The following is a 57,671-nucleotide window of genomic DNA, read 5'->3' on the forward strand; positions in this document are numbered from 1 at the left end:
CTTACTGTACTAGAAATAATAGCTGATTCATTAGCAATTTCAACATTATCTTTAGTAGTTTGATCAATTTGTGCTACGCTATCATTGATTTGAGTAATACCTGCAGTTTGTTCTTTAATACTTTCTGCCATATCATTGATAGATTGAACAAGTAAGTTAGTATTAGCTTCTATTTCAGATAAAGACTTTTGAGTTCTCTCAGCTAGTTTTCTAACTTCATCAGCCACAACAGCAAAGCCTCTACCATGTTCTCCAGCACGAGCTGCTTCAATAGCTGCATTTAAAGCTAGAAGATTGATTTGATCTGCGATATCTCCTATAATACCTGTAACATTTTTAATCTCTTCAGATTGAGTGATAACATCACTAGTTTTAACTGAAACATTTTGCATAGAAGAAGTGATCTCTTCTAAAGCTGCTGCAGTTTCTTCTAAAGATTGAGCTTGAGAATTTGAAGAAGTGGTTAAGCTTTGAACAGCAGTTTGTAATTTTCCACTTTCATTAGCTAAAGCATTAGCAAAGTCTGAACTTTGTTTTAGCATTTTAACTATTTCATCGCCTAAAGCATTAGTAGTTAATTCAACACTTCCTGAAGCATTAGAGATTTTATTTCTAAAATCTAAGCTTTTGTATTCTTCAAATATTTTATGAATAACATTCATATCAGAACCTACTCTAGCTTGTAAAACATCAAGAAGTTTATTTAGAACATTTTTAAGTTCAATAAGTTGTGGGTTTCTTGGATTAGCAGTAATTCTTGCTGTTAAATTACCACCTTCTACAACTGATACGGTTTGAACTGATTCTTTAACAGCTTGATTGTCTTGTTCTAAACCTTTTTTAGTAGCAAGGATGTTTTCGTTGATAGCACTTGAGATTTGTCCAAATTCATCATTGCTTTTTATTTCTATAATAGAAACATTTTTTGTTTTATGATTGATGAAGTCAAAGAATGAAGTTAAACCTGTTTGGATAGCTGCAAGTGGGGAGAGGTATTTTGATATGATGAAATAAAGGAGGATGACGCTAAATACTACTACAATAATGACAACAATAGCTTGAATAAATGCAGCTTTATGAATAGGTCCGTTTATAATATCAGCACTTTCAGTAATACAAGCTGTATAAGCAAGAACTTTAGTACAAGTTCCAAGTCTTTCTTTTCCATCAAGTTTATAAGTAAAAAAATTATTATCTCCATTAGCCTTATATGCATTTAAAACAGGAGAATGATCAATAGATGGATTTAATAATTCTTTATTGGTTGCAGCAAATATTTTATTTTTTTGATCAAATAAAAAAGTATTTCCAGGAGTTTTTGCAACTAAATTTTGTAAATTCTCTGATGGTATATCAACACCTAGCACTCCTATGATTTTACCATCTTTATAAATAGCTTTAGAATATGTTATTACATATTGTTTTAAATTTGTATCTAAATATGCTGGCGTAACAAAAATATCATTTGTTTTTAAAGCTTCTTTATACCAATCTTTTGTCTTTATATCTAAATCATCACGCAACTCAGGCATTTTTATGTCATTGGATCTTTGACTGAGTAGAACTTTTCCATTTGTTAAACCTAAATAAATATTTAATGCGTTTATGCTATGACGATAGTGTTTTAATATAGGACCGACATTGTTAATAATATTTTCTTCAGTATTTAAAGATTGATAAGGTAAACTTGTGATATCTTTTTCTAAGTTTTTAGTAAAAAATTGGTTTGTAGAACGGAAATTTTCAACTACAGATTGCGTGGCTTGAAGCAAGTCCATTTGATTTTTAAGAGTGGTTTCATGTAATGAGGTTTTTGTGAAATAAAAACTTACAATACCTAGAACAATTAAGGCAAAAATTGCAATTAAATTTGCAATGAGAGAAAGTTTAATTTTTATACTATTCATTTTTTTCCTTTTTTTGTATTTATTTTTAAATTTAAAATTAAATCTAGTATTATTTTATCAAAAAATATAAAATATTTTTTGACTTTTATCTTGAAAATTTAAAAATTTAATTATATTAATTGAAAATTATATGTATTTTTCTAAAAAGTAGCATTAATATAAAATAATAAAATATTTAGTTAAAAATTGAATTGTATGAAATTTATATTTATAAAGGATTAGAATGGCTTATACGATCATAGAGGTAGAAAGAAAAACAGGAGTTTCTAGTAGAACACTTAGGTTTTGGCTAGATAAAGGTTTATTTCCCTTTGTGGAAAAAGATAAAAATGGAGTGCGTTATTTTAGTGAAAAAGATTTAGAATGGGTGATTTGGGTGGATTGTTATAGACAAATTGGCATGAGTATCGAGGATCTTAAAAGATATATTTTTTTATGTGCTAAAGGAAAGAGTACTGCAAAAGAGAGATTAGAGATTATTTTAAAATTAAAAGAAAAAACACTAAAAGATATGAAAAAATTGGAGAGTATTATAAAAAAACTTGATTTTAAAATAGATTATTATGAAAACATGGTTATGGAAAATAAAGATGAGCTAAATCCTTTAAGTAAAGATTATATTAAACGGAAAAAACGAGTAAAAATTTAAAAATATTTAATTTTATTCTTGACTTACACTAGATGTTAGGTTTTATACTTTTAATTAACATGATAGAAAAATGTTTTTAATAATTAAGAACTATCAGTTTTTAATAAAAAATAAAAAAGGATAAAAATGCAAAAAAGAAAATTAAGAAATTTGGAAGTAAGTGTCTTAGGACTTGGTTGTATGGGAATGAGCTTTAGTTATGGAGAAGCTAAAGATGAAAAAGAGATGATAACACTCATTCATAGGGCAAAGGATCTTGGTATTGATTTTTTTGATACAGCCGAAGTTTATGGTCCTTTTATTAATGAAGAATTAGTAGGTAAAGCAATAAAACCTTTTAGAAATGAAGTGGTATTAGCAACAAAATTTGGTGTCAGGATTGAGGGTGCTAAGCAAATTGTCGATAGTACACTTAGTAAAATCAGACAAAGTCTAGAAGGTAGTTTGAAGCGTTTGCAAACAGATTGTATAGATCTTTATTATCAACATAGAGTCGATACAAATGTTCCAGTTGAAGAAGTTGCTAACTTAATGAGCGAGTTTTATAAGGAAGGAAAAATTAAAGCTTGGGGTATGAGTGAAGCAGGAGTGCAAAGCATTAAAAAAGCTCATGCAGTATTTCCGCTTAGTGTGGTTCAAAGTGAGTATTCTTTATGGTGGAGAGAACCAGAAAAAGAACTTTTAAAAGTTTTGGAAGAATTAAATATAGGTTTTGTTCCTTTTTCTCCTTTAGGAAAAGGATTTTTAGCAGGTAAATTTGATGCAAATTCTACTTTTGAAAATAATGACTTTAGATCACAAGTTCCACGTTTTAAAAGCGAGAATTTAAAAGCTAATTTGGATTTAGTTTATGCATTAGAAGATATAGCAAAAGCTAAAAATGCTACTTTAGCACAAATTGCTCTTGCTTGGGTTTTGGTGCAAAAAACATTTATTGTGCCTATTTTTGGAACAACAAATTTACGAAGGTTAGAAGAAAATATTAATGCTGTTAATATTGATTTTACTCAAGAAGAATTAAATCATTTAAAGAGTATTTTAGAAAAAATAATAATCAAAGGGGATCGGTATGCCGGTGAAGCAGCTCTTAGAGTTGGGAAATAAAAAGTTTGGTTTATTTCTTATTGTAATGGTTTTATGTAGTTTTGTTAAAGGAGTGTAAATGCAAGAACTTGAAAGTAAAGGAATTCATGGAAGTTTTAAAGGCGATAGTAAATTTTTTAGCAAAAATGTAAAAGTTTCTATGATGTTTAAATCAAATGAGTGGAGAAATTTTAGTGGGGCTTTGGTTGAATTTGAAGCCAGTGCTAGAAGTGCGTGGCATACTCATCCTCAAGGACAAACCTTAATCGTAACAGAGGGTGAAATCATCACAAAAGTTCCAGGCCAAAAAGCCTTTATAGCTAAAAAAGGCGATGTGATAAGCTGTCCTATAGGAGTAAAGCATTTTCATGGTGCAACTAATACAAGTAGTGGAGCACACATAGCACTTACAGGCGAAAAAGAGGGTAAAAATGTAGAATGGCTTGAGCTTGTAAGCGATGAAGAATATGAAAATGCCTTAAAAGAAGCAAGAGAGTAAAAGAAATTTGTAAATAAAACAAAAACTTTTATGTTTTTGGAGTATTTTAAATGCTCTTTTTTTATAAACTTTAAAAACTACAAAGGATAAAACCATGCAATTAAGACAAAAAGCAAGAGAAATTTTTGAAAAACTCTTAGGAGTAAAAAAGGATCAACTTTTTGCAAGTGATAAAGAGTATTTTATCAATCACATAAATTTTACTTTTGGAGAGAGTTTTGTAAAAGCAAATTTGGATACACAAAAATATTTTTTAATCACCCTTGCTTCTACTTTAGCAGTGGGTGGAAAAATGGAATTTAAAGCTTTACTTCAAGGTGCAATCAAGAACGATATAAGTCCTATTGCCATCAAAGAAGTGATTTATCAAGCTACGCCTTATGCGGGTTTTGCTAGGGTATGTGATTTTTTAAGTCTTTGTAATAAAGTATTTAAAAAACTAAATATCGCCTTAGTTTTAACTCCACAAGGCACTACTACGCAAGAAAATCGCAAAATAAAAGGCAGGGAAATACAAAATGCTATTTTTGGTGAAGCCAATATCACTAAAATGATAGAATCTACCCCAGAAGATAAAGTTTTTATAAATGATTTTTTGAGTGCGAATTGTTTTGGAGACTACTATACACGCACAGGACTTGATCTAAAAACTAGGGAGCTTTTAACCCTTGTATATCTTATCTCACTTGGTGGGCTAGACAATCAAGTAAAAGCTCACATACAAGGCAATCTTAACATGGGGCAAAGTAGAAAAGATTTGCTAAATATCATTGCAGCTCTTATTCCATATATCGGTTATCCAAAGGCTTTAAATGTCCTAAATTTGCTTGATGATATTAAAAAGTAGAATGCAAGCAATAAATATTTATTGTAAATTGAGCTTAGAAGTTATTTGTAAATTAGTTTTTATCAAAAAACTTGCAATCATTTTAGTATGCTTTTAAGCTCATTTAGATATTCTTGTTGTATTTTTAGATTTTCTTCTAAAGAATTTAAAATCTCTTCACTAGTTCTTAGGATTTTTTCTTCTTTTACATTTGGATTTTTAGCACTTAAATCATAATTTCTTTCTTCAAGCTCTTTTTTGCTAACAAGCCAAGAATTAGCAGTGATTTTTCTTTCTTTGTAGCACTTTAGAAATTCTTTAAAATGTGCGTATTCTAAAGGCTTATTTTTAGTAAGTTTGTAAGGTGGTATAAGCTCGTAGTAATAAACTCCATCGCCTTCACAAATACATTTTTTACCTTTAGAGAAAAAAAGCACATTAGTCTTAACAGCACTATAAGGCAAAAATACCCCACTTGGCAAACTCAAAACGCATTCTAAATTAAAATCATCTAGTAGATCTTTTTTTACACTCACAAAGGCATTTGAATTTTGAAAAAGCACACCTTCAAGCACGATGATCGCACATCTTCCGTTGTTTTTTAAAGATTTTAAAATGTGCTGTAAAAATAAAAGTTCAGTAGCATTTGATTTTATAGGAAAATTTTCTTGAATTTGTTCTTTTTCTTTGCCACCAAAAGGTGGATTTGCAAGTATTACTTCGTATTTATCTTTTTCTGTTATATCTGTTATTTTTTTACTTAAAGTATTTGTTTTTATGATATTTGGACTTGAAATTTCATGTAATATCATATTCATAACGCCCATTGCATAGCTAAGCGGAGTTTTTTCTTTACCAAAAAGAGCATCATTTTTTAAAAATTCAAGCTCTTCTACGCTTAAATTTGCTTTTTTGCCTTTGGTTCTGTCTTTATATAAAATATGCAAAAAACTCTCAACTAAAAATCCACAACTACCACAAGAAGGATCATAAATTCTTTCTTTTGGTTTAGGATTTATTACTTCCACCATAGCCTTTATCAAAGGACGCGGAGTATAAAATTCTCCACTATTTCCACCATCGCTACCCATATCTTTTAAAAGTTTTTCATAAACTTCACCTAAGGCAAATACTTCATCTTCTTTATTAAAACTAATCTCATCAATGATATTTATCACTTCTCTTAAAGTATGTCCATTTGCTATGCGATTGTCTATAAATTCAAAAATTCCACCGATTTTATACTCTATACTTTTAAAATCATCATTATTTTTAAAATTTTTAAGATAAGGAAAAAGCTCTTTATTTACAAATTCAAGCAAATCCGATCCACTTAAAGCATTTTTTACATCAAGTTTGCCATCTTTTTTAGGTGCTGCCCAAACACTCCAGCTAAATTTTTCTTGCAAAATGCTTTTATAATCTTTGCCATCTAAAAACGCTAAATCTTTTAAATTTGTCTCATAATCATCTAAAAATTTTAAAAAAAGTATCCAGCCAATCTGCTCTGTATAATGCATAGCACCACTTATGCCATCATCTCTTCTTAGAATATCTGTGATTTTATCGATTTTATTTTGCATTTAAAAAATTCCTTTTCTAAAAAGTCTTAAAAGTTCTATATTTATATAATAATTACTTCTACCCATTTTAATACACTCTAATATTCCTAAATTTTCACAAATTTTAAGATATTTTGAAGCACTTTGTCTTGAAATGTCTAATTTTTTTATTAAAAAATCTATCTTTGTATAAGGATGAGAAAACAAAAGCTCCACAAAATCTTTACTATAAAAATTCGTTTTATTTTGTAAAATTTCACCTACATTAGACATCATTTTTTCTATCTTAATGATAGTTTCAATAGTTTTTGCAGCGGTTTGCTCTATGCCTTTAAGTATGTATTCTATCCACTTTACAATATCCCCTTCATCACGCACTTTTTGCAAAAGCTTATAATACTCATCTTTATTTTTTACTATATAAGCACTAAGATATAAAATAGGAAAATCCAAAAGTCCTTTATATACTAAATAAAGTATATTTATAATCCTACCCGTTCTGCCATTGCCATCATAAAAAGGATGAATGCTTTCAAATTGATAATGTATAATTGCCATCTTTACCAAAAAATCAAATTCATCTAAACTATCATCGTTAATGTATAGTTCTAAATTTCCCATAAGTTCTTGTATATCATTAGGATTTTGGGGTGGTATGTGTTTTATTTCTCCTGTAATAGGATTTTTAAGCATAGTTCCACTTTGTTTTCTAAAACCTGCATTATTTCTTTCTAATCTTTTTTGAATTTCTAAAATATGTGCATTTCTTAATAACTGTTCTTTTTTTAATAACTCATATCCTTTTTTCAAAGCACTTTCATAATCTTTCACTTCTTTTGCTGCTCTTGTGAGTTTGTTTTCATCAACTCGTGATAAAAAAAGTTCATCATGTGTTGTGATGATATTTTCTATCTCACTCGAATCTTTTGCTTCTTGTAAAATCAAAGCATTGATTAAAATACTTGGATTCGGTATGCTTTTACTAAGTCCATTTAACTCTGCTAATTTTCTAGAAGCTTTAATGATAAGACTATAAATATTTGCATTTAATTCTATATTTAAGGGTAGTTTTGATGGTATGAATTCTTTCATGATTTTTCCATATGTTAAAATTTCTAAAAATTTTAACATTATAAAAAAATATGTTAAAAAAATCAAAAATTTTTAACATATCAAGCCAATGTGTTAAAATTTGGCAAATTTTTTAACATTTATAATCTTCCTTTAAAAGCTCTATCTAGCAATGATTTTTTAAGCTCTTGTAAATTTTTTATCTGTGCTTGATAATTTTGCTTTAAATCTTTTATATTTAAAGAAAGCTCATCTAAATGTGAAACAATTTGCTTTTGTTCTTTCAATGGAGGCAGGGGGATTTGTAATTTAGAAAATTCTGTTTTATTTATAATAGGTAAAGTTGCCTGAGATGTGTTATTTTTAAGAATCTCTTGAAAATAATTACTCAAGTATAAAAAAAATAAAAATTTTGGTAGAAATTTAGAATTTGGATAATAGCATTAATTTGTTGATTACAACTTCCATTAACTCCACTTAATCCTACTTTCCCTATAAGTGCCTATACAAACCACTAAAATCGTATCTTTTGGTATATTTCTTGCATTGTTAAAACCCAATTTTGATAAATTATCGCTAGCATATTTTATTATCATATCTCCATTTAAATCACTAGGTTTAAACAATGGATACATTTCTATAAAAATTCGGATTATTTTTGTTAGGCGTTGTTCCTGTAATTATTTCCCCTATATCACCCAGACTTTTCCATTCCTAACCCTGCGGGAGTTGATAATTTTTCTTAGTATTATCTTTTAAAGGATTAAAAGCTTTTTGTAAAGCACTTTGTATTAACTCATCTAAAATTCCCACTATCCTTTCTTGCTTTTTAAGTGATGGTAATGGGATTTCAATATTATCAAAATCACCTTTAGTTATATGTCTCATAACAGAACCATGGGTTTTTTCACTCATCTCTTCTAAAACATCTAAGATGCAAAAATAAAAATATTTTTTATTAATTTCTATTTTGTAAAATACAACTTTAGAGATATGTTGATTTAAAATAGCTTTATCATTATTCCATATAAATATACCCAAACTTGCAGATCAAGAAATAAGCAAATCTCCATTATTAATTTCAAATTTAGGATTGTATTCTTTAGAATAATAGTTAAAATTTTTATTTGTTCCTGTAAGATTTTGAATTCTAACAATAGGTAAGCCTTTTACATCCCAATCAATAGGCTTAAAAGCCATACCATTTATAAAAGTTGCACAATTTTTTAATTTTACTTTTGCAAATTTTGACATATATCATTTTCCATCATAATTTCTTTATAACTTTCTATAGCTTGTTGTGAATAATACTTACTCATTATGAAAGTAACAAATATAATAAGAACACAAATAGCTAAAATAGAATAAAACAAAGTTCCTTTTTTAAATAATTTTGCTAAAGAATTTTTTAAGCCATTCTCTGTAATAAATTCTTTAGTGGTAGAAATAAAATTTTCCTTAATGTCTTTTATTTTTACCCAAGGTATAATTCCATTTTCCCAATATTCTTTTTTATTTCTTGATGGTGTTTCACCACTTGAAATTTCAGCAATATCACCAAGCTTTTTAACTTCCCAATAATTCATCATTAACTAAAGCGAGTATTTAAAATATTCTTTTTTGACTCTTCATCAATATCTTTTCCGAAAAAAGCATATAAATTTTGACTTTTTTCCATATCTTCACATATTTTAATCAAATTAGAATTTTTTAATTTTTTCTTAAATATTCCAATCATTTTTAAAAATTGTTCTCTTGCTATTTGACTAAATTCTAACTTTCTATTTATCTCATCTTCTAAAATTGACTGTATAGCTAATTTAATTTGATTTTCTGTAAAATTTTCTATAAGAAACAAATAAATTTCATTAGCCTCCCATGAAATTCCACATCCATTACCTAAAAATACATTAATAATTGTAAAAACATATTCAGTTTCTATATCTTTTGGAATAAAAAATTTATCACCAACTAATTGTTTTATTTTATTAACATATGTTGGTTCTGTATAGAAATTATTAAAAGAATTATGAGTTACAATAAGCTCTTCAAGTCCTCTCTTAAATTCAACTATCTTGTTTTCTTCACATAAATAAGACATTCCATTATTAACATGCTCTAACAACTCCTTTCCTTTTGAACTTCTATAACTATCTGCATGTGCTGTATATTCTCCGATTTTAATACCTATTTTATATTTTGCGCTATCCTTTAAATTGTTCCACACATAAGGATATAATATATTTATATTATCAACAACAAATTTAGGAGTATTTTTATCAGTATAAATACCAAACAAACCTAAAGCTAATGAGATAACTTTTCTACTAGGTTGTGCTTGTATAAAAGCACTAATATTTTCAATTTCTGATTTGGACATAGCCTGTTTTTTAATATTTCCAAGAAGCTTTTTTACTTTTAAAGCAATTTCACTTTCTTGTGAACAAATTACCTCTGATATACAAGTTTCTAAAAATGATAACATCTGAAATGGCTTTAAACCATTATTATTTGGATGTGCAGCACTCATTTCATTACGCATATATCTAATGTGCTCTAATTGTTTATAACCAACTTCACTTAATAAATCAATATCTCTAGCGCCTTTTAGTAATTCATAATCATTTAATTTGCTTAAATCTTCATCTGATTTAATTTGCAACTTACTATTTTCACTCAAAGAAGATTGTTCCAAAAAATAATTAATATCATACTGTATTATTTTATTTCTAATATTTAATATAGTTTCATTCCATAAATAATTTAATGCAGAATCAAATAAACCAACAGAAATAGATGCTATAAATTTAGAAATATAATTTGCATGTTGCAACTTATGCTTTTCAATTTTATATACAATACTTTCGAGATTACTTATAACTGCTATTCTATCATCACAATTTTGAAATACATCTATTGGTATACCTAATTTTTGAACAAATTCATTTAATGAATCAGAATATTTCTCAAGTTGTTTATTATGCAATTCAACTACATTTTTTGCCATAAAATCTCCTTTGTTTTTAAAAATATTTAATTATAGTTAATTTAAATAAATCTCCCTTTGTAAATCATCAAAACTTTGTTTTAGAATTTCTAAGCCACCAAATTCATCGGCCAATTCTCTTACATTACCCAAAGAACTAAGTTCTATAAGTGGTTTTAAGCCATCATCAAAATCTTTTATGCCGTATTCTTGATATCTATTTAGTAAAAATTCTATAAATTTTATAGCCTTTTCTTTTTGAAAGCGTTTTAAAAACTCACCATTTTCTACTTGTAAAACACGCTCTTGCCTTGTTTTTATCTCGGCATTAAAGCTTAAATGCGCTAAAACATCGTATATATCACAATCTTTTTGAAAAATTTCTCTTAGATCTTTTAAAGCATTTTCATCTACTCCATCATTTGCAAGGGCTTTTAAAAATCTTTCTCTATTTTTTTGATCACTCCAAATTTCACGCAATTTTGCTTCATCATCATAATACTCACCAAGCTTTCCTATCAAAAATTCCAAAAACTCCTTAGTGCTAAGTGGCTTACCTTGTGCTCCTACATAAGTAGTTGTGATATCTAAAACCTTAAGTTTTGTGCCTTTTAAGTGTATGGTTACGCTCTTTTTTTCTTTGCTTTCTTCTTTTGTTTGTTTTATATGCTCTTTAGTGATTTTTTCTTTTTCATCTTGCTCTTTTAATTCTTCTATTTTTTCACCATCCCATTTTGGATCATAAAAAAGCTTAGTCGCACCGACAAAATCAAGTATGGTAAAAAAGTCTTTGCCTTCATAAACCCTAGTGCCACGCCCGATGATTTGCTTAAATTCCACCATAGAACCTATATTTGCTAGCAATACTATATTTCGCACATTTTTTGCATCAACTCCAGTTGTAAGCATTTTAGAGCTAGTAAGTATGACAGGATAGCTTTTATCATTATCTTGAAACAATTTTAGATAATCAAGTCCTATTTTACCTTCATCACTCGTAACTCTTACACAATAATCATCTCTTTTAACACTTTTATATTTATCTATAGCTCTTTTTACTTCATTTGCATGAGCTTGATTTGCACAAAAAATTATGGTTTTATCCATAGGATTTATAAGCTCTAAAATTTTCTTAGCGATAAAGTCATTATAGTTTGGTAAAAAAATATTTCTTTCAAATTCACTTTGTTTATAAAAGCCTTTTTCAAGCTCACCTTGTATCAAATCATCAGGATTGTAAGTATAACCATCACTCAAATGTTTTTATGAGTTTGACTTTATAAGGGGTTAAAAATCCATCTTCAATACCACTTTTAAGACTATAATCATAAACACTCTCACCAAAATACTCATAAGTGTCTATATTTTCTTCTTTTTTTGGAGTAGCGGTTAAACCAAGCTGAGTTGCATAGGAAAAATACTCAAGTACAGCTCTCCAGCTTCCTTCTTCGTTTGCTCCACCTCTGTGGCACTCATCTATGATGATAAGATCAAAAAAATCTTTTGGGTATTGAAGATAAAATTTGCTCTCTTGTTCTTCTTGGGTGTTTTCTTGTTCTTTTGAATTTGCGGCTAAGCTTTGATAAATTCCAAAGAAAACATTTGCATTTGTTATGATTTTTCCATCATTTTTCTTTATTTCTTCGGCACTAATTGCCTTACAATCACTTTCTATAGGATTAAATTCTCCTAAGGCTTGATCTCTTAAGCTCACTCTATCACATAAAAATAGTATTTTAGGCTTTTGATCTTTGTTTTCTTTATTCCATCTTGCCTCTAACAAACGATAGCACAAATTAAAAGCTATGGTTGTTTTTCCTGTGCCTGTAGCAAGAGTGAGTAAAATTCTATTTTTGTTATTTATAATAGCTTCTATGACTTTGTCTATGGCTATTTTTTGATAATACCTTAATTCTTTTTGCGGAATATACATAACATTTTGAGTTAAAAGCCTGTATTGCCATTCTTTGACATTGCCATAAATCCTATCAAAAAGTTCTTTAGGACTTGGGAATTTATCTATATATTTACCACTATGACTTCTTATATCGTATTCATAAATTTTTTCTCCATTGCTACTATATACAAAAGGCACATTTAAAATTTTTGCATATTCTATGCCTTGAGATAAACCATCTAAAGGATCTTTGCTAAATTTTTTAGCTTCTATTATAGTAAGGTTGTTTCCTTCATATCTAAGCAAATAATCTGCAAATTTTCTTTGTGCTCTTTTACCACCTAAAAGTTTCCTACCATCTGTAAAATAATAATTTCTTTTTATGTTTTCTTCATTCCATAAAGCTAATTTTAATTTCTCATCTATAATTTTAACCCTTGTATCCTGCTCTGAAAAATTCATTTTTAACCCTAAATTAATTTTAAAACAATAATAACATATTTTAATTTGAATAACGGTTACTTTACAATTTTCTTAAAATTTTGCAATATTTTTTTACATTTTTTCGATAAGAAAAAAGCTTAAAGTCATTCTTTTTTGCTACAAATTTGGTGTTTTTGTGAAATAAATTTTCAAGCTTTTTTCTTGTTTTTTCAATTTGTTCAAGTGAAGTAGTATTAAAAGAATTTAAGATAATTTTTATTTCTTTTTGCTTTAAAAAGTTTAGAATATCAGTATTTTGTTTACCTAGCCAAATTTCAAAACCAAATTTAAGCCCCACTTTAAAACTAAGCATATCAAAAAGTGTTTCACGCATAGAATTTAACAAATAATTTGACATTATAAATTGTTTTCTTAAAAGAGCTTTTTCTAATTTTGTAAAAGTAAAATAAAACTCATTGTATATTTCATCAAAATCTTTTTCTGTTGGTTTCTTAATGCAAAAAACATTCTTATTTTGAGTTTTCTTAAATCTTTGATCTTTATCTATAAGCGTTTTGCTTAAAGGTTCAAATTTATAATAATGTTTCAATGATTTTAAGGGGATAAATTTAAAGTCTATTCTCACTCCATTTTTAAAAATTACCAAAAAACTCACCCAATTTTTAGGCAAATCAGCTTTATAGAATTCAAAGCTTTCAGGCGCTTGATAAAATAAAATTTTTCCAAATTTTTTAATAAATTTAGGTAATTTTGCTTTTTTGATATCTTTGCTTTTGTTTAGGTTTAATAATTTTCTCAAATTTTTAGATTTTAGAAAAAATGAAATATCATAATCTTGATATTTATCCTTTTTAGCTTTCTTATTTACTCTTGAACCTTCAAGTGTTATAAGACGAATTTGCTTATAAATAAAAGCAATATTTTTAATTTTTTCTAAAATTCTTTTTTCGCTTTGCATCTAAAAATTCCTTTTTAAAAAATCTTAAAAGTTTTATATTTATATAATAATGATTTTTATCCATTTTGATATATTTTAAAAATATTAAATTTTTATAAATTTTTAATATTTTAAAATTTCTAAAGATTTTTAACATTATAAAAAAATACGTTAAAAAATCAAAAAATTTTAACACATCAAGTATTTTTCTAATTTTTAAAAAATTATTTTCTCTCTTGACTTATAGCTACTCTAATGTTTTATAATTATAAAAAATCAAAAAAGGAGCAAAAATGCAATACAAAATTTTAGAAAACAATCGCATCGCAAGTAAAGGCTATGCAATGCTTAGTAAAGATGCGAAATTTACACCCTTTGAATTTAGCCGCCACGCTATTGGCGATAATGATATTTTGATTAAAATCCTATATGCAGGCATTTGTCATAGCGATATTCACACCGCAAGAAGCGAGTGGGGGGAAGCTACTTATCCTTGCGTGCCTGGGCATGAGATAGCAGGAGAAGTTATCGCTGTGGGTAAAAATGTGAGTAAATTTAAAGTAGGAGATTACGCAGGGGTTGGTTGCATGGTAAATTCATGCGGTGAATGCGATGCTTGCAAACGCTCACAAGAGCAGTTTTGCGAAAATGGCAAAACCATCTTTACTTACAATAGTTGTGATGTATTTCACGGCAATGAAAACACTTATGGGGGCTACTCAAACAACATAGTTGTAAGTGAAAAATTTGCCATTTGTGTGCCAAAAAATGCACCGATGGATAAGGTTGCACCTTTGCTTTGTGCGGGCATTACCACTTACTCGCCTTTAAGATTTTCTAAGATAAAAGAAGGTTCAAGCGTTGCTATAGCAGGATTTGGCGGACTTGGTATGATGGCTGTAAAATACGCTGTTAAAATGGGTGCAAAGGTTAGCGTTTTTGCTAGAAATGAAAACAAAAAAGCCGATGCTTTGGCTATGGGTGTAAGCTCATTTTACATAAGCACTGATAAAAACGCCGTAAAAGAACGCTTTGATTTAATCATCTCAACCATTCCAACGCCTTATAATCCTGCAATTTATTTAGATTTGCTTAAATTTGGTGGCGAAATGGCTATAGTTGGCTTACCTCCTGTGGAAGATAAGGTAAATATAGGCATAAACGAGCTTGTGCATAAGGCAGGTAAGAAGGTTTATGGTTCGTTAATTGGCGGTATTGCTGAAACTCAAGAAATGCTTGATTTTTCTTTAAAACATGGAATTTATCCAGAAACCGAGCTTATTACCCCACAAGAAATCGATAAAGCATATGAAAATCTAACCTCAGGAAAGGCTAAATTTCGCTATGTCATTGATATGAGAGATGAGTAAATTTAAGGCTCTTTAAGAGCCTTAAATTTGTGCCAAGAAATGAAAAGCAAAATCGCACTAGCGCCCAACATAAAAAAGCCAAAAAAGGCGTTAAAATAACTTACAATTAAAGCCACAATAAAAAATTTATATACAAATAAAAACTCGTTCCAAGAACTAATTTTAGCCATTGTTTTAAAATGAAAATAGCCTAAAATAAAAGCAAGAGTGGTAAAAAATGCACAAAAATAAAATGCTAATTTTCCTTTTGTTTGTGAAAATAAAAAATTATTATATTCTATATAACATTGATAAAAACCAAAACTTGCTAAAACACAAAATAAAAATCCTAAAAAAATTAAAGCAAAGCTTATGCTTTTAAGCTTGAAAGAAAGCAAAATAATACTTAAAAAATAGAGTAAAATTCCACAAATCATACTTATAAAAATCAATGTCAAAATAATAATATTTCTTTCTTCTATAAAATAATCAAAAAATAAATAAAAGCATAAAGCAATACTTAAAGCAAATGCAAAAATGGCTAAAAATGCTAAAATTTTTATAGTTTTTATCATTTATTTTCCTTGTAATTTTTTATTTTCTTCTTCCCAATCGCACATTGCTTGTAAGATAGGAATTAAACTTTGTCCGCGTTTGGATAAGCTATATTCTACCTTGGGTGGAATTTGAGCGTATTCTTTTCTGATAATTAAACCATCGTTTTCTAGTTCTCTTAAGGTATTGGTTAAAGTTTTAAAAGATATGGAGCTTAAAAAGCGTTTGAGTTCATTATAACGCACGATTTCATAGCGAAATAAGCAGTATAAAATACTCATTTTATATTTTCCATTAATTAATGCTAGAGTATAGTTAAATCCACATTCTTCGAAATTGCACTGAGAATTCTCTTTAGTCATTTAACATTCCTTTAGTATAGTATCTTACTTTATTTCTTGTATTGAAAATGACATCATGTTAAGTTATAATTGTATCATAAATTTAAAAAAGGATAAAAATGAAAAATATACTCTTGCTTAATGGTGCTAAAGAATTTGGAAGTTCAAAAGGACAGCTTAATTTGACATTGCATAATCATGCTTTAGAAATTTTAAAAACATTAGGATACGAAGTAGATCAAACTCACATAGATCAAGGATATGATCCTAAAGAAGAGATACAAAAATTTATAAAAGCTGATGTTGTGATCTATCAAATGCCAGCTTGGTGGATGGGCGAGCCTTGGATAGTTAAAAAATATATCGATGAAGTGTTTGGTTTGAGTGCTGGAATACTTTTTAAAAATGATGGAAGAACTCATGAAAATCCTAGTAAAAACTACGGAAAAGGTGGTTTAGATCATGGTAAAAAATACATGTTTTCTCTCACTTGGAATGCACCTCTTGAAGCCTTTAATGATAAAAATGAATTTTTTGAAGGAAAGGGTGTAGATATGGTGTATTGGCATTTGCATAAGGCTCATGAATTTATAGGTATGAAAGCTTTACCAACTTTTATGTGTAATGATGTGGTAAAAAATCCTCAAGTGGAAAAATATCTAAACGAGTATGAACTACACTTGAAAAAAAATTTTAAAAAAAATTGACTTAAAAATTTCAAGGTGTAATATTGACTCGAACAAAGTATTTGTATATCTTGCTTGTTTTAGCTATGTTTTTATGGGGCTCATCTTGGCCTACTTCTAAGATTTTATCAGCTTATGCTGATACTTCTGTGATTACTTTTTGGCGTTTTTTCTTTGTTTTGCTAGGCTCTTTGATGGTATTAGGCTTTTTAAGAATTCCTTTAAGGCTTGAAAAATCTATTTTAAAATGGGTGCTGATAGCAGGAATTTTAAATGGGTTTTATACTTTTGTATTTTTTATTGCCATTAAGCATGGTTTAGCTGGAAAAGGCGGTGTTTTGGTTACAACTATGATTCCTATTTTTTCTTATTTTATATTTATGACAGCGATATTATTTCAAAAAGATAAAAAATCAACTCACAAGATCACAAAGAGTGAAATTTTAGGATTATTTTTAGGTTTATTATCTGGATTTTGTTTGCTAAATTTAGGGAGTTTAGAAGATTTATTTGGTAAATTTAATATTTTATTTTTAACTTGTTCTTTTATTTGGGCTTTGATAGCAGTGTTTAATCATAAAGCCAAAGGAGCTCACCCTTTGACGATTAACTTTTATATTAATCTCATTTCTGTTTTAATGTTTTCTTGGGTATTGTTTGGTGCAAAAAGTTATGAAATTTTTCATTTTGAATTTAAATTTTGGATCAGTATGTTTGTCGTTGCTTTTTTATCAACTATTATAGGTACTAGTATTTATTATTATGGGATTCACATTTTAGGAAGCGTTAAGGCAAATTCTTTTATTTTAATTACCCCTGCTAGTGCTTTAATTTGCAGTTATTTTATACTAGATGAGGTGCCAAATGCACTTACCTTGTTAGGTTGTGCCTTGGCTATAGGTGCTATATATTTTATCAATATTTATGGCAAAAAAGCTTAGATCATTTTCTATAACCGTGGCTATTTTTGTATAGCCTCCTGTGCTTTGTCTTGCTGCCATTAAAACGATAGGAATACCACTTTTTGGCACTTGTATGCTTCCAAAAACCGCAGGATCTGAGATGATATCTGCTGAGTTTTTATGCTCTATACTTTTGCTAGATTCTGCATAAATTGCTATTCTATCGCTTTTTAAACCCACTTTATAAGTAGTATTTAAAAAAGTATCTATGCCTTTTTGAGTAAAAGCATCTTCATTTGTTCCTAAAATAACGCATATAATAGGATCTTATGAGCTTTTAAAATAGGATTTTCACATTCTCTAGCTTCTAAATTAAAAGGTGTAAAAGTATCATGAGTATTTAAAATATCATCTTTTTGCAAAGCTCTTCCTTTAAAAATTCCAATTCCCATTTTAGCATCACTGGATTTAGAGTTTAAAAAACTTTTTACTTCAAAACCACCTGCTACGCATAAATACCCACGAAAACCTATTTTTACTAAACCAAGTTCTAAAATATCGCCTTTGTTTGCTTTATACACCTTGCAAGTTTTTATTTTTTGATTATTAAGCTTTGCCTCAAATTCAGCTCCACTTAAAACAAAATAATTCTCATCTAAAAATTTATATTTTCCACCCTTTAAACAAAGCTCAATTCCTGCTTCATCTTGTTTGTTTCCAAGCAAGATATTTGCCATTCTTAAAGCATCTTCATCCATAGCCCCACTTCTTGCTATGCCAAATTTAGCAAATTTTTTTCTACCAAAGTCTTGCAAACTTGAATTTATAAAGGCTTCAATGATTTTTATACTCATAAATTTCCTTTTGATAGACTTTTTTAGCAACTTGCTCTTGGATCTCAAAAAATTCATCTTTTGAAATGGCTTTAAATTTTAAAAACATACCCGCTTTTAAAAAAGAAAGTCTTTCATCTAAACCTCCAAGATAAGGAAAACCTGCCATAAAACCTAGCATAAAAACAAGATAATAAGGCTTAGTGTGAAGAGATATAAGTTCTTCTTTTTAAATTTGATTGAAATTCTAAATCCAGCCCAAATTCTTCATCGAATTTAAAGAAAGCACGCAAGGATTAAAATATATAAGCAAGCTTGCATAAGCACTTATCAACTCATCAATATTATAAATTTCACCTTCTTTTAGGGCTTTTTGTATCCTTTGTTCCGTGCTTAAAACATAAGCATTGATTTGAGGTGAAATTTCTTGTTTAAAAAGCAAAAGCAAAGCCTTACTTCCATTAAAATGCACACTAAACATTGTTAAAACCTATATAAAATTTTCCAAAGCACAAATTTGAATTTGTTCTTTTTCTAAATTTTCTTTGATTTTTTTAACAAATTCTAAAGCTTTTACATTATCCCCATGAACGCAAATACTATCCGCTTTTAAATCAATTTCTTTGCCATTTATGCTTGTAACTTTGCTTTCTTTTATCATTTTTACAACGCGTTTATCGCTAAATTTTTATCAATAGCTGCTATATTATAAAGTGCGCCATGAGCTTAAAATATTATATTTTCATACCTTTTGTCTTAGTAAAGCCAAAGCTCCTAGTTGATACAAGGCATAGTTTTTAGCCTCTTCAAAGCTTATTTGCATATTGCGTCTTCCAAAACCCAAAAGATCAGGATAAGATGGGTGTGCTCCTATGCAAACACCATTTTGCTTGGCTAAATTTAAGGTCTTATCCATTACACAAGGATCACCCGCATGAAAGCCACAGGCGACATTTGCTGAGCTTACAAATTTTAAAATTTTTTTCATCCATTCCCATTTTATAGGTGTCAAAACTTTCCTCTAAATCACTATTTAAATCTACTTTGAACATTATTTGACCTTGTATATTTAATTATTGATTTTATTGTATCTAAAGAAGAATTTTAAATAAGCTGAAAGTTTTGAAAAATAAATAAAAAAGTTACAATAAGTAAAAATAATATTTTAAGCAGGCTAAAACCTGCTTAATTTTAATCTTTCCTTGTTTTTGCATCAACTACGAATAAAGGTTTATAGAGCAGTTTAAATCCGCTAATAAAACTTAAAGTATCGTCACTTGTAAGCCAATTGATAAATTTTTTAGCTTCAGTATAATTAACATTTTTGCAATGTTTAGGATTTGTTGCTATAACAGAATAAAAATTTTTAAGGCTATCATTACCTTCATTTACAATGACTAAACTTGGATTTCCTTTTTCACTGGCTTCATATTTGATATAAGTGCCACGATCAGTTAAAATCACACCTTTTTTTTCTTCAGCGATTTTAATGCTTGCTAGCATACCTTGTCCACTTTGTTGATACCAGTTTTCTTTTTCAGGCACACCACCAAGATCTTTCCAAAGACTTTTTTCTTTATTATCAGTACCCGATTTATCGCCTCTTGAGATGAAAGTGAGTTTTTCATTTTTGATAAGTTCTAAACTTTCTTTTAAATTTTTGCCTTTAAATTTAGAAGCTATTGATTTATCCGCAATGATGATAAAATCATTATACATCACAGGGGTTCTATCCACGCCAAAACCTTTTTTTATAAATTCTTTTTCTGCTTTTGGAGAGTGTACAAAAAGTACATCAGCATTGCAATCTTCACCCATTTTTAAAGCCGCACCTGTTCCTACTGCAACCCATTTTAAGGTATTGCCGCTTTCTTGTTCATAAAGAGGCTTTAGAGCATCTAAAAGTCCTGTATTGTCAGTGCTTGTTGTGGTTGCCATTTTAAGTTCTGCTGCACTTGCACTTAAAGCTAAAGCAAGGGCTAAAGAAATGATTTTTTTCATTTTTTCTCCTTATAAATTTACATAAAAAAATATTTTAGCATAATTATGCTAAAATTACTTATTTTAAAAAGGATATTTTTGGATTATATTTTTGATGGTTTTAAACAAGCTTTATTTTTACTTTTTAATGCTGATGAAAGTGTAATTTCAGCTATAAAAACTACACTTTTAAGCTCAAGTATTTCTATAGTTTTAGCTTTGCTCATAGGTTTTCCTTTGGGATTTATCTTAGGCTTTTTTGATTTTAAATTTAAACGCTTTATAAAACTTATCATAGATACTAGCCTTTCTTTTCCAACAGTTGCGGTAGGACTTATACTTTATGCACTGATTTCAAGTCGAGGACCTTTGGGAGAATTTGGACTACTTTTTACTATAAAGGCTTTAATTTTAGGGCAGTTTATTTTAGCACTTCCTATAGTGATCGCACTTTTTTCAAATTTGATAGAAAATATGAATAAAAAACATTTTTTACTTATAAAATCTTTTCACCTAAGTCCTTTAAAACTTGTTTTAATGATGATTTATGAATTACGCTTTGCTTTGATTAGCGTCGTTGCACTAGCTTATGGACGCATTGTAGCAGAAGTAGGAGTAGCGATGATAGTGGGTGGAAATATTAAATACGACACTAGAACCATAACCACGGCTATTTCTCTTGAAACCAACAAAGGCGAATTTGCTAGTGGTATAGCTTTGGCTTTGGTTTTAATTCTCATTGCCTTTTGTTTAAATTTCATTACACACAAACTTAAAAGAACATAAAATGATAGAAATTTCTAATCTTTTTTTCAACTATCAAAACAAAGAAGTTTTAAAAATTAAAAATTTAAAACTTGATACAAGTAAAATTAGCATCTTAATGGGAACGAATGGAAGTGGAAAATCTACATTTTTAAGAATATTAAAATTTTTAGAAGGAGATTTTTCAAAAAATATTTCTTATTTTGGAAATTTTAAACTTAATAATAAACAAAAGCGTGAAATTTATTTGCTTTTTCCAGAGCCTATTTTGTTAAATCGTAGCGTAAGGGCAAATTTTTTATTTACTTTAAAAACTTATGGGATTAAAGAAGATATCGAAGAACGTATAAAAGAAAGTTTGATGTTTTTAAATTTAGATGAAAGTCTTTTAAGTAAATATCCTAATGAACTTTCATCAGGACAAAGTCAAAAAATAGCTTTTGCTATAGCTTTAAGCGTAAGAGCGAAGTATTATTTACTTGATGAACCGAGTGCTTTTTTGGATAAAAATACTACGCTTTTATTTAAAAAAGCTATTCTTAAAATGCACGAAAATTTCAATACAGGTTTTTTAATCGCAAGCCATGATAAACATTTTTTAGATTCTTTGGCTCAAAAAAAACTTTATTTACACAGTGGAGAAATTTTAGAATTTGAAAATACTAATGTTTTTGAGCTAGAAAATCAAGGTGTGAAATTTTGTAATTTTATAGATTTTAGTAATTGTAAAAAATATAAAGATTTTAAAAAACCTCCAAGTAAAATTGCAATTGATCCTTATAAAATTTCTTTTTTTAATTCTAAAAATATCCCAAAAAATAATTATGAGTTTATTTTAAAAAAATGTTATATTATAGCACTTAGAAGTAGGAAAAGTGATGTTTTTATAAGGGTAAGTTGTATGGATAAAATTTTAGAATTTGCTTTAGAAAAACAAGAATTTTTAAAATTCGATTTAAAATTATACGAAGAACTCAGTCTTTATTTTTATGAAGATGCAATATGTTTCTTAAATTAACATACATTATAAAATTTAAATAAAATATTACAAATATTCCCATTTTTTATAAAATTTATCTTAATTATTTTTTAAATTTGTATTTAATATAAATAAACTCTTATATAATGTTTAAAAATAACCATAAAGGAGTTTTTATGCTTAATCAAAATAATCAAGAGCTTTTTAAGCCAAGTAAAGAATTTTCTCGTAATGCTCGTATAAAAAATTTATGTGAATACTATGATTTATGCGATGAAGCTAAAGAAGATTTTGAAGGTTTTTGGAAAAGACAAGCACTTGAGAAGATCGAGTGGTTTTCGCCTTTTTCAAGAGTGCTAAACGAGGATAAAGCTCCATTTTATAAATGGTTTGAAGGTGGAACTTTAAATGTAAGCTATCAATGTCTTGATCGTCATATGAAAACAAGACGCAATAAAGCTGCTTTGATTTTTGAAGGTGAAATGGGGGATTATGAAGTTTATACTTATAGAAGATTATTGCATGAAACTTGTAAGGCAGCCAATTTGCTTAAAAAATTCGGAGTAAAAAAAGGCGATAGGGTTGTAATTTATATGCCTATGATTCCAGAAACAGCTATAGTAATGTTAGCTTGTGCAAGGATTGGGGCTATTCATAGTGTCGTATTTGGAGGGTTTTCTCCTGAAGCCTTAAGAGATAGAATTATAGATGCAGGAGCTAAACTTGTGGTAACGGCTGATGGTGCTTTTCGTCGTGGCAAACCTTATATGTTAAAACCTGCAGTAGATAAGGCTTTAAGTGAAGGGTGTGAAAGTGTAGAAAAAGTACTTATAGTTATACGCAATAATGAGCCTATAGAATATATTAAAGGAAGGGACTATGTTTATAACGAACTTGTGAAAAATGAATCTTATAAGTGTGAACCCGAAATCATGGATAGCGAGGATTTGTTGTTTTTGCTTTACACTTCAGGATCAACGGGCAAGCCAAAAGGAGTTATGCATGCAAGTGCAGGATATATACTTTGGGCACAAATGACTATGGAATGGGTTTTTGATATTAAAGATTATGATAATTATTGGTGTAGTGCTGATGTGGGTTGGATTACAGGACATACTTATGTAGTTTATGGGCCTTTAGCATGTGGAGCAACGACTATAATGCATGAAGGGACTCCTACTTATCCAAATTCTGGGCGTTGGTGGAGAATGATAGAAGAGTATCAAATAAGCAAATTCTACACTTCGCCAACTGCCATAAGAATGCTTCATGCTGATGCACCTGATGAGCCAAGAAAATATGATTTAAGTACGCTTGAAGTGCTTGGAACGGTTGGAGAGCCTATAAATCCTAGTGCTTGGAAGTGGTTTTATGATGAAATAGGGGGAACTAAAAGTCCTATAGTCGATACTTGGTGGCAAACAGAAACAGGTGGACATATGATCACGCCTTTGCCAGGCGCTACTCCTTTAAAACCAGGTTGTGCCACCTTGCCTTTACCAGGAATTTTTGCAGAAGTTATTGATGAAGAAGGCAATAAAAAAGATGAAGGTGAAGATGGATTGCTTTGTATAACTAAACCCTGGCCTTCGATGATTCGTGGAATTTGGGGTAATGATGAACGTTATATAGAAAGTTATTTTTCTCAAGCTAAAAAAGATGGAAAAGCTGTATATTTTAGTGGCGATGGCGCTTTTTACGATAAAAATGGTTATATTACCATCACAGGAAGAACAGATGATGTGGTTAATGTTGCAGGACATCGTATAGGAACGGCTGAAATTGAAAGCGCTATTGCTAAACATCCAAGTGTAGCAGAATCAGCTGTAGTGAGTATTTTGGATGCGATTAAGGGCGAGTCACTGTTTGCTTTTGTGGTTTTAAGTCCTGCATCCAGTTGTGATCTTGGCGGAGCTATAGAAACTTTAAAAGAACTTAATGACATTTTAAGAGTAGAGATAGGACCTATAGCTAAAATAGAAAAAATTCTTTATACTCCAGGTTTACCAAAAACTAGAAGTGGTAAAATAATGAGAAGAATTTTAAGAACCATAGCAAGAGGTGAAGAAATCAAACAAGATATTTCAACGCTTGAAGATTCTGGAGTAGTAGAAACCATTGTTAAATTAGCTAAGGCAGAGTTTGAATAACAAGCAAAAAGAACTTTGCCTTGTTGCATAAAAATTCATAAAAATAAGCTATAATGATAAAAAAATAAAAGGAAATTTTTATGCTTCAAACTTGTATTTTCCCTGCGGCAGGTTATGGGACGAGATTTTTACCTGCAACAAAAACTTTACCTAAAGAGATGTTACCTATCTTAACCAAACCTTTGATCCATTATGGGGTTGATGAAGCTTTGGAAGCAGGAATGGAAAATATGGGATTTGTAACAGGACGTGGAAAAAGAGCTTTAGAGGATTATTTTGATATTTCTTATGAACTTGAACATCAAATTTCAGGTACAAAAAAAGAATACTTACTTGATGAAATTCGTTCTTTAATCAATCGTTGCACCTTTACTTTTACAAGACAAAATCAAATGAAAGGTTTAGGTGACGCGGTTTTAAAAGGTAAACCTTTAGTTGGCGATGAAGCTTTTGGCGTAATTTTGGCTGATGATTTGTGTGTTAATGAAGAAGGCTTAAATGTTATGGCTCAAATGGTAAAAATTTATGAAAAATATCGCTGCACCATCATAGCTGTGATGGAAGTACCAAAAGAACAAGTTTCAAACTATGGAGTAATTTCTGGAAATTTTGTAGAAGAAAATCTTATTATGGTTAATTCTATGATAGAAAAACCAAGTCCTGATGAAGCTCCAAGTAGTCTTGCTATCATAGGAAGATATATTTTAACTCCTGATATTTTTGGAATTTTAGAAAATACTAAAGCAGGAAAAAATGGCGAAATTCAACTTACCGACGCGCTTTTAACTCAAGCAACCAATGGTATGGTTTTAGCTTATAAATTTCAAGGGAAGCGCTTTGATTGTGGAAGCGTAGAAGGCTTTGTAGAGGCGACAAATTATTTTTACGAGAAAAGTAAATGTTAAACAATACACTTTTTTTTAAGCAAAGTGAAATTCACACTATAAGTTCTTATGCAAATCGTATTAATGATGAGGTAAAAAGTGGAGATGTAGGGTATTATCATCTTATTGACACAAGTTTGAATTTAATCGATGAGAGCTTGAAATTTATTCAAGATAAAGAATATGTAAAAAATATCGTTTTAGTGGGAATGGGAGGTTCAAGTTGTGGTGTAAAAGCCTTGCGCGATATGCTTTTTAATGAAAAAAGCAACCAAAGAGAGCTTTTTATACTCGATAACACAAGCTCACATTCTTTTAATAAGACTTTAGAAAAAATCAAGCTTGAAGAAAGTTTGTTTTTAATCATCAGTAAAACAGGTAGCACTATAGAAGTCGTATCACTTTTTAAACTTCTTATTGAACATTTTAAACTTGATATGCAAGAATTAAAAAAATACTTTGTTTTTATTACTGATAAGGATTCAAAACTTCATAAAGAAGGTGAAAATTTAGGTATTAAATGCTTTTTTATCCCTGCAAATGTAGGAGGTCGTTTTAGCATACTTTCAGCCGCGGGTATAGTTCCACTTTGTTTTTGTGGCTATAATGCCAAAGCTCTTTTAGAAGGAGCTAAAGCTTGTTTTGAAGATTTTTTTACTCGCAAAAAAGATGAAATTTTACAAAAGGCTTATCATTATTGCACACACAAAAATGCCAATATCAATGTGCTTTTTTCATATAGTGATGCTTTTAAAGGCTTTAACGAATGGTATATCCAGCTTATTGCTGAAAGTTTAGGTAAAAAGCAAGGCTATAAACGTATAGGTTTAACTCCTATTGCACTCATTGGTGCAAGAGATCAGCATAGTTTTTTACAACTCATTATGGATGGACCTAAAAATAAAACTGTAACTTTTTTAAAAATCAAAGACGCTCAAAAAGCACCTATTATCCCTGATATTCATTTTAAATTTTTAGATTCTTTAAGTAATAAAGTCAATCTTCACGAACTTTTAAACGCTCAATGTGATGCAACTATGCATGCTTTAATCGCTGAAAATTTGAGTGTTGATGTGATAGAATTTGAAAAACTTGACGCTTGGCATGCGGGATATTTGATGTATTATTATGAACTTTTTACTTCAACTTGCGGTGTTATGCTAGGGATTAACACTTATGATCAACCTGGTGTGGAAGTTGGAAAGTTGATCTTAAAAAATATATTAAATTCTTAATCAAAATTCATTAAAAAAAGAGTATAATGATTTTAAGTTAAAATTATAATAAAAATTTTTAATTAATAATAATTATTATTTAAGAATTTTATGCTATAATTTTAAAAATCAAAAAAAGGAGTCAATCATGTCAGTTACAAAACAATTATTACAAATGCAAGCAGATGCTCATCATCTATGGGTTAAATTTCATAATTATCATTGGAATGTAAAAGGTTTGCAATTTTTTTCTATACACGAGTACACAGAAAAAGCTTATGAAGAAATGGCAGAACTTTTTGATAGTTGTGCTGAAAGAGTTTTACAACTTGGCGAAAAAGCTATCACTTGCCAAAAAGTTTTAATGGAAAATGCAAAAAGTCCAAAAGTTGCAAAAGATTGCTTTACTCCGCTTGAAGTCATAGAACTGATCAAACAAGATTATGAATATCTTTTAGCAGAATTTAAAAAACTCAATGAAGCAGCAGAAAAAGAAAGTGATACCACAACAGCTGCTTTTGCACAAGAAAATATCGCAAAATATGAAAAAAGTCTTTGGATGGTAGGCGCTACTTTACAAGGTGCTTGCAAAATGTAATTTAAGGGGCTTTATGCCCCAATTATACAAACTAGGTTATAATATCCTTTTTTAAAGAATAAAATTGAAAGTGCTTAATTTTTTTTATGAAAACCACCCTAAATTTGAAGTAAGTTATGAAAGAAAAATTCAAATTTCAAAACTAAATATTATCATAAAAGGCCCACGATTTTGTGGTAAAAAAACGCTTATTTTTAATTTTTTATCTCAATTTAAAGCAAGTGAAATTTTGTTTTTAGATTTATATGATACACGTTTTGAAAAACAAAGTTTAGAAAGACTTGCTGATTTTTTGAATGAAAATTTACAAATTAAAATTCTTTGCCTTTATAATTTGGATTTTATCCCTAATTTAGAAAAAATTAAAATTCCCATCATCTTAAGTACAAATATAAAAGATTTAAATATAAATGGGTTTGAAGAACTTGAACTTGATTATTTTGATTTTGAAGAATTTATTAGTGTAAGTAAGAAAAATTTACCTATAAATAATTTAGTAGGTCTTTTTTTGCAAAGTGGACGGAGTAAATTTGGAGAAAAAAACATACTTTTAAGACAAAGCTTTACTCTTTTAGAATTAGAAATTTTAAAGTATTTAGCTTTAAATTTGGGTCAGCAAATCAGTATTTCTAAGATATTTATAGAACTCAAAAAAAGATTAAAAACTTCAAAAGATAGTGTTTATCAAGCTATAAAAAAATTAGAAAATACTTATGTGATCTATATTTTAAAACATGATGAAAAAAAACTTCAAAAGATTTATTTTAAAGATTTTGGCCTAAGAAATAATCTTTGTATTTCAAAGGATTTTTCACATTTATTTGAAAATTTAGTTTTAAGCGAGTTGTTTAAATTTAAAGAAGAATTTTTTTATAACAAATACTTTAACTTTTATAGCCAAATATCTAAAATTGCTTATATTTCAAGTCCAACTTTAGATATTGATTTGATCAAGCTACGTGCTAAGAAAATTTTACCAAAGGCTTTAGAACTTGGAATTTTTCATGTGATTTTTATCACTCTTTCAAGCGAGGATAGTTTTTTTGAGCAAGGGATTAAATTTGAAGTCATATCTTTTGATAAATTTTCACTTGGATTTTAGGCGTTGTTTGATTTTGTATCGTATTTTTCAAGGTTGTATCGTTTGATGATTTTTGTAATAAGATTGATATAATATCCCTTGCGTTCAGAATAAGAATCTAAAGTTTTAATAGCCTCTAGCCCTGTTATCTCTTTGTCTTCGCTTTCAAATTTAGCTCTTACATCGCGAAACTTTTCATAAGCAAAATGACGATTTAAATTTAAAACATAAGAGTCAACACTATCTTGCAGACTATCAAAAATTTTAATTTTGTGTTTTTTATCTGGATGTCTTAAATCAGGAATTAAACCTTTCTCACCCCAAGTCCATTCTCCAAAAAGATTGTTTGCTTCTCTTGCGAAGCGACTGGTACCTGTAGCACTTTCAACTAAAGCTTGGGCTATACCCATGGATTTTGGAATTTTTTGAATACGTTTTTTATATTCTGCAAAATCATAAAGATTTTCAATGCGATATTTGTTTTTTATCGTGATAAGTTTTTCAAGATTTATTTGGTTTGAAGTCCTAAAGCCTGTTTTGTAAGCATCTTTAAAAAAGGCTTCGATAAAGGCTCTTTCTTGTTCAATTTTTTTAAAGCTTTGATCAAACATTTCATTCATTTTTATAAAAAAAATTTGTCTTTTTTGATCTATATCAAGTTTGTAATATTCCTCTCCAAATCCACTCTTTAGATCATCAGCAAAAAGTGGGATTAGAAAAAGACTAAGAAAAATTATAATTGGCTTCAAAACAATACTTTACCTTTCCCTCAAAAAACAATTCTTCATTTTTATATGTAAACCCCACCTCTTCACCACTTTTAGGAGTTATTTTAACTTTATTTTGTACTTTTTTATTTAAAAATGCCAGATAAAAACAAGCCCCCATTCCTGTGCCACAAGCTAAGGTTTCATCTTCAACTCCGCGTTCATAGGTGCGAACTTTTAAATGATTTTCATCTAAAATTTTTACAAAATTGACATTGGCATTATATTTTTGTCTCATTTTTTGACAAAGCATTGTATCAAATTCATCTAAATTTTGACAAAAATGTACTAGATGTGGAACTCCAGTGTCGCAAAATTGCCAAGTTTTTCCTAATTCTTCAAAAGTATTTTGCACGCTTTTTATTTTGCCTAAAGATACTTCAACTTTATCTTGATTTACTTTTGCTTTTATTACTCCTGCGCCAGTTAAAAAACTCATGTTAGGATTTATTTTGTTAATATGATGTGCAAAATGTGCCGCAGCCCTTGAGCCATTGCCACACATAGCAGCCCTTGAGCCATCGTTATTATAAAATTCCCATTCAAAATCGTATTTTTCATGAGGCAATATCACGATAAAGCCATCCGCACCTATACCCTCATAACGATTACAAAGTTCTTTAGCTAAAACACTTCTATCTTCTTTTCTATCAGCATTTGTTATGACAAAATCATTCCCACTTGCACAATATTTATAAAATTTCACATTTTTCCTTTGGAAATTTCTTGTATTACTTTAACACATTCTTGCCTAAAATCGGCATAAGAATTAGTATTTTTAATGATAAAATCTGCTTTTTTAAGTTTTTCTTCAATATCTATTTGAGAATCAAGTCTTGCTTTTGCAGCTTCTAAGCTGAGCTTATCTCTTTGCATGATTCTTTTAAGGCTTAATTCTTTGGGTGTGTAAATTACTATGACTTTGCCTAAATTTTCATAAGCACCGCTTTCAAAAAAAAGAGGAATTTCTGCAAAAAAAGCTTTATTTTCTTTATCTAGAATTTGCATTTGTTCTAAAATTTTAGCTCGAATTTTAGGATGAGTGAAATTTTCTAAGATTTTTTTAGCTTCTTTATTGTTAAAAACAATTTCTCCAAGGATTTTTCTATCGATTTTCTTTTCTTTTGTGAGTAAATTTTTTAAGCTAAAGGGAGAAAAAATCTTTTCAAGTTCTAAAGCATTTTCATCTAAAATTTCATGAGCGATTTTATCTGCATTAATGCTTTTAAAGCCTAAAGAATTCGCTATTTCTATAAAGGTGCTTTTACCACAAGCAATTGAAGCGGTTACAAAAAAAGCATTTTTCATCTTATGCCTTATTAAAACTTTTTTCGTTAAAATACCTTTTTAGTTCTTAAAGGAAAATAAATGAAAATTTCATATGAAGATGCAGGCGTAAGTATAGATAATGGAAATGCCTTTGTAGAGGCTATAAAACCTTTGGTTAAAGAAACTTTTAATGATAATGTTGTAGGTGGAATTGGTTCTTTTGCTGGTGCTTTTAGAATGCCAAGTGGTTTTAAAAAGCCTGTGATTTTAGGTGCAACAGATGGGGTTGGTACCAAGCTTCGCTTGGCAATTGATGCTAAAAAATATGATACTATAGGGCAAGATTTAGTAGCAATGTGTGTGAATGATTTGATTTGTAATTTTGCTACGCCTTTGTTTTTCCTAGATTATTATGCTACAGCCAAGCTCGAAGTAGAAGTAGCAAAGGCTGTTGTATCAGGCATTGCCAAGGGATGTAAGATGGCAAATTGTGCATTAATCGGCGGAGAAACTGCTGAAATGCCTGGAATGTATGCAAAAGATGATTTTGATCTTGCGGGTTTTGCAGTGGGTATGGCTGAAGAAGATGAGATTGATAGAAGTAAATTTGTTAAAAATGGTGATATTTTATTGGCACTTCCTAGTTCAGGACTTCATTCAAATGGTTATTCTTTAGCTAGAAAAGTACTTTTTGAAAGTTTAAAATTAAAATTTGATGACAAGATAGAGGGTAAAAATTTAATTGATATTTTGTTAGAACCTACAAGGATTTATGTGCGTGATTTTCTTACACTAAAGCCTTATATCAGTGCTCTAGCTCATATTACAGGGGGTGGTTTAGTAGAAAATTTACCACGCGTTTTACCTCGTGGTATGGGTGCAACTATACGTAAACATCATCTTAAAACTCCTGAAATTTTTTATACTATAGGACAGGCTGTAGAAGAAAGCGAAATGTATAGAAGCTTTAACATGGGAGCGGGTTTAGTAATGGTTGTAGATCCTTCTAATGTAAGTAAGGTTTTGGAAAATTCAGATGCCTTTATTATCGGCGAAATTTGCATTAATGAAGGTATTGTTTTAGAATGAAAATAAAGCGTCAATACGCTTTATTTGTGTATTTTAAGTTCTATTTTTGCAGTGTTTTGTTCTTTTGGCAAAGGATTGGTTTGTGCTAGATAAAAGGCTACAGTACATTTACAAGCATAGCGATAAGTAAAAGAGGAGTGGTTCGTTTTATAATATCCATTGGAGCTACTTTTGCAAATCCAGCTAAAGCTATGATTCCGCCTGCTATTGGTGAAGCTGCACGACCTAAGCAAGATGCAATTTCTATAGGTAAAACTAGAGTAATAGGTGCAACGCCTAATTTCATAGCTATATCAGGAGTTAATTTTCCAAAAGCATTAAAAGCAGCAACTCTACTCCCCATAATCACTATGGCAAAATAAACTAAAAAGCTTAAAATAGCTATACTCAAAAGAATTCCAAACCATGCAAAATTTCCTGTTCCAAGATTTGAAACCGCGTTACCAAGGATATTAACTCCACCAAGTGCTTTAATGCCTTCAGCAAATACTCCAGCAGCGATGATTATGCTTACGACTGAGATAAAAATTTCAGCCATAGCTTTTAAAATCACCATCATGTCTTCGCCTAATTTTCTAGCATTTCTGTGTCTTGCAAATTCAACAAGAAAAACTAAAGAAATGCTTACAAAATTTGCTGTCGCAACACCGAGCTTGATAGTAAAAAAATACGCTGTAAATAAAAATACAACAGGTAACCAAGGAAAGAGTATGTAAAAAGTGGGACATTTAGGATCAATGATTTGTGGAATTTCAACTTCATCATTTAAAACACCTTTTTCTTTATCTCTTTTATCAATCCAAGTAAAATAAAAAGGAATCAAGATGACAATAACTACAACATAGGCAATCACACTATAAATTTGGTAATTTAAAAAAAGCCCTACGACATTATCACTTTGTCCTACCATATCTGCCATATTGATTGAATTTCCATCTTTTGGACCATAATCAAGTGCAATTAAAGAAAGCACACATACAGCTATAATAGGACGGATTTTAAGTGAGATTAAAACAGAGATTAAAACAGGATAAATACATGCTAACAAAAGTAAAAGTAATCCAGCATAGCTAAAAATGACGATTTTTAAGCTATTTCAACAACAAAAGTTCCACTTAAATCAAGTATTTATTTTTGATTTTCCTAAGGGTTTATTTGCTAAAAAAGCAAGTTTTGCCGAAGCATTGATATGTTTCATATAAGCAGCAAAACCTGCCACACTCATGATAATAAGCTCTACTCTAGAAAGCTGGCTTTTAAAAGTTGCTGTGATAAAAGCTAAAATATTTAAAAAGCTTGCATGTTCTCTGCTTGGGGCTTTTGGTATAGGTGTTCCTGTGATGTAAAAAGCAAAAATAAGCAAGATAATACCTGAAAGAAAAAATACAAAAATGGGATTGTATTTTTTGAGTATATAATAAGCAACGACAATTACCGCTAAAAGTGTAGAACATATCATAAAAATTGGCATGATTTCTCCTGAATTTACAGCTTATGAATTTAATTTTAGCTAAATTTTTAAATAAAAAATATTTTTTATTTAAAAATTACTTATTTTTTGTATTGCAAAATTAACATATGTATAGTTTGGTTACTGAAAAATTTATATTTACATAAAAAATGATTTTTGTATTATAATTATAAATAAATCATAAATGTCACAAAGGATTTAGTATGGCAAGAATTTTGGCATTTGATATAGGTATAAGCTCTATTGGTTGGGCATTTAGCGAAAATGATGAGTTAAAAGATTGCGGAGTTAGGATTTTTACAAAGGCTGAAAATCCTAAAACAGGAGAATCCCTAGCCTTACCAAGACGCCTTTCAAGAAGTGCTAGAAAACGCCTTGCTAGACGCAAAGCAAGGCTAAATCACTTAAAACATTTAATCGCAAATGAATTTAAGTTAAATTACGAAGATTATCAAAGCTTTGATGAAAGTTTAGCTAAGGCTTATAAAGGCTCTTTAATTAGCCCTTATGAGTTAAGATTTAGAGCTTTAAACGAGTTTTTAAGTAAGCAAGATTTTGCAAGAGTGATTTTACATATTGCAAAAAGGCGTGGCTATGATGATATTAAAAATAATGGTGATGAAGAAAAAGGCGAGATTTTAAAAGCTATCAAGCAAAATGAAGAAAAATTAGTAAGTTATCAAAGTGTAGGCGAGTATCTTTATAAAGAGTATTTTCAAAAATTCAAAGAAAATTCCAAAGAATTTATAAATGTTAGAAATAAAAAAGAAAGTTATGAACGCTGCATAGCGCAAAGTTTTTTAAAAGACGAATTAAAGCTTATTTTTCAAAAACAAAGAGAATTTGGCTTTTCTTTCTCAAAGAAATTTGAAGAAGAAGTGCTTAGTGTAGCATTTTATAAAAGGGCTTTAAAAGATTTTTCTCATTTGGTGGGAAATTGTAGTTTTTTTACTGATGAAAAAAGAGCGCCAAAAAATTCGCCCTTAGCTTTTATGTTTGTAGCGCTTACAAGAATTATCAATCTTTTAAACAATCTTAAAAATACTGAAGGAATTTTATATACAAAAGATGATTTAAACACGCTTTTAAATGAAGTTTTAAAAAACGGCACTCTAACTTATAAACAAACAAAAAAGCTTTTGGGCTTAAGTAATGATTATGAGTTTAAAGGAGAAAAAGGAACTTATTTTATTGAGTTTCAAAAATACAAAGAATTTGTAAAAGCCCTAGGTGAGCATAATTTAAGCCAAGATGATTTAAATGAAATAGCAAAAGATATTACCCTTATAAAAGATGAGATTAAACTTAAAAAGGCTTTAGCAAAATATGATTTAAATCAAAATCAAATTGATAGCTTAAGCAAATTGGAATTTAAAGACCATTTAAATATAAGTTTTAAAGCCTTAAAACTTATCACTCCTTTAATGCTTGAAGGTAAAAAATACGATGAAGCTTGCAATGAGCTTAATTTAAAAGTAGCAATTAATGAAGATAAAAAAGACTTTTTACCCGCATTTAATGAAACTTATTACAAAGATGAAGTAACTAATCCTGTGGTTTTAAGGGCGATTAAAGAATATAGAAAGGTCTTAAATGCCTTGCTTAAAAAATACGGTAAAGTGCATAAAATAAACATTGAATTAGCAAGAGAAGTAGGTAAAAATCACAGTCAAAGAGCTAAAATAGAAAAAGAGCAAAACGAAAACTACAAGGCCAAAAAAGACGCCGAACTTGAATGTGAGAAACTAGGCTTAAAAATAAATAGCAAAAATATTTTAAAATTAAGATTATTTAAAGAACAAAAAGAATTTTGTGTTTATAGTGGAGAAAAGATTAAAATTAGTGATTTGCAAGATGAAAAAATGCTTGAAATTGACCATATTTACCCTTATTCTAGAAGTTTTGATGATTCTTATATGAATAAAGTTTTAGTTTTTACCAAGCAAAATCAAGAAAAACTTAATAAAACCCCCTTTGAAACCTTTGGCAATGATAGAGTAAAATGGCAGAAAATTGAAGTTTTAGCAAAAAATTTACCTACTAAAAAGCAAAAAAGAATTTTAGATAAAAACTACAAAGACAAAGAGCAAAAAGACTTTAAAGATAGAAATCTAAACGATACTCGCTACATCGCAAGGCTTGTTTTAAACTATACTAAAGATTATTTAGATTTTTTACCTTTAAGTGATGATGAAAATACAAAATTAAACGACACACAAAAAGGTTCAAAAGTGCATGTAGAAGCAAAAAGCGGTATGCTAACATCCACTTTAAGACACACTTGGGGCTTTAGCACTAAGGATAGAAATAACCATCTTCATCATGCCATCGATGCAGCAATTATTGCTTATGCAAACAACTCTATCGTAAAGGCTTTTTCAGATTTTAAAAAAGAGCAAGAAAGTAACACTGCAGAACTTTATGCAAAAAAAATTAGTGAATTAGATTATAAAAACAAAAGGAAGTTTTTTGAGCCTTTTAGTGGTTTTAGGCAAAAGCTTTTAGATAAAATTGATGAAATTTTTGTCTCAAAACCTGAGAGAAAAAAGCCAAGTGGAGCTTTACATGAAGAAACATTTAGAAAAGAAGAAGAATTCTATCAATCATACGGCGGAAAAGAAGGAGTTTTAAAAGCCCTAGAGCTTGGTAAAATCCGCAAAGTAAATGGTAAAATGGTTAAAAATGGCGATATGTTTAGAGTGGATATTTTTAAACACAAAAAGACAAATAAATTTTATGCTGTGCCAATTTATACCATGGATTTTGCTTTAAAAGTATTACCAAATAAAGCCGTGGTGCAAGGTAAAGATAAAAAGTCAGGTCTTATAAAAGATTGGATTTTAATGGATGAAAATTATGAGTTTTGCTTTTCTTTATACAAAGATAGTTTGATTTTAATTCAAACTAAAGATATGCAAGAGCCAGAACTTGTTTATTATGAAAGGCTAGATAGCTCAAATGCTAGCCTAACTGTTTCAAAACACGATAATAAATTTGAAACGCTAAGCAAAAATCAAAAAATATTGTTTAAAAATGCAAATGAAAAAGAAGTAATCGCAAAAAGCATAGGAATTCAAAATCTAAAAGTATTTGAAAAATACATAGTTTCAGCACTTGGAGAAGTGACAAAGGCTGAGTTTAGACAAAGAGAAGATTTTAAAAAATGAGTTACGATGAAGCTTTTAAAACACTGCTTATTAGCTCTAATGCCAAGCTAAATTTAGAGCTAAATCATCTTGTGATTAAGCAAGATGAAAATGTAGCAAAATTGTTTTTAAAAGATATAAACATCATCGTTTTAGAAAGCTTGCAAGCAAGCCTGAGTTCCGCACTTTTTAACGCTTTTGCAAAGCATAAAATCATCTTGCTAACCTGTGATGAAACTCATAGTATAAATGGTGTTTTTACTCCTTTTTTAGGGCATTTTCAAAGTGCAAAAATCGCAAAAGAGCAAATGAATGTAAGTGCTCAAAAAAAGGCTATTTTATGGCAAAAAATCATTAAAAACAAAATCCTAAATCAAGCCTTTGTTTTGAAAAAACACAATAAAATAGAGCAAAGCAATGAGCTTATAAATTTGGCTAAAAAAGTAACCTTAAATGATAGTAAAAATATTGAAGCTGTTGCGGCGGTGTTGTATTTTAAAACTTTGTTTGGTGCTTCTTTTTCAAGAGATGAGCTTTGCTTTGAAAATTCTGCTTTAAATTATGGCTATGCAATCATTAGGGCTTGTATTATTAGAGCAGTTTGTATCAGTGGACTTTTGCCTTGGCTTGGCATAAAGCACAATAATATTTATAATTCTTTTGCGCTTTGTGATGATTTGATAGAAGTGTTTAGGGCTAGTGTTGATGATTGTGTTTTAGAACTTGTGGGTGAAAGTGAGTTTTTAAACAAAGATGACAAAAGAGCGTTGATTGGTCATTTACAAAGCAAAATCAATTTTGATGGGCAAAATTATCCTTTAAATAGAGCGATAAATCATTATGTGGCAAATTTTAAAAATGCTTTATTGTATGAAGATGAACTAAAGATAGTGAAATTTGATGATTGAAGATAAATTTATGCGTGTGCTTTTGATGTTTGATGTGCCAACTAAAAGTAAAAAAGAGCAAAAACTAGCAAGTAAATTTAGAAACAATCTTATAAAATTAGGTTATTTTATGCTGCAATTTAGCGTTTATATGCGTATTTGCAAGGGTTTAAGTTCCGCAAAAAGTTCTATTGAAAATGTAAAAAAGATTTTGCCACCTTATGGAAATGTAAGGGCTTTAATCATCACTGAAAAGCAGTTTGATAAAATGGAGCTTTTGCTTGGTGGCATAGTTTTTAACGAAAAAGTTAATAACGAAACTAATTTAACGCTTTTTGATATAGATAGTCATGGAGAATTTAAATACAAAAATTCAAATAATGAAGAAATTCAAATAAACAAAAAACAAGAAAAATATCACCAGCAAAATTTATTTGAATTTTAAAAGCGGTTTTAGAGGATTGTAACCCCGCAGAGTCCCGCAAACTCTTTATTTTAGTCCCTTTTTAAATTTCTTATGAGATTATAGCATAATTTTTGCTATTTTTATTAAAAAACCCTGAAATTTTCATTATCTGGTAAATATCTATTTTACCATAAAGAAATTTAAAAAGGGACTAAAACTGCAAGTTCTGTGGTATTTTTGCTTTTTCTATTTTACCATAAAGAAATTTAAAAAGGGACTAAAACTTTGTTTTCAACTTTTGCATTAGCTTTATTATTTTCCATAAAGAAATTTAAAAAGGGACTAAAACAAATTATGGAGTTAATTTTAATATCAGTAAATTTTACCATAAAGAAATTTAAAAAGGGACTAAAAACCCTAGTGGATTGAAACTCCGCTAGGGCTAATTACTCCACTAAAAGGAGGTTGCAAATTTGAAATTTATTGAAATTTATGGTTGATTAAAATCGAAATAAAATTATTTAAATAATTTTAAGGCATAAAGATAATATCCACTAAACTTTCATTTTCTAACATTTCACATTCTTTTGGCACCACCATAAGGGCAGCTTTATTGTTAAGATTGTTTATAATCGCACTAGAGCCTTCTTTTTTACCTTCAAGATTAGCTAAAATGCGTCCATTTTCAAACTTTATGTTACAAGCGACAAATTCCAAATAAGGTGTTTTTTTCTTGTAGCTTCCTTGTAAGAAGGCTTTGCAAATATAGTCTTTAGGCTGAAGTAACCAAGAGTTTAAAATCTCTCTTGCGTAAAGATTAAACATTACCATAGCCGAGTAAGGAAAACCTGGTAAGGCGATAATGAATTTTTCATTAGCCTTGGCTATTTTGATATGTCTACCTGGTTTTATGTCGGCTTTATCGATGATGATTTCGTATTCTTTGACAGCTTTTTTCAAAAAGTCAAAATCCCCCATAGAAACTCCGCCAGTTGTAACTAAAATATCACAACTTTGCAAAGCACTTTCAAGGGTAGAAAAAGTGGCTTTTTCATCATCTTTTAAAAGAGGAAAAACCCTTGTATCACAATTTAAATTTTTAGCTAAATTAGCTATGGCGATATGATTTGAAGAGCGGATTTGAGCGGGATTTTCTAAGGCTTCTCCTAGATCTTTGATCTCACTTCCACTACTTAAAACTCCTACAATAGGCTTTATAAACACACTAATGTGAAAAAATCCAAGTTCAGCCAAAAGAGCTATTTCGCTATAATTTAACCTTGTGCCTTTTTTGAGTAAAATTTCATCTTTTTTATAGTTTTCTCCTACCGCACGCACGGCAAAAGTTTGGGGAACTTTTTTTTCTATAAAAAGAGTATCATTTTCTACGTGTACATTTTCAACAGGGACTAAAGTATCGCTTCCTTCGCTCATGAGTGAGCCTGTAAAGGTTTTTACACAAGTACCATTTTGCACGCTAAATTGTGGCATAGTGCCCGCAGGTGTGAGGCCTAAAATTTTTAAAGTTTTATTTTGATCTTCAAATTTGATCGCATAACCATCCATAGCCGAAGTTGGAAATTCAGGCTGATTTTTAGGGGCTTTTATGTCTTGAGCTAAAATGCGTCCTAAACACTCTGTAAGAGCTATTTTTTCAATCTTTTCATAGGTTTTGATATGAGAATGTAAAATTTTTAAACTTTCTTCATAAGACATTAACATTTTTTATCCTTTTAAAAGTCCTGCACCGCAAAGTTTGGTTGATCTTTCTTTGGCATAAATTCTTTCTTTGTTTATCACATCATACTTCCAAATGGGTGCACTTGCTTTAAAATCTTCAACAAATTCATTAAGAAGTTTAAGTCCTAATTTTCTTTGTTTGCTTAAAATTCCTGCAAAATAAGAGCTTTCATGAACCGCCACATCGCCTATAGAGTGAGCAAAAAGCAAGCTAATACCATCAAAATCTACTCTTTTTTGCCACTCATTAAACCATTTTTTTAAAAGCGGTTCATAAATATCAAAACTAAGTGCCTCAATGCCTTCTTCTTCACGCACAATACCACAAAAAGTCAGTAAAGCACCGCAGTTTTTATCCTTGGCAAATTCATACCATTGTCTATAAATTTTAGGAATATCTAAAGAACCTTGATAAAGTGTAAAATGTTTCATTTAACCCCCACAAACTGGCGGTAAAAGTGCTATTTTATCACCATCTTTTAACTTAGTGTTTTCATCAAAAATGATTTCATCGTTTAAAGATACGGCACAAAGTTCTAGCCATTCTTTTAAACTCTCATCTTTTTGCAAAATTTCTTTTAATTCTTTTAAATTTTTTACCTCAAGTTCTAAATTTTCTTTATTTATGGGGCCTAAAAATTCCACTTTTACCATTTTATTCCTTTACTTCTAAATTTCCCATCATTCCTAAATCTTCATGTTCTAAAATATGACAATGATACATTCTAAGCCCTTTAAAATCTTGTTTCATTCTAAGTCTTAATTCTTCATTAGGACGCACATTTATAGTATCTCTTAAGGCTCTAAATTCGGCTTTTTGAACTTTGCCATTGAGTTTTGATGAGATGAGTTCAAATTGCGTGCCATGTATATGGAAAGGATGATCCATATGAGATTTGTTTATCACTATCCAGTCTTCAACTACTCCAAGTTTGGAGCTTAAATCAATGCGTTTTAAATCATAGCTTTTGCCATTGATTAAAAACATAGACGCAAGAGCGATTTTTAATTCGCTTTCACTTTTTCCCATCATACCATGCATTTGCATATGATCTTCACTCATGATTATTTCTTTAAATTCCTTAGGTTCTTCTGAAGGTTTGAAAATTTTTAAATTTTTTGGAAGTTCTACATTTTCTTTTTTTAGGTTAATATTGGCTAGAAATAGGGTATTAGGTTCTTCTTTTACCATCATTTTATCCCTATCATAATAAGCACTTTCTAGCTTAAAATTCCCATCTTTTGGAGCGTCGATTAAAACTTCTATGCGAGAAGCAGGACTTAAGAAAAGTTCTTCTTTATAAATAGCTTTTTCTATAAGTCCACCATCAGTACCAACAAGTATAAACTTAGCTCCTTGTATGCGTAAATTTAAATATCTTGCTGCAGTAGCATTATAAATGCGTATGCGTTCGTTTGTGGCGAGTTTGATTTTAGGTTTAAATTGTCCATTGATGAGTACAAATTCTCCTTCTCTACCATTTAGCCAATCATTTAGGTTATTGTTTGGAATTTGAGCGTTTTCATCAAGACGCAAATCGCTAATCATCAAATCTTTTTCTTTTAAATGACTTAAAGCATCTTTTTTTGCTTTGATCACAAAAGCCCCTGCTAAACCCATAAAAACTTGTTTAGAAGCGGTATAATGAGGATGCGGATGATACCAGTAAGTTCCTGCGCTATCTTGAGGAATTTCAAAACGATATATTCTTTCTTCTCCTGCTAAGATAGGATCATGTGGGCTTCCATCTTGATCAGGTGGCACAGGAACGCCATGCCAATGTATAGTTGTAGTTTCTTTGAGTTTGTTTTTGACTAAAATTTCAAGTTTATCTCCTTCAAAAACTTCTATTTTTGGAGCAGGTACTAGGCCATTGTAAGTATAAAATAAGGTTTTTTTACCTTTGATAAGCTCTATATGATTTTCTTTGATTTCTAGGGTAGCACGAAAAATATTTTTTTCTTTACTTTCATTTTTGAGTAAAGGCAAGGCTTTTAAAATTTCTCCTTGGGGGAATTGTTTTGGATCTAAAAGCTTTAAATTTTTTGGAGCAAAGTTTATAAAAGAAGTATCTAAGTCATGATTTATAGAATGATTTTTATGCATGGAGTGCATATCGTGCATAGGATTTGCATAGGCTACACCCATACTTGCTAGAGTAAGTGCATTAAATTTTAAAAAATTTCTTCTATTCATTAGTTTTTCCTTTTGCTTGATTTTTTGTATTATAGTCATTATTTTTTTAACTTTAGTAAATATTTATTTTGAAAATTTGGTTTAATTTTGTTATGATTTTAGCAATTTAATCAAGGAAAAATAATGTTTTATGAAAAAATTCAAACTCCAGCTTATATTTTAGAAGAAGATAAATTAAGAAAAAATTGTGAGCTTTTAGCAAGTGTTGGTGAAAAAAGTGGTGCTAAAGTGCTTTTAGCTTTAAAAGGTTTTGCTTTTTCAGGAGCGATGAAAATTGTTGGAGAATACCTAAAAGGTTGTACTTGTAGCGGACTTTGGGAAGCAAAATTTGCTAAAGAATACATGGATAAAGAAATTCATACTTATTCACCTGCTTTTAAAGAAGATGAAATAGGTGAAATAGCCAGTTTATCTCATCATATAGTGTTTAACTCTTTAGCCCAATTTCATAAATTTCAAGCTAAAACACAAAAAAATTCCTTAGGTCTTCGTTGTAATGTTGAATTTTCTCTAGCCCCAAAAGAACTTTACAATCCTTGTGGAAGATACTCAAGACTTGGAATTCGTGCTAAAGATTTTGAAAATGTGGATTTAAATGCTATAGAAGGACTTCATTTTCACGCACTTTGCGAGGAAAGTGCTGATGCTTTAGAAGCAGTTTTAAAGGTCTTTGAAGAGAAATTTGGTAAATGGATAGGGCAAATGAAATGGGTGAATTTTGGAGGAGGACATCACATCACTAAAAAAGGCTATGATGTTGAAAAACTTATTGCTTTGTGTAAAAATTTCAGTGATAAATATGGCGTGCAAGTTTATCTTGAACCAGGCGAAGCGGTGGGTTGGCAAACAGGAAATTTGGTGGCTAGTGTAGTAGATATCATAGAAAATGAAAAACAAATTGCCATTTTAGATACTTCAAGCGAAGCACATATGCCAGATACTATCATCATGCCTTATACAAGTGAAGTTTTAAATGCTAGAATTTTAGCCACAAGAGAAAATGAAAAAATTTCAGACTTAAAAGAGAACGAATTTTCCTATTTGCTTACTGGAAATACTTGTTTAGCGGGTGATGTAATGGGAGAATACGCCTTTGATAAAAAGCTTAAAATCGGCGATAAAATTGTTTTTTTAGATCAAATTCATTACACCATTGTGAAAAACACAACTTTTAATGGTATAAGACTTCCAAATCTCATGCTTTTAAATGCAAAAAATGAACTTCAAATGATAAGAGAATTTTCTTATAAGGATTATTCTTTAAGAAATTAGTATTATTTATAATTTGCATAAAATGTTAATTTTATTTGGAAGAGAATCAAAGATATAAATTTTATGCAAAGTATTTTATTTTTTCAAATATAAAATCAACTCAAATATCTAATTTTCAATATTTTGGTATGATTTTTTAATATTTTAAATCCTTGTGGAATTTTATTGAAATTCAGTGATTTTTAAATCAAATAGTATTAAGATAAATCGATTTAAAAATCGGCTTTAAAATGAATATTAGGTATATTTTGCATAATATTCATTCAAGCAAAATTTAAAGCTATTTTTGAAAATTTTGAATGCATGGGGGCTTTAATGGATTTGGAAAAATTAAGATTAGCTAGAAGTCTTTATTATCAATGTCTAGGAGAGCTTTTTGTTTTTTCATTTTCTGAAGAAAGATTGTCAAAATTACAAGAGTATTTAAAGACAATGCAAGAATGTTTATTTGATGAAAATTTAAAATCAAATTTTGATATCTTGCTTAAGCATTTAGATGATGAAAATTCTATACAAGCATTTTTTAAAGAATATGATTTGCTTTTTTTAAGTCTTAAAAATAGCATTCCAACGACTTTTTCTTACATGGAAGAAGGTTTTGAAAATTCAAATCCTTTACTTTGCGTGCGTCAAATTTTAGTCAAAAGTAAAATAAGACGCAATGAAAAATTTTTTAAAGAAAGTGAAGATAGTGTTGGATTTTGTTTATTGTTAATGAGTGAATTTTTAAGGCAAAATGAAGATGATTTAGCCAAAGAGCTTTTTGAAAAAGTGATCAATAAAAGCATTGATGAGTTTTTAGGCGATGTTTTCATGAATAAAAATGCGAATTTATATAAGGAAATTGCAAGTATTGCATCGGCTTTTATGGAATTTGAAAGACTTTGCTTTGAAGTGGAAAAACCTGCAAAAATAAATTCTAAAAAAGTGCAAAACGATCTATCGCGTTCAGAATTTTTAAGAAGAGAAGCAAATAAACAAAGGAGGACTCGTGAAAAATCGCAGGGAATTTCTTAAAAAATCCGCTTTTGCCTTAGGGGCTGCTGGAGTGCTTGGTAGCACGACTTTAGCTCTAGCTAAAGATAAAGAAAGAAAAGATTTGGTTAAAGGTAAAAGTAAGAAAAAAGAAGTGCTTTTTCAAAGAAGTGCTAATTGGGAAAATTATTATATAAAGGCTGAGTAATGTCAAGTGTAGGTGAAAATATCAAGCTTACGCGTCGTTCTTTTCTTAAAATGGCAGCACTTTCAAGCCTAGCAACACCGTTGCTTGCTAGAAGTGAAACTTTAAGAGAAGCGAGTGCTGATGAGCTTAAAGAAGCTTATGAAGGTAGTAAAAAAGTAAAAACAGTTTGTACAGCCTGTTCTGTAGGCTGTGGGATTATTGCAGAAGTGCAAAATGGTGTTTGGGTGCGTCAAGAAATCGCTCAAGATCATCCTGTGAGTTCAGGTGGACATTGTTGCAAGGGATCTGATATGATCGATATGGTGCGTTCACATGTGCGTTTAAAATATCCTATGAAAAAAGAAAATGGAGAATGGAAACGCATAAGTTATGAGCAAGCTTTAAGTGAGATCGGAGAAAAACTAGCTGCTTATCGTAAAGAAAATCCTGAAAGTGTTATGTTTTTAGGTTCTGCAAAACTTAATAATGAACAAGCTTATTATATAAGAAAATTTGCAGCGTTTTTTGGAACGAACAATGTAGATCATCAAGCTAGAATTTGACACAGCGCAACAGTCGCCGGTGTGGCGAATACATTTGGTTATGGCGCTATGACAAACCATCTTGGAGACATTCAAAGAAGTAAATGTATCATTATCATTGGGGCAAATCCAGCGGTAAATCATCCTGTGGGTTTTAGACATTTCTTAAAAGCAAAAGAAAAAGGTGCAAAGCTTATCGTTGTAGATCCTAGATTTACAAAAAGTGCGGCAAAAGCGGATATTTACGCAAGAATTCGTCCAGGAACTGACATTGCTTTCATGTATGGAATGTTAAAAATCATCTTTGATGAAGGCTTAGAAGATACAAAATATCTTGATGAAAGAGTTTTTGGAATTGATAAAATTCGTGAAGAAGCAGCAAAATGGACAGCCGAAGAAGTAGAAAATGTTACAGGGATCTCTAAAGAACTTTTGGTGCAAATCACTCACGAAGTAGCTAAAAACAAACCAACTACGCTTATTTGGGCTATGGGTTTAACTCAACACACTGTAGGAACTTCAAATACACGTTTAGCACCTATTGTGCAAATGGTACTTGGAAATATAGGTAAATTTGGTGGTGGAGTTAATATCTTACGCGGACACGATAATGTTCAAGGTGCTTCAGATATGGCTTGTTTGAGCGAAAATTTACCAGGTTATTATCCTTTAAATGAAGCGACTTGGAGATACTATGCCAAAATTTGGGGTGTGGATTATGAGTGGCTTTTAGGAAATTTTGTAAGTAAAGATTGGATGCATAAAACTGGACTTTCACTTGCTAGATGGTGGGCAGCGGCTTTAAATGGAAAAGATGGAAATGATGCTATCGATAACGCAGGAACGCCTTTAAAAGCTTTAGTAGTTATGGGAAATGGTATCACTTCGACTGCACAACAAGCTAAGGTTAAAGAAGGTTTGGAAGCTTTAGAGCTTTTAGTTTTAGCCGATCCTTTTGTAAATGAAGCAGGGATTATCGCAGAAAGAAAAGATGGAATTTATCTTTTACCTGCAGCAACACAGTTTGAAACAAGCGGAAGTGTAACAGCTACAAATCGTAGCGGACAATGGAGATTTAAAGTTGTAGATCCACTTTATGAAAGCATGGAAGATCAAGAAATTTTATTTGAGCTTGCTAAAAAATTAGGCTTTTATGAAGACTTTACTAAGACTTTACGCGATGAAAAAGGTGAGATTGTTTGGCCTGAAAATGCAACAAGAGAAATTGCAAAAGCAGTTAGAAGTATAGGACTTAATGGTTGGAGTCCTGAAAGGCTTAAAAAGCATACTTTATACTGGGATAAATTTGATGAGGTAACTTTAGAAGGAAAAGACGAAGTTGCTGGCGAGTATTACGGGCTTCCTTGGCCTTGTTGGAGTGATAAGCACCCAGGTTCTCCTGTACTTTATAATACCGACATTGAAGTAGCAAAAGGTGGTATGGGCTTTAGAAATAATTTTGGACTCGAGTATGAAGGAGAGAGTTTACTTGCTAAAAATGCACCTTTAAATTCACCTATTGATACAGGTTATCCACAAATTACTAAAGATAATATAGAAAAAGTTTTAGGCATTACTTTAAGTGCCCAAGAAAAAGAAAAAATGGGATCAACTTGGTCTTATGATGATAGCAATATCATAGCAACTAAATGTATAGAAAAAGGCATAGTTCCTTATGGAAATGCTAAAGCTAGAGCTGTAGTTTGGACTTTTAAAGATAAAATTCCACTCCACCGTGAGCCTTTACATTCTCCAAGAAACGATTTGGTGCAAAAATATCCAAGTTTTGAAGATCAAAAAGCACTTTACCGCGTGGATACTAAATTTGTTTCTGTGCAACAAGCTAAGGATTATTCTAAAGAATTCCCGCTTAATCTTGTTACCGCAAGACTTGTGAATTTAAATGGTGCAGGTATGGAAAATAGAGCATCTATGTATCTAACGCGTTTAACACCTGAAATGTTTTGTGAGATCAATCCTGAATTAGCAAAAGAACAAGACATTAAAGCAGGAGATATGATTTGGGTGCATTCTCCAGAAGGCACTAAAATTCATGTAAGAGTGAAGGTTAATCCAGGTGTAGCAAAAGATATGATTTTCTTGCCTTTCCATTTTACAGGAGTTATGCAAGGCGTGGATTTAACGCACAATTTCCCAGAAGGAACTAAGCCTTATGCAAGCGGAGAAAGTGCTAATACGGTAACAAATTATGGTTATGATATTATGTGTCAGATTCCAGAGACTAAAGGTGGGCTTTGTAGAATCAGTAAGGATGGAAAATGAGTAAGGTAAATTTTGCAAATTTAGAAAAAGAACGCTTGAAATTCTTTTGTGATAATGAGCGTTGTATTGATTGTAATGGTTGTGCGGTAGCTTGTGATGAAGCACATGAGCTTCCTATTCATATTCGCCGCCGCCGTGTGATTACTTTAAATGAAGGAATTCAAGGAAAAGAAGTTTCAACTTCTATTTCTTGTATGCATTGTGATGATGCTCCTTGTTCTATCGTTTGTCCTGTGGATTGTTTTTACATCCGTGCTGATGGTATTGTTTTGCACGATAAAGAAATTTGCATAGGTTGTGGATATTGTCTTTATGCTTGTCCTTTTGGTGCACCACAATTTCCAAAAGATAGTGTTTTTGGAAATAAAGGCATTATGGATAAATGTACTATGTGTGCAGGTGGCCCTGAAGCAACGAATTCAGAAAAAGAAAGAGAACTTTATGGTCAAAATCGTATCGCAGAAGGAAAAGTTCCTGTATGTGCTGCGATGTGTTCGACAAAAGCACTTTTAGTAGGTGAAAGTTCTAAAATAGAAGAGATTTATCATAATAGACTTATGAATAGAAATTATGGCATTCCAAATCCTTCAGAAAGTTTGGAGTGGAAGATTGCTTACACAGGAAAGGAACGCTTATGAGAAAAGTATTTGTAACGCTTTTGTTAAGCGTAGTGAATTTATTTGCTTATGGTAGCGAGAGAATGGGACAAGATACTCAAATTTGGGATTTTCATCGTATTACAAATATCCCAAACTATGATACTTTTGGCAAACTTTGGACAACTTTGCAAGGTGAGTATATAGCTACTATAGCTTTAATTGCTGTTATTGCGGTATTATCTGCATTTGCTTTGCATTATATGGTTATAGGACCTAAGCAATTTTCACACGATGGAAAGAAAATTTATGCTTTTACATTATTTGAAAGACTTTTTCATTTTATCGCGGCAATTTCTTGGGTGATTTTAGTGCCAACTGGTTTTGTGATGATGTTTGGGGCGACTTTTGGAGGCGGACTTTTTGTAAGGGTTTGTAAAAATTTACATGCTTTTGCAACGGTTTTATTTATCATCTCTATAATCCCTATGTTTTTATGGTGGATTAAAAGAATGCTTCCTGCAAGTTATGATATCAGATGGATGATGATAGTAGGTGGTTATTTAAGCAAAGTAAAACGTCCTGTACCTGCAGGTAAGTTTAATTTTGGTCAAAAATCTTGGTATTATATAGCTGTATTTGGTGGATTTTTGATGATAATTACAGGTGGATTTATGTATTTTCTTGATTTTAATTCCACGGCAATTCAAGGTCTTTTTGGTTTAACTCAAATTGAACTTTTAAGAATTTCAGCTATAGTGCATAATTTCTTGGGTATAGTGTGTGCAGTGTTTTTTGGCGTGCATATTTATATGGCAGTATTTGCAATCAAAGGCAGTATTCATTCTATGATTAGTGGTTATAAAGAAGAAGAAGAGGTTTATATTTTACATTCTTATTGGTATAAAGAATTAAGCAATAAAAAGCAAATTGAACCTAGTTTTTCTTATGATCCTAATGTAAAAATTTAATCTTTAACCGCTATGTTATTGCATAGCGGTAGTTTTAAGCTTTTTTGAAATAAATAGAACGAATTTTATTTTATAAGTTGAATCTAAAATCTATTTTTCCATATATAAATTTGTTATTTATGTTTTTTTGATATAATATTATTTAAAGATATTTAAAGGATAAGGTATGGATCCGTTATTTACAACTCAGATTTTAAAATATAAAGGTGATGAATCTTTTACATGCGATGATACTTTAGTACGTGAAATTAAGCTTGAAATTTTTATTAATGATGAAAAAGTAGGTGCTTTAATGGCAACTCCTGTAGATGAACAGGCATTAGCAATAGGGTATTTAATGAGCGAAAATATCATTGCAAAAGTAAGCGATATTGAGAACATAGAAACAAAAGATGATGGTATGAGTGTGCATATCAAAGCAAAGATTGATAAAGAAAATTTAGCAAAGCTTAATGCTGAAGGCGTAGTTATAAGTGGTTGTGGTAGAGCACATACTGCAAATATCGATTTAGAAGCCATTGAAGCGAGTAAAATTAGTTCTGATGTAAAATTTAGCAAAGATGAAATTTTAAAACAAATGAGTACTTTTTATACTCAATGTGAGCTTTATGAGAAAACAGGCTGTGTGCATACGGCTAAGCTTTTTGTAAATGAGAAAACTTTTTTTATAGGTGAAGATATAGCTCAACATAATACCATAGATAAAGCTTTAGGAAAAGCACGTTTAGCTGGGGTTGATTTAAGTCAATGTTTTTTAATGGTTAGTGGAAGGCTAAGTTCTGAAATGGTAGCTAAAGCAGTTATGCATAAAATTCCAGTGCTTGTTTCACGCACGGCTCCTACTTGTTTAGGGGTTATGATAGCAAGAAAATTTGATTTAACGCTTTGTGGTTTTGCTAGAGAAAATAAGATCAATATTTATAGTGGAGAATTTAGAATTCATGGATAAAAATCAAGAAAAAGAAATCATCTCATACATGAGAGAATTGTTAAATAGTAATGAAAAATTAGATTGTGGTACGGCTTTTAAAATTGCAAAGAAATTTAATATAAATATAGAAAAAATCGGACAATTAGCCGATGAAAATCACATGAGAATTGATAATTGCGAGTTGGGGCAATTTGGACATTTAGATTTTGAAAAAGCAAAGATTGAAGTGCTTAAAAAAATAGAACCTAGTTTAGATGAAAAGCGTAGAATTTTTTGTAAAGATGCAAGAGATATTGCTAAAGAAGGTTGTGGACTTAAAAGTATGCGTTCAGCTTTAAAAGCTTATAAGGTTGATGTAAAGTATTGTCAACTTGGTTGTTTTAAAGAAAAAAAAGGTAAGCAATTTATAGTAAGAACAAAAACTTGGATTGAAAATGCGGATGGAGATTTGCTTTTTGGACGAGGAAAAACAGAACTTTTAGAGCTTATCGGACAAACAGGTAGTTTATTGCATGCTTCTAAACTTATGGGGATTAATTATAAAAAAGCTTGGATGCATTTACAAACCTTACAAAAAAATTCTCAAGAAATTTTAGTTAGCACACGACAAGGACGCTCTAAAGAATCAGGAACAAAACTTACTCCTAGAGCTTTGGAATTAATGGAAAATTACTCTATTTTGCAAAAGGACATAGAAGAATACGCTAATAAACGCTTTAAAGAATTGTTCTTAAAAGGAAAAAAATAAATCTTCTATCAAAAAATACTAATACATAATATTTTTATAATTAATTAATAGTATTTTTTTAAAAAATATGTTAAAATATAAAATCCAAAATTTTATTTTAGGAGTTATTAAGATGTTTAAATCTTTAAATATAGGTTTAAAACTTATTTTTTCTGTAGCAACTGTTGTTGTTATTGGGCTTATTATTCTAATTTCATTAATCACAAAACAAGTAAGTCAAAATATTACCAAAAATACAGAAGATATTCTAGCTTCTATCACGAAAGAATATGCTACCCAAACTCAAGGAATTTTTGGGGAAATGATTGCTTTAAATAAAAGTATTTCAGGTACTTTAACAGAAATGTTTAGATCAACTTCAAAAGAAAATTTAGATATAGACAGTATAACAAATATTATAACCAATACTTTTGATAATAGTGCTTATTCTAATTTTACTTATTTGTATCTTATCGATCCGCCAGAATATTTTAAAGAGGAGAGTAAATTTTTCAATACTCAAAGTGGAAAATTTGTTATGCTTTATGTTGATGAAGAAAAAGATAGTAAAGGCGGGATAAAAGCAATACAAGCTAGTGATGAAATAGCTAATTTACAAGTTGTGCAAGATATATTAAAAAAAGCAAAATATGGGGAAAATAAAGTATATATAGGACGTCCTATTAGGATGAATTTAGAAGGTCAAGATTTTGATGCTGTAAATATTGCTATGCCTATATTTGACCGAAAGAATCAAGTTGTAGGTGTTATCGGTATGACTTTGAATTTTTCGGCTATTGCTACTTATCTTTTAGATCCCAAGAGTCAAAAATATGATGGAGAATTAAGAGTTCTTTTAAATTCAGATGGTCTTGTTGCAATTCACCCTAATAAAAATTTGGTTTTAAAAAATTTAAAAGATGTCAATCCTAACAAAGGCGCACAAGAGACTTATAAGGCTATGAGCGAAGGAAAAAATGGAGTTTTTAACTATATAGCTTTTGATGGTGATGATTCTTATGCCGCGATTAATAGTTTTAAAGTGCAAGATAGCTCTTGGACAGTTTTGGTAACTGCCCCTAAATATTCAGTTTTTGAACCTTTGAAAAAATTACAATTAATTATTATTAGCGCATCTTTTATTTTTATTTTTGTTGTTTTGGGAGTGGTTTATTATTGCGTAAGAAAAATTGTTGCAACAAGATTACCAATTATTCTTAACTCTTTAGAATCTTTTTTCCGTTTCTTAAATCATGAAAAAATTGAGCTTAAATTAATTAAAATTCGAGCCAATGATGAATTAGGGGCAATGGGTAGAATCATAAATGAAAATATTGAAAAGATTCAAATATCTTTAGAGCAAGATCAAAATGCTGTAGATGAATCGGTGCAAACTGCTAAAGAAATCGAAAAAGGTAATTTAACTGCAAGAATTACTAAAAATCCTATAAACCCTCAATTAGTAGAACTTAAAAATGTTCTTAATAGAATGCTTGATGTTTTGCAAAGTAAAATTGGTTCTAATATGAATGAAATTAATAGAGTTTTTGATAGTTATAAAGCGCTTGATTTTAGCACAGAGGTGCTTGATGCTAAAGGCGAAGTTGAGATTACAACTAATATTTTAGGTAAAGAAATTAAAAAGATGCTTGTAGCTTCTTCAAATTTTGCTAAAGATTTAGCCAATCAGTCAGAAGAGTTAAAAAATTCTATGCAAAAACTTGCTGATGGCTCTAATGCACAAGCGAGTTCTTTAGAACAATCGGCTGCAGCTGTAGAGGAGATTAATTCTTCTATGCAAAATGTAAGTGGAAAAACAGTTGAGGTTGCTTCGCAAGCTGATGATATAAAAAATATTGTCAATGTGATTAAAGATATCGCTGAGCAAACGAATCTTCTTGCTTTAAATGCAGCTATTGAAGCTGCACGTGCTGGAGAACATGGGCGTGGTTTTGCAGTTGTTGCAGATGAGGTAAGACAGCTTGCGGAAAGAACAGGAAAATCCTTATCTGAAATCGAGGCAAATATTAATATACTTGTTCAAAGCGTAAATGAAGTAGCAGAATCTGTAAAAGAACAAACAGCAGGAATCACACAGATTAACGATGCTATAGCACAACTTGAAACTGTAACTAAGGAAAATGTCGAAGTTGCAAATGTTACCAATAATATAACAAATGAAGTCAATCAAATTGCTGCAGCAATTCTTGAAGATGTGAATAAAAAAAGATTTTAAAAAAGCTCATTTTTGAGCTTTTGAATTTTTTCTATATTATTTAAAATTTTTAAACACAAAACAAGTAATAAAATAATATTATTTTTCAAAGCTAATATCAAGGAAAAATAATGAAAATTGATTGTCGCAATCTTTCTTGTCCTCAGCCTATAGTTGAAACAAAAAACGCTCTTGAAAAACTTCAAGAAAATGAAATTTTAGAAATTGTTTTAAATTCTATTATTTCAAAAAATAATGTTGTAAAATTTCTTAACTCTTTAAATTTAAATCCTATTATAGATGAAAATGCACAAGAGTTTTGCATCAAAGTACAAAAAAAGAATTTTAATTCTAGTGAAATAAATGTTCACGATTATAATGTTTTATTTTTAAAAACCGACAAAGTGGGTGAGGGTGAATTGGGACAAAATTTACTTGTAGGATTTTTAAGTACCTTAAAAAATTTAGATCATGCTCCAAGTAAAATTCTTTGCGTAAATGAAAGTGTTTTAATCAATGTTGATGAAAATCATAAAGCACATTTAGCTATGAAAGAACTTGAAAATTTAGGTATTGAGATCATAAGTTGCGGAGCTTGTCTGGAATTTTTTAATAAAAGCAAAGAGCTTAAAATAGGAAATATAGGCAATGCTTATGAAATTTTAAATGAGCTTTTTGGTAAAGCAAAAATTATTACTTTGTAAAGGAAAAACACTGCAATATAAAAATCAAAATTTAACCCATTTTGTTAAAGCAGCAGGTTGAGCAGCGAAATTAAGCCCGGGTGGTCTTAAAACAATTTTAAATTTCATGCAAAAAACTCCTGCCTTACTTAGTGATATCGGAAATAATGAAGATGCAAGCGTATATCAAATTAGCCGCGATTTAGCTTTGGTGCAAACGCTTGATTTTATCACTCCTATAGTAGATAGTGCCTATCATTTTGGTGCTATTGCCGCAGCAAATGCTTTAAGCGATGTTTTTGCTATGGGTGCAGAGGCGATTAATGCCTTAAATATAGTAGGTTTTGATACTTGTAATCATGATTTAAATATCTTAAAAGAGCTTTTAGAAGGTGCAAATGTTAAGGTTCAAGAATGCAATGCTTTAGTTGTGGGTGGCCATACTATAGAAAGCACTGAGCTTTTTTTTGGACTTAGTGTTACAGGGAAAGTACATCCTAGTAAATTTATTGCTAATAATACTTCTAAAGTTGGAGATTGTATCATTTTAACCAAGCCTTTAGGAACAGGAATTTTAAGTACAGCTTTAAAGGCACAAATGCTAAATCAAAAACATTTAGATATAATGCTTAAAAGTATGATGGAGTTAAATTATAAAGCCAGTCAAATTGCTCTTAAATTTCACCCAAGCGCCATGAGTGATGTCACAGGTTTTGGACTTTTAGGTCATTTAAAAGAAATGCTAAATAAAAATATTTCTTTTGAAATTTTTGAAAGTGAACTTCCTTTTTTAGATGGAGTAAAAGAGTATTTTAATATGGGTTTAATTCCTGCTGGAGCTTATAAAAATTTAGAATTTATAAAAGAACTTACCCCTGATTTAAATGAAGAAAAATTATTACTTTGCGATCCACAAACTTCAGGAGGACTTTTAATTTCTATAAGTGAAAAAGATTCCTTAGAATGTTTAAAAAAACTAGAAGATGAAAATATTCAAGCTAAAATTATTGCTAAGGTTGTAAATAAGCAAGAAAATGATATTATCATTTCTTAATTTTTGTTACTTATATACCCATTAAAATTTTTTTTATCATTTTTTATACATTTTCTATGATTTAAAATATTATTTTTTATCTTATTTATATATTATTTATTAAAATTTATTTTATCTTAGGAGATACGAAATGATACAAAAAGCTTTAGCCTTAGCTGAAGAATTACAAGGACAAATAGAAGCCAATATTTCAAATTCTGAAAAAGAATTTCATGCTAAAATGCAAAAACTTCTTAATAATCCCAAAAATAAAGTTATGCTTATAGAGCTTTTAGATCGTTCTTTTAGATGTAAAGATAAAAATGCAAGTTTTGAGCTTATAGAATATACTTTGAGTAAATATGGCATAGCGGATTTTTTTAGCACTTTTGAAAAATTCCTACTTTTTAGCTTTTTAAATTTTGGCAAATTTGCTCCTAATTTAAGTGTACCTTTTTTTGTCAAACATTTAAGAGAAGATACTAAAGCTATGGTTCTAGATGCAAATCCTAGTGTTTTAGAACCACATATTAAGAAAAGAAAAGAGCAAGATAAAATTACCTTAAATGTGAATTTAATCGGCGAAGAGGTTTTAGGTGAAGCTGAGAGTAAATATCGTATGCAAAAATATGAAGAGGCTTTAAAATCAAGTTATATCACTTATATTTCCATAAAAATTACTACTATTTTTTCACAAATTAATATTATAGATTTTGATTATTCCAAAGAAGAGGTAGTAAAAAGACTAGATTATCTTTATGCTTTGGCCTTAGAAGAAGAGAAAAAACAAGGTGTTTCTAAATTTATCAATCTTGATATGGAGGAATTTAGAGATTTAGAACTTACTGTTGCAGCTTTTATAGAAAGTGTAGCCAAATTTGATATTAAAGCGGGGATTGTTTTGCAAGCTTATATTCCTGATTCTTATAAGTATCTTAAAAAACTTTTTGCTTTTTCAAAAGAGAGGGTTTTAAAAGGTATGAAGCCTATTAAGATCCGTTTTGTTAAGGGTGCTAATATGGAAAGTGAAGAAACTATTGCATCTCAAAAAGGCTGGGAGCTTCCTACTTTTTACAAAAAAATAGATACTGATAGCAATTATAATAAAATGCTTGATTTTATTCTTGAAGGAGATAATTATAAATACATCAACATAGGAATTGCAAGTCATAATATCTTTGAGATTGCTTATGCTTATACACGCATAAGTGAAGTGGGTGCTTTGGATTCTTTTACTTTTGAAATGCTTGAAGGTATGAGTTTGCAATGTTCTTATGAATTATCTAAAATGCATGATCTAATCCTTTATGCCCCAGTTTGCGATGAAGCACATTTTAACAATGCCATTGCTTATCTTGTAAGACGCCTTGATGAAAATACAAGTGAAGATAATTTTATGCGTTATTTTTTCAATCTTAAAGTAGGAGATAAGAACTGGAATATCCAAAAAGAACTTTTTTTAAAATCTTTAGAAGGCATAAAAACTCTTGATAATACTACACATCGTAAGCAAGATAGAAATAAAGAATCAAATATCATAAGTTCTTATGAAAGTAAAAAATTTAGCAATGAAAGCGATACGGATTTTATTTTAGCACAAAATAGAGCGTGGGCTAAAGAAATTAAAACTAAATATGAAAATTTAAAAGATTATGATGTTTATCCTGTTATAGGCGAACTTGATTTTAAAGCAGAAAATTTAAATGTTTTAGAAGTTAAAGATAAGATCGAAGATAGAGTTATAGGAAAGGCTTATTTAGCAGGAGAAAAAGAAATCAAACAAGCTTTAGAAGTAGCTAAAAATTCCAAATATACACAAAAAAGTCATGATGAAATTTATCAAATTTTAGCCAAAAGTGCAAAACTGATGAGAGAAAGAAGAGGGGATTTGATAGGTTTGGCAGCTTTAGAAGTGGGCAAAACCTTTTTAGAGATCGATCCTGAAGTAAGCGAGGCTATTGATTTTATAGAATTTTATCCGCACTCTTTAGAAGAGCTTAAAAAACAAAATCCAAAAGTTAAATTCACACCTAAAGGCATAGGGGTTACCATAGCTCCTTGGAATTTTCCTATAGGGATTTCAGTGGGCACCATAGCTGCACCACTAGCTGCAGGTAATGTGGTGATTTATAAACCTTCTTCACTTTCAACCCTAACAGGTTATATGCTTTGTAAGTGTTTTTGGGATGCAGGTATTCCAAAAGATGCTTTGATTTTCTTACCTTCAAAAGGAAGCGATATTTCTAAATATTTACTTGTTGATGAAGCGATTAAATTTTCAATTCTTACAGGAGGAGAGGATACTGCTTATGCTATGTTAAAAGCTAATCCAACCTTGCTTTTAAGTGCTGAAACGGGAGGAAAGAATGCGACTATAGTTTCTAAATTTGCTGATCGTGATAGTGCGATTAAAAATATCATTCATTCTGCGTTTAGCAATAGCGGTCAAAAATGCTCAGCTACTTCTTTGCTAGTCTTAGAAGAAGAGGTTTATCATGATGAAGAATTTAAAAAGACTTTAGTGGATGCTGCAAGTTCTATGGCAGTGGGCAGTCCTTTTGAATTTAAAAATAAATTAGGTGCTTTAGCTGATAAGCCAAGTTCTAAAGTTCAAAAGGCTTTAGATGAATTACAACCTTATGAAGAATGGGCATTAAAACCTAAGTTTTTAGAGGATAATCCTTATTTAATGACTCCAGGCATAAAATACGGCACTAAAAAGGGTGATTTTACCCATATGAATGAACTTTTTGTGCCGATTTTAAGTGTAATGAAAGCTAAAGACTTAAAAGAAGCTATTGATATAGTAAATTCCACAGGTTATGGTTTAACTGCAGGTTTTGAAAGCTTAGATGAAAGAGAATGGGAGTATTTTCACACTCATATAGAAGCAGGAAATATTTATATCAATAAACCAACCACAGGGGCTATAGTTCTGCGTCAACCTTTTGGTGGGATTAAAAAATCTGCCATAGGTTTGGGTAGAAAAGTGGGAATTTACAACTATATCACTCAATTTTTAGAGATTAAGCAAGAAGATTTTGATGATTATTTAATTGAAGATAAATTTTCAAAAAAATTAGCACAAATAGATTTAAAAGAAGCACAAGATTTTATGAACGATTTAATTAAAATGTCTCAATCTTATGCTTATCATTATAAAAATGAGTTTAGTGTTTCAAAAGATTATGTCAATATACGTGGAGAAGATAATCTTTTTTCTTATACTAAAATAAAGAATATGGTTTTAAGACTTTGTGGAAATGAAAGCTTAAAAGATGTTTTAGGGGTGGTTTTAGGTGCAAATATTGCAAATATTGATCTAGGTATCAGTTATGATGAACAAGATATTAGTATGATAGAACGAATTGTTCAAAGCATAGGAGCAAAAGTATTATTTTTAAAAGAAAATAAAGAAAATTTTATCAAGAGTATTAAAGAATATGAAAGAGTGCGTTATTTGGCAAAGCCAGATGTAAATGATGAGATTTATAAAGAGGCTGCAAAGCTTGCTAAAATCATCATAAGAGAAAAGCCATTGTTAAATGGTCGTTTTGAACTTTTAAATTATTTTAATGAAAAAGCTTTAAGTATATCTTTTCATCGCTATGGAAATTTAGGCATTAGAGCAATATCTTAATGATTAAGGAGAGATTGATGGAAGTAGTTCAAATTAATACCCCAATAGCAGTGATGTTTGTAGTTTATGCCTTATTGATGCTTTATATAGGTTTTTATTTTTATAAGCAAAATAAAAATTCAGAAGATTATTTTTTAGGTGGGCGTACCATGGGGCCTGTGATATCTGCACTTAGCGCTGGGGCTTCTGATATGAGTGGTTGGCTTTTAATGGGATTGCCAGGAGCTTTATATGTAAGTGGTTTTATAGATTCTTATATTGCGATCGGGCTTACCATAGGGGCTAGTTTAAATTGGATTTTTGTAGCAAAAAGACTTAGAATTTATACCAGTGTTATTGCCAATTCTTTGACTATTCCTGATTATTTTGAAACTCGTTTTGATGATGACAAACATATACTTCGCATCGTATGTGCGGTGGTAATTTTGATATTTTTTACCTTTTATGTTTCATCGGGGCTTGTAAG

At 30.0% G+C, this 57,671-nt stretch carries 51 protein-coding genes and 5 pseudogenes (1 of these 56 running past the window's edge); 31 read left to right on the forward strand and 25 right to left on the reverse strand.

Translation table 11 applies throughout. The features are described 5' to 3' along the window. Nucleotides 1-1,907: methyl-accepting chemotaxis protein (locus AJ888_RS03250; protein WP_070296126.1), on the reverse strand; the 1,907-nt coding region annotated here is incomplete at its 3' end. Nucleotides 1,908-2,130: 223 nt separating this feature from the next. On the opposite strand from AJ888_RS03250, the gene AJ888_RS03255 reads away from it, so the two are divergent. The 4 genes from AJ888_RS03255 (at nucleotide 2,131) to AJ888_RS03270 (ending at nucleotide 4,985) form a co-directional block, all read left to right on the forward strand. Beyond that, nucleotides 2,131-2,556, forward strand: a complete 426-nt coding sequence (locus AJ888_RS03255) for a MerR family transcriptional regulator (protein ID WP_002862207.1) — start codon at nucleotides 2,131-2,133, stop codon at nucleotides 2,554-2,556. A 126-nt stretch (nucleotides 2,557-2,682) separates the two neighbouring features. Continuing rightward, nucleotides 2,683-3,660, forward strand: coding sequence for an aldo/keto reductase (locus tag AJ888_RS03260; RefSeq protein ID WP_070296127.1), 978 nt, complete (start codon nucleotides 2,683-2,685; stop codon nucleotides 3,658-3,660). 58 nt (nucleotides 3,661-3,718) lie between these two features. Then, the gene (locus AJ888_RS03265) at nucleotides 3,719-4,138 is read left to right on the forward strand and encodes a cupin domain-containing protein (protein ID WP_070247970.1); all 420 of its coding nucleotides are present in this window, start codon (nucleotides 3,719-3,721) and stop codon (nucleotides 4,136-4,138) included. 94 nt (nucleotides 4,139-4,232) lie between these two features. Further along, nucleotides 4,233-4,985, forward strand: coding sequence for a carboxymuconolactone decarboxylase family protein (locus AJ888_RS03270; protein WP_070296128.1), 753 nt, complete (start codon nucleotides 4,233-4,235; stop codon nucleotides 4,983-4,985). A gap of 77 nt (nucleotides 4,986-5,062) precedes the next feature. Here the strand turns inward: AJ888_RS03270 and AJ888_RS03275 are convergent, their stop codons facing one another. The 10 genes and pseudogenes from AJ888_RS03275 to AJ888_RS03305 form a co-directional block, all read right to left on the reverse strand. After that, complete coding sequence (locus AJ888_RS03275) at nucleotides 5,063-6,547, reverse strand: class I SAM-dependent DNA methyltransferase (protein WP_070296129.1); 1,485 nt, start codon at nucleotides 6,545-6,547, stop codon at nucleotides 5,063-5,065. Next, complete coding sequence (locus tag AJ888_RS03280) at nucleotides 6,548-7,618, reverse strand: Fic family protein (RefSeq protein WP_032603381.1); 1,071 nt, start codon at nucleotides 7,616-7,618, stop codon at nucleotides 6,548-6,550. Nucleotides 7,619-7,737: 119 nt separating this feature from the next. Beyond that, the gene (locus tag AJ888_RS09415) at nucleotides 7,738-7,989 is read right to left on the reverse strand and encodes a restriction endonuclease subunit S (protein WP_161969439.1); all 252 of its coding nucleotides are present in this window, start codon (nucleotides 7,987-7,989) and stop codon (nucleotides 7,738-7,740) included. A gap of 75 nt (nucleotides 7,990-8,064) precedes the next feature. After that, on the reverse strand, nucleotides 8,065-8,232 hold the full coding sequence (locus AJ888_RS09420) for a hypothetical protein (protein ID WP_161969438.1): 168 nt from the start codon (nucleotides 8,230-8,232) through the stop codon (nucleotides 8,065-8,067). Nucleotides 8,233-8,311: 79 nt separating this feature from the next. After that, complete coding sequence (locus tag AJ888_RS09155; RefSeq protein ID WP_002862198.1) at nucleotides 8,312-8,638, reverse strand: restriction endonuclease subunit S; 327 nt, start codon at nucleotides 8,636-8,638, stop codon at nucleotides 8,312-8,314. Between the two features lie 9 nt (nucleotides 8,639-8,647). After that, complete coding sequence (locus tag AJ888_RS09160; RefSeq protein ID WP_002862197.1) at nucleotides 8,648-8,851, reverse strand: hypothetical protein; 204 nt, start codon at nucleotides 8,849-8,851, stop codon at nucleotides 8,648-8,650. Beyond that, entirely contained in the window at nucleotides 8,830-9,186 is a 357-nt protein-coding gene (locus tag AJ888_RS03290) for a restriction endonuclease subunit S (RefSeq protein ID WP_032603380.1), read from the reverse strand. Before AJ888_RS03290 ends, AJ888_RS09160 begins: the two co-directional genes overlap by 22 nt. Beyond that, nucleotides 9,186-10,604: a hypothetical protein gene (locus AJ888_RS03295; RefSeq protein ID WP_002784162.1), complete on the reverse strand. Its 1,419-nt coding sequence runs from the start codon at nucleotides 10,602-10,604 to the stop codon at nucleotides 9,186-9,188. The genes AJ888_RS03290 and AJ888_RS03295 overlap by 1 nt, the downstream gene beginning before the upstream one ends. 36 nt (nucleotides 10,605-10,640) lie before the next feature. Next, a pseudogene (gene hsdR / locus AJ888_RS03300) lies at nucleotides 10,641-12,942 on the reverse strand (EcoAI/FtnUII family type I restriction enzme subunit R). A gap of 61 nt (nucleotides 12,943-13,003) precedes the next feature. After that, nucleotides 13,004-13,882 (reverse strand): aminoglycoside 6-adenylyltransferase, encoded by an 879-nt coding sequence (locus tag AJ888_RS03305; protein ID WP_002862193.1) that lies wholly within the window; start codon nucleotides 13,880-13,882, stop codon nucleotides 13,004-13,006. Nucleotides 13,883-14,154: 272 nt separating this feature from the next. On the opposite strand from AJ888_RS03305, the gene AJ888_RS03315 reads away from it, so the two are divergent. Then, entirely contained in the window at nucleotides 14,155-15,231 is a 1,077-nt protein-coding gene (locus AJ888_RS03315; protein ID WP_002862191.1) for an NAD(P)-dependent alcohol dehydrogenase, read from the forward strand. A gap of 2 nt (nucleotides 15,232-15,233) precedes the next feature. Here the strand turns inward: AJ888_RS03315 and AJ888_RS03320 are convergent, their stop codons facing one another. Both AJ888_RS03320 and rrpA read right to left on the reverse strand, forming a co-directional pair. Further along, complete coding sequence (locus tag AJ888_RS03320) at nucleotides 15,234-15,785, reverse strand: hypothetical protein (RefSeq protein WP_002862190.1); 552 nt, start codon at nucleotides 15,783-15,785, stop codon at nucleotides 15,234-15,236. Then, nucleotides 15,786-16,127: a MarR family transcription factor RrpA gene (rrpA, locus tag AJ888_RS03325; protein ID WP_002862189.1), complete on the reverse strand. Its 342-nt coding sequence runs from the start codon at nucleotides 16,125-16,127 to the stop codon at nucleotides 15,786-15,788. A gap of 98 nt (nucleotides 16,128-16,225) precedes the next feature. Between rrpA and AJ888_RS03330 the strand changes: the two genes are divergently transcribed. Then, the gene (locus AJ888_RS03330; protein ID WP_002862188.1) at nucleotides 16,226-16,813 is read left to right on the forward strand and encodes an NAD(P)H-dependent oxidoreductase; all 588 of its coding nucleotides are present in this window, start codon (nucleotides 16,226-16,228) and stop codon (nucleotides 16,811-16,813) included. Nucleotides 16,814-16,836: 23 nt separating this feature from the next. Continuing rightward, entirely contained in the window at nucleotides 16,837-17,733 is an 897-nt protein-coding gene (locus tag AJ888_RS03335) for a DMT family transporter (protein ID WP_002862187.1), read from the forward strand. Here AJ888_RS03335 and AJ888_RS03340 read toward each other — a convergent pair. From AJ888_RS03340 to tupA, 4 genes and pseudogenes are all read right to left on the reverse strand, one after another. Then, nucleotides 17,719-18,548 (reverse strand): annotated as a pseudogene (locus AJ888_RS03340) (biotin-dependent carboxyltransferase family protein); the annotation flags it as partial. The gene AJ888_RS03335 and the pseudogene AJ888_RS03340 overlap by 15 nt on opposite strands. After that, nucleotides 18,529-19,008 (reverse strand): annotated as a pseudogene (locus AJ888_RS03345) (carboxyltransferase domain-containing protein). The pseudogenes AJ888_RS03340 and AJ888_RS03345, both read right to left, overlap by 20 nt. Before the next feature lie 9 nt (nucleotides 19,009-19,017). Continuing rightward, nucleotides 19,018-19,579: pseudogene (locus tag AJ888_RS03350) on the reverse strand (5-oxoprolinase subunit PxpA). A gap of 139 nt (nucleotides 19,580-19,718) precedes the next feature. After that, a complete protein-coding gene (gene tupA / locus AJ888_RS03355) occupies nucleotides 19,719-20,528 on the reverse strand; it encodes a tungstate ABC transporter substrate-binding protein TupA (RefSeq protein ID WP_002862184.1) in 810 nt (269 codons plus the stop codon). 78 nt (nucleotides 20,529-20,606) lie between these two features. Here tupA and tupB point away from each other — a divergent pair, with 78 nt between their 5' ends. The 7 genes from tupB to AJ888_RS03390 all read left to right on the forward strand — a co-directional run bounded on the left by tupB (nucleotide 20,607) and on the right by AJ888_RS03390 (nucleotide 28,199). Then, nucleotides 20,607-21,293 carry a tungstate ABC transporter permease TupB gene (gene tupB / locus AJ888_RS03360; protein ID WP_002871132.1) on the forward strand — a complete coding sequence of 229 codons (687 nt, stop codon included), beginning with the start codon at nucleotides 20,607-20,609 and terminating at the stop codon, nucleotides 21,291-21,293. A 1-nt stretch (nucleotide 21,294) separates the two neighbouring features. Further along, complete coding sequence (gene tupC / locus AJ888_RS03365; protein ID WP_002862182.1) at nucleotides 21,295-22,290, forward strand: tungstate ABC transporter ATP-binding protein TupC; 996 nt, start codon at nucleotides 21,295-21,297, stop codon at nucleotides 22,288-22,290. A 137-nt stretch (nucleotides 22,291-22,427) separates the two neighbouring features. Next, complete coding sequence (gene acs / locus AJ888_RS03370) at nucleotides 22,428-24,401, forward strand: acetate--CoA ligase (RefSeq protein ID WP_002862181.1); 1,974 nt, start codon at nucleotides 22,428-22,430, stop codon at nucleotides 24,399-24,401. 80 nt (nucleotides 24,402-24,481) lie between these two features. Next, complete coding sequence (galU, locus tag AJ888_RS03375) at nucleotides 24,482-25,306, forward strand: UTP--glucose-1-phosphate uridylyltransferase GalU (RefSeq protein ID WP_002862180.1); 825 nt, start codon at nucleotides 24,482-24,484, stop codon at nucleotides 25,304-25,306. Continuing rightward, the gene (locus AJ888_RS03380) at nucleotides 25,300-26,520 is read left to right on the forward strand and encodes a glucose-6-phosphate isomerase (protein WP_002862179.1); all 1,221 of its coding nucleotides are present in this window, start codon (nucleotides 25,300-25,302) and stop codon (nucleotides 26,518-26,520) included. The genes galU and AJ888_RS03380 overlap by 7 nt, the downstream gene beginning before the upstream one ends. A 127-nt stretch (nucleotides 26,521-26,647) precedes the next feature. After that, a complete protein-coding gene (locus tag AJ888_RS03385; protein ID WP_002862178.1) occupies nucleotides 26,648-27,097 on the forward strand; it encodes a Dps family protein in 450 nt (149 codons plus the stop codon). Between the two features lie 64 nt (nucleotides 27,098-27,161). After that, a complete protein-coding gene (locus tag AJ888_RS03390; RefSeq protein WP_002862177.1) occupies nucleotides 27,162-28,199 on the forward strand; it encodes a DUF4143 domain-containing protein in 1,038 nt (345 codons plus the stop codon). On the opposite strand, the gene AJ888_RS03395 is transcribed toward AJ888_RS03390, so the two are convergent. The 3 genes from AJ888_RS03395 to coaE are packed head-to-tail and all read right to left on the reverse strand — an operon-like array spanning nucleotide 28,196 to nucleotide 30,253. Next, the gene (locus tag AJ888_RS03395) at nucleotides 28,196-28,927 is read right to left on the reverse strand and encodes a glucosaminidase domain-containing protein (protein ID WP_002862176.1); all 732 of its coding nucleotides are present in this window, start codon (nucleotides 28,925-28,927) and stop codon (nucleotides 28,196-28,198) included. The two genes, AJ888_RS03390 and AJ888_RS03395, sit on opposite strands and share 4 nt — an antisense overlap. Next, a complete protein-coding gene (gene dapF, locus AJ888_RS03400) occupies nucleotides 28,902-29,651 on the reverse strand; it encodes a diaminopimelate epimerase (protein WP_002862175.1) in 750 nt (249 codons plus the stop codon). The genes AJ888_RS03395 and dapF overlap by 26 nt, the downstream gene beginning before the upstream one ends. Beyond that, nucleotides 29,648-30,253 carry a dephospho-CoA kinase gene (coaE, locus tag AJ888_RS03405; RefSeq protein ID WP_002862174.1) on the reverse strand — a complete coding sequence of 202 codons (606 nt, stop codon included), beginning with the start codon at nucleotides 30,251-30,253 and terminating at the stop codon, nucleotides 29,648-29,650. Before coaE ends, dapF begins: the two co-directional genes overlap by 4 nt. A gap of 60 nt (nucleotides 30,254-30,313) precedes the next feature. Between coaE and purM the strand changes: the two genes are divergently transcribed. Then, nucleotides 30,314-31,303: a phosphoribosylformylglycinamidine cyclo-ligase gene (gene purM, locus AJ888_RS03410; RefSeq protein ID WP_002862173.1), complete on the forward strand. Its 990-nt coding sequence runs from the start codon at nucleotides 30,314-30,316 to the stop codon at nucleotides 31,301-31,303. Between the two features lie 97 nt (nucleotides 31,304-31,400). Here purM and dcuC read toward each other — a convergent pair. Beyond that, nucleotides 31,401-32,774, reverse strand: a pseudogene (gene dcuC, locus AJ888_RS03415) (C4-dicarboxylate transporter DcuC). A gap of 203 nt (nucleotides 32,775-32,977) precedes the next feature. Here dcuC and cas9 point away from each other — a divergent pair. Genes cas9 through cas2 form a run of 3 tightly spaced genes read left to right on the forward strand, consistent with a single transcriptional unit; the run spans nucleotide 32,978 to nucleotide 37,252 of the window. Next, nucleotides 32,978-35,941, forward strand: a complete 2,964-nt coding sequence (gene cas9, locus AJ888_RS03420; protein ID WP_070240634.1) for a type II CRISPR RNA-guided endonuclease Cas9 — start codon at nucleotides 32,978-32,980, stop codon at nucleotides 35,939-35,941. Further along, nucleotides 35,938-36,828, forward strand: coding sequence for a type II CRISPR-associated endonuclease Cas1 (gene cas1 / locus AJ888_RS03425; RefSeq protein WP_044780406.1), 891 nt, complete (start codon nucleotides 35,938-35,940; stop codon nucleotides 36,826-36,828). The genes cas9 and cas1 overlap by 4 nt, the downstream gene beginning before the upstream one ends. Next, entirely contained in the window at nucleotides 36,821-37,252 is a 432-nt protein-coding gene (cas2, locus tag AJ888_RS03430) for a CRISPR-associated endonuclease Cas2 (protein WP_002797817.1), read from the forward strand. The genes cas1 and cas2 overlap by 8 nt, the downstream gene beginning before the upstream one ends. Before the next feature lie 492 nt (nucleotides 37,253-37,744). On the opposite strand, the gene AJ888_RS03435 is transcribed toward cas2, so the two are convergent. Genes AJ888_RS03435 through cueO form a run of 4 tightly spaced genes read right to left on the reverse strand, consistent with a single transcriptional unit; the run spans nucleotide 37,745 to nucleotide 41,150 of the window. Beyond that, on the reverse strand, nucleotides 37,745-38,935 hold the full coding sequence (locus AJ888_RS03435; RefSeq protein WP_002862167.1) for a molybdopterin molybdotransferase MoeA: 1,191 nt from the start codon (nucleotides 38,933-38,935) through the stop codon (nucleotides 37,745-37,747). A gap of 3 nt (nucleotides 38,936-38,938) precedes the next feature. Then, the gene (locus AJ888_RS03440; protein WP_002862166.1) at nucleotides 38,939-39,385 is read right to left on the reverse strand and encodes a molybdopterin synthase catalytic subunit; all 447 of its coding nucleotides are present in this window, start codon (nucleotides 39,383-39,385) and stop codon (nucleotides 38,939-38,941) included. After that, the gene (locus AJ888_RS03445; RefSeq protein ID WP_002779488.1) at nucleotides 39,386-39,607 is read right to left on the reverse strand and encodes a MoaD/ThiS family protein; all 222 of its coding nucleotides are present in this window, start codon (nucleotides 39,605-39,607) and stop codon (nucleotides 39,386-39,388) included. Nucleotide 39,608: 1 nt separating this feature from the next. Then, a complete protein-coding gene (cueO, locus tag AJ888_RS03450) occupies nucleotides 39,609-41,150 on the reverse strand; it encodes a multicopper oxidase CueO (protein WP_002862165.1) in 1,542 nt (513 codons plus the stop codon). 123 nt (nucleotides 41,151-41,273) lie between these two features. Here cueO and nspC point away from each other — a divergent pair, with 123 nt between their 5' ends. From nspC to putP, 13 genes are all read left to right on the forward strand, one after another. Next, a complete protein-coding gene (gene nspC / locus AJ888_RS03455; RefSeq protein WP_002862164.1) occupies nucleotides 41,274-42,422 on the forward strand; it encodes a carboxynorspermidine decarboxylase in 1,149 nt (382 codons plus the stop codon). Nucleotides 42,423-42,725: 303 nt separating this feature from the next. Continuing rightward, the gene (locus AJ888_RS03460) at nucleotides 42,726-43,439 is read left to right on the forward strand and encodes a molecular chaperone (RefSeq protein WP_002862163.1); all 714 of its coding nucleotides are present in this window, start codon (nucleotides 42,726-42,728) and stop codon (nucleotides 43,437-43,439) included. Next, nucleotides 43,414-43,605 (forward strand): twin-arginine translocation signal domain-containing protein, encoded by a 192-nt coding sequence (locus AJ888_RS03465; protein WP_002862162.1) that lies wholly within the window; start codon nucleotides 43,414-43,416, stop codon nucleotides 43,603-43,605. Before AJ888_RS03460 ends, AJ888_RS03465 begins: the two co-directional genes overlap by 26 nt. After that, the gene (locus AJ888_RS03475; protein WP_079264263.1) at nucleotides 43,605-46,409 is read left to right on the forward strand and encodes a formate dehydrogenase subunit alpha; all 2,805 of its coding nucleotides are present in this window, start codon (nucleotides 43,605-43,607) and stop codon (nucleotides 46,407-46,409) included. The genes AJ888_RS03465 and AJ888_RS03475 overlap by 1 nt, the downstream gene beginning before the upstream one ends. Continuing rightward, nucleotides 46,406-47,047 (forward strand): formate dehydrogenase FDH3 subunit beta, encoded by a 642-nt coding sequence (gene fdh3B, locus AJ888_RS03480; protein WP_002851264.1) that lies wholly within the window; start codon nucleotides 46,406-46,408, stop codon nucleotides 47,045-47,047. The genes AJ888_RS03475 and fdh3B overlap by 4 nt, the downstream gene beginning before the upstream one ends. Beyond that, the gene (locus AJ888_RS03485; protein WP_002862161.1) at nucleotides 47,044-47,976 is read left to right on the forward strand and encodes a formate dehydrogenase subunit gamma; all 933 of its coding nucleotides are present in this window, start codon (nucleotides 47,044-47,046) and stop codon (nucleotides 47,974-47,976) included. The genes fdh3B and AJ888_RS03485 overlap by 4 nt, the downstream gene beginning before the upstream one ends. A gap of 166 nt (nucleotides 47,977-48,142) precedes the next feature. Further along, a complete protein-coding gene (gene fdhD, locus AJ888_RS03490; RefSeq protein WP_002862160.1) occupies nucleotides 48,143-48,925 on the forward strand; it encodes a formate dehydrogenase accessory sulfurtransferase FdhD in 783 nt (260 codons plus the stop codon). Further along, nucleotides 48,918-49,655, forward strand: coding sequence for a winged helix-turn-helix domain-containing protein (locus tag AJ888_RS03495; protein WP_002862159.1), 738 nt, complete (start codon nucleotides 48,918-48,920; stop codon nucleotides 49,653-49,655). Before fdhD ends, AJ888_RS03495 begins: the two co-directional genes overlap by 8 nt. Before the next feature lie 112 nt (nucleotides 49,656-49,767). Further along, complete coding sequence (gene ccaA, locus AJ888_RS03500) at nucleotides 49,768-51,870, forward strand: aspartate chemotaxis receptor CcaA (protein ID WP_002862158.1); 2,103 nt, start codon at nucleotides 49,768-49,770, stop codon at nucleotides 51,868-51,870. 110 nt (nucleotides 51,871-51,980) lie between these two features. Next, on the forward strand, nucleotides 51,981-52,553 hold the full coding sequence (yedF, locus tag AJ888_RS03505; RefSeq protein WP_002862157.1) for a sulfurtransferase-like selenium metabolism protein YedF: 573 nt from the start codon (nucleotides 51,981-51,983) through the stop codon (nucleotides 52,551-52,553). Nucleotides 52,554-52,563: 10 nt separating this feature from the next. Further along, nucleotides 52,564-53,586 (forward strand): selenide, water dikinase SelD, encoded by a 1,023-nt coding sequence (gene selD / locus AJ888_RS03510; protein ID WP_079861047.1) that lies wholly within the window; start codon nucleotides 52,564-52,566, stop codon nucleotides 53,584-53,586. Between the two features lie 130 nt (nucleotides 53,587-53,716). Further along, a complete protein-coding gene (locus AJ888_RS03515; protein ID WP_002862155.1) occupies nucleotides 53,717-57,205 on the forward strand; it encodes a proline dehydrogenase family protein in 3,489 nt (1,162 codons plus the stop codon). 17 nt (nucleotides 57,206-57,222) lie between these two features. Then, nucleotides 57,223-57,671, forward strand: the beginning of a protein-coding gene (putP, locus tag AJ888_RS03520) for a sodium/proline symporter PutP (protein WP_002862154.1). The gene runs 1,021 nt beyond the window's last position; the window shows 449 of its 1,470 coding nt (coding positions 1-449); the start codon lies at nucleotides 57,223-57,225; its stop codon lies beyond the right edge, outside the window.

It is taken from the genome of Campylobacter sp. BCW_6467 (assembly GCF_001762855.1).
In the GTDB taxonomy this organism is placed as follows: domain Bacteria; phylum Campylobacterota; class Campylobacteria; order Campylobacterales; family Campylobacteraceae; genus Campylobacter_D; species Campylobacter_D jejuni.

Coding starts and splice junctions, on each gene's coding strand:
- AJ888_RS09160 (WP_002862197.1), bottom strand. CDS start 8,851: ATGTCAAAATTTGCAAAAGTAAAATTAAAAAATTGTGCAACTTTTATA.
- ccaA (WP_002862158.1), top strand. CDS start 49,768: ATGTTTAAATCTTTAAATATAGGTTTAAAACTTATTTTTTCTGTAGCA.
- AJ888_RS03260 (WP_070296127.1), top strand. CDS start 2,683: ATGCAAAAAAGAAAATTAAGAAATTTGGAAGTAAGTGTCTTAGGACTT.
- acs (WP_002862181.1), top strand. CDS start 22,428: ATGCTTAATCAAAATAATCAAGAGCTTTTTAAGCCAAGTAAAGAATTT.
- purM (WP_002862173.1), top strand. CDS start 30,314: ATGAAAATTTCATATGAAGATGCAGGCGTAAGTATAGATAATGGAAAT.
- AJ888_RS03255 (WP_002862207.1), top strand. CDS start 2,131: ATGGCTTATACGATCATAGAGGTAGAAAGAAAAACAGGAGTTTCTAGT.
- AJ888_RS03320 (WP_002862190.1), bottom strand. CDS start 15,785: ATGATAAAAACTATAAAAATTTTAGCATTTTTAGCCATTTTTGCATTT.
- AJ888_RS03265 (WP_070247970.1), top strand. CDS start 3,719: ATGCAAGAACTTGAAAGTAAAGGAATTCATGGAAGTTTTAAAGGCGAT.
- AJ888_RS03385 (WP_002862178.1), top strand. CDS start 26,648: ATGTCAGTTACAAAACAATTATTACAAATGCAAGCAGATGCTCATCAT.
- AJ888_RS03515 (WP_002862155.1), top strand. CDS start 53,717: ATGATACAAAAAGCTTTAGCCTTAGCTGAAGAATTACAAGGACAAATA.
- AJ888_RS03295 (WP_002784162.1), bottom strand. CDS start 10,604: ATGGCAAAAAATGTAGTTGAATTGCATAATAAACAACTTGAGAAATAT.
- nspC (WP_002862164.1), top strand. CDS start 41,274: ATGTTTTATGAAAAAATTCAAACTCCAGCTTATATTTTAGAAGAAGAT.
- rrpA (WP_002862189.1), bottom strand. CDS start 16,127: ATGACTAAAGAGAATTCTCAGTGCAATTTCGAAGAATGTGGATTTAAC.
- AJ888_RS03435 (WP_002862167.1), bottom strand. CDS start 38,935: ATGTTAATGTCTTATGAAGAAAGTTTAAAAATTTTACATTCTCATATC.
- cueO (WP_002862165.1), bottom strand. CDS start 41,150: ATGAATAGAAGAAATTTTTTAAAATTTAATGCACTTACTCTAGCAAGT.
- AJ888_RS03270 (WP_070296128.1), top strand. CDS start 4,233: ATGCAATTAAGACAAAAAGCAAGAGAAATTTTTGAAAAACTCTTAGGA.
- AJ888_RS03290 (WP_032603380.1), bottom strand. CDS start 9,186: ATGATGAATTATTGGGAAGTTAAAAAGCTTGGTGATATTGCTGAAATT.
- coaE (WP_002862174.1), bottom strand. CDS start 30,253: ATGAAAAATGCTTTTTTTGTAACCGCTTCAATTGCTTGTGGTAAAAGC.
- cas2 (WP_002797817.1), top strand. CDS start 36,821: ATGATTGAAGATAAATTTATGCGTGTGCTTTTGATGTTTGATGTGCCA.
- AJ888_RS03305 (WP_002862193.1), bottom strand. CDS start 13,882: ATGCAAAGCGAAAAAAGAATTTTAGAAAAAATTAAAAATATTGCTTTT.
- AJ888_RS03485 (WP_002862161.1), top strand. CDS start 47,044: ATGAGAAAAGTATTTGTAACGCTTTTGTTAAGCGTAGTGAATTTATTT.
- AJ888_RS03445 (WP_002779488.1), bottom strand. CDS start 39,607: ATGGTAAAAGTGGAATTTTTAGGCCCCATAAATAAAGAAAATTTAGAA.
- AJ888_RS03440 (WP_002862166.1), bottom strand. CDS start 39,385: ATGAAACATTTTACACTTTATCAAGGTTCTTTAGATATTCCTAAAATT.
- AJ888_RS03315 (WP_002862191.1), top strand. CDS start 14,155: ATGCAATACAAAATTTTAGAAAACAATCGCATCGCAAGTAAAGGCTAT.
- fdhD (WP_002862160.1), top strand. CDS start 48,143: ATGGATCCGTTATTTACAACTCAGATTTTAAAATATAAAGGTGATGAA.
- AJ888_RS09420 (WP_161969438.1), bottom strand. CDS start 8,232: ATGTATCCATTGTTTAAACCTAGTGATTTAAATGGAGATATGATAATA.
- AJ888_RS03495 (WP_002862159.1), top strand. CDS start 48,918: ATGGATAAAAATCAAGAAAAAGAAATCATCTCATACATGAGAGAATTG.
- fdh3B (WP_002851264.1), top strand. CDS start 46,406: ATGAGTAAGGTAAATTTTGCAAATTTAGAAAAAGAACGCTTGAAATTC.
- AJ888_RS03330 (WP_002862188.1), top strand. CDS start 16,226: ATGAAAAATATACTCTTGCTTAATGGTGCTAAAGAATTTGGAAGTTCA.
- galU (WP_002862180.1), top strand. CDS start 24,482: ATGCTTCAAACTTGTATTTTCCCTGCGGCAGGTTATGGGACGAGATTT.
- AJ888_RS03275 (WP_070296129.1), bottom strand. CDS start 6,547: ATGCAAAATAAAATCGATAAAATCACAGATATTCTAAGAAGAGATGAT.
- AJ888_RS03460 (WP_002862163.1), top strand. CDS start 42,726: ATGGGGGCTTTAATGGATTTGGAAAAATTAAGATTAGCTAGAAGTCTT.
- tupC (WP_002862182.1), top strand. CDS start 21,295: ATGATAGAAATTTCTAATCTTTTTTTCAACTATCAAAACAAAGAAGTT.
- AJ888_RS03280 (WP_032603381.1), bottom strand. CDS start 7,618: ATGAAAGAATTCATACCATCAAAACTACCCTTAAATATAGAATTAAAT.
- tupA (WP_002862184.1), bottom strand. CDS start 20,528: ATGAAAAAAATCATTTCTTTAGCCCTTGCTTTAGCTTTAAGTGCAAGT.
- cas1 (WP_044780406.1), top strand. CDS start 35,938: ATGAGTTACGATGAAGCTTTTAAAACACTGCTTATTAGCTCTAATGCC.
- AJ888_RS03380 (WP_002862179.1), top strand. CDS start 25,300: ATGTTAAACAATACACTTTTTTTTAAGCAAAGTGAAATTCACACTATA.
- yedF (WP_002862157.1), top strand. CDS start 51,981: ATGAAAATTGATTGTCGCAATCTTTCTTGTCCTCAGCCTATAGTTGAA.
- cas9 (WP_070240634.1), top strand. CDS start 32,978: ATGGCAAGAATTTTGGCATTTGATATAGGTATAAGCTCTATTGGTTGG.